Source organism: Mucilaginibacter pedocola (assembly GCF_002013915.1).
Lineage (GTDB): Bacteria > Bacteroidota > Bacteroidia > Sphingobacteriales > Sphingobacteriaceae > Mucilaginibacter > Mucilaginibacter pedocola.
In genome coordinates, this window is the sequence record NZ_MBTF01000038.1 from 288,357 (window position 1) to 337,833 (window position 49,477).

The following is a 49,477-nucleotide window of genomic DNA, read 5'->3' on the forward strand; positions in this document are numbered from 1 at the left end:
GCACTGAAGCCGCCAGCGAAAAAGTTGACCAGGCCTGCAAAAGCCTGTTAGCTAACCTTATTATGGAAAGCTACACCTTTAAACTGGAAGAAGTAGCTTAATAAGTCCGAAAGTCGGAAGACCGAGAAGTCGGAAAGACATTTATAAAACAGGAAAGGCAGCCATTTTGGCTGCCTTTTTATGTTTTTGGCTATTGCCTGTTATAAAGCAGAGTCAAACTCTATTATCCATTCTATACCGTATTTATCCCTGAACATGCCGGCATAAGTACCCCATGGGCTATCGCCAATAGGGCCTTCTACCTCACCACCTGCCGATAATCCGTTAAAAATCTCTTCCGCTTCTTCCCGGCTTTCGGCACCTACATATATTTTAGAGCGGTTTTCGTTCTCGCTTACCTGCCCCATAAAACTCGGCACATCATTGGCTATCAGCATATTGTTTTTGCCAAGCGGCAGGCTTATGTACATTATTTTTTCTGCCTCATCTTCGGGTATCTGAAACTCCGGGCCAGCTAAGTCTTTAAAACGGGTTATCTTGGTAAACTCGCCACCAAAAACCGACTTGTAAAAAGTGAATGCTTCTTCGGCATTGCCATTGAAATTTATCCACGGGTTAATTGCTCTCATAATGTTCTATTTTTAGTTTGTTTTATTGGGTAATAAAAAGCCTTAAATAAAAAACCGCCCCATAATTTAACTAATGAGACGGTTTCTAAAATCTTTAAGCTTTCCGCTTAATTACAAATTAGCTTCCTTCTCTATTTTTATGCGGTTAAGCTCAATCAGGTTCCTGTTTACTACTTGTGTAATTGCATTAAACTTTTCAATGATCTCGGCAGGGTTTTCGCCGCCGTGTTTGCAGGCTATCTCCACTTCTTGTATAGTGGCCTGGCTCCAGGGCATACCAAAAAAGCCAAGGTTGGGTTTTAATTTATGTGCCGTTTGGCCCGCAAGCGCCCAATCCTGCGCGTTAATTGCCGTGGCTATGCCGCCAAGCAGTTGAGGCGTTTGGTCTAAAAACATGGCAATCGAGTCAACAATAAAGTCTTCGCTGCCATCAGCTATTTCGTATAAAAAACTAAGATCGAGGTCTTCTGCAGGAATATCCATTATAAAGGTTTATATAGTTCAAATGTATAATTTTTTTACTATCAAGCTATCTTTCAGCTCGTTTTTAAGCGTTAAAATATTTTCATTTAACAGTGGGTGCACAAAAGCGGGCGCAATTTCGGCCAGCGGCTCCAGCGTAAAACGCCTGTTTTGTAGCTGTGGGTGCGGCACTACAAGCCCCTCCTCTTCTATCACTTCGCTACCGTAAAACAAAATATCAATATCAATGGTGCGCGCGCCCCACTTTACCTCGCGCTTACGGCCCATTTGCGCCTCGATATCCAATATGGTAGTTAGCACCTGCCGCGCGGGCATATTGGTTTGCAGCATTACCACCTGGTTAAGGTAATCGGGCTCATCTGTTTTACCCCACGATTGGGTTTCGTAAATAGATGATACTTGCTGTACCGGGGCTATCTGCTTTTCAATACTTTCGATGGCTTGCTGCAAAAACATTTGCCTGTTGCCAAGGTTTGTACCCAGTAGTAAAAAAACGGTTATCATGTTGTAACAAATATCGTATAAGCCGCTCTTAATAAAAATAAACCGAGCCCTATTTAGTAAATTTGTGTATAAAAACGATCTGTAATACTTAATGAAACAATTTTTCAAATTTGTACTGGCCTCGTTTGTTGGCTTTATCCTTTCGGGTATATTCCTGTTGGTAGTATTCGCTTTGTTGGTTGGGGTTATTATCAGCTCTGCCGGATCGGACAACGGACCAGCGGTGGATTCTAACTCTATCCTTTATATGAAGATAGACTACCCCATTACCGAGCGTACTGCCGTAAAGCCATTCCGCGGACTAAGCTTTTTAGGGTTAGATGAAGATAAATCGGTTGGACTGAACGACCTTTTGGCCGGCATCAGGAAAGCAAAAACCGATAGCCACATTAAAGGCATCTTTTTAGATGAAAGCTACATGATGCAGGGCCAGGCCACTACCGAAGAGCTGCGTAATGCATTGATAGACTTTAAAAAGTCGGGCAAATTTATTGTGGCCTACTCCGAAATTTATACTCAGGGCTTTTACTACCTGGCTTCGGTAGCCGATAAAATATACATCAACCCAAAGGGCATCATCGAGTTTAAGGGTTTTAGTTCGGATGTTACCTTCCTGAAAGGTGCATTGGATAAATTGGGTATAGAAGCGCAGATCATTAAAGTGGGTACTTACAAAAGCGCTGTGGAACCTTACTTTTTAACCAAAATGAGCGATGCCAACCGCGAGCAGGTTACATCGTACTTAGGGTCGATGTATGATCATTTCTTAACGGGCATTAGCGCAAGCCGCCATATCAATAAAGATTCGTTATTCAATTATGCCAATAACGGGTTGATACAAGAACCCGAAGATGCTTTAAAATATAAACTGATTGACGGGCTGAAATATAAAGACGAAATATTGAGCGACCTGAAAGGCCGTACCGATGTAAAAGAAAAAGACAACCTGAAAAGCGTTGAAGTGGCCGATTATATAAAAAGCGCTTCCGACGATGAGGACAGCACCGATAAGGATGCCGAGAAAAATTCAAGTTCGAAAAACCGCATAGCCGTAATTTATGCCACCGGCGAAATTAGCGGAGGCGACGGCGACGATAACAGCATTGGCTCCGAAAGAATATCAAGAGCTATCCGCAAGGCCCGTACAGACGATAAGGTAAAGGCCGTTGTGTTACGCGTAAACTCACCGGGCGGTAGCTCGATGGCATCTGATGTGATATGGCGCGAGGTATCGCTCACCAAAAAGGTGAAGCCTATTATTGTATCTATGGGCGATGTTGCAGCATCGGGCGGGTACTATATTGCCTGCGCGGCAGATAGCATTTATGCCGAACCCAATACCATTACCGGCTCGATAGGTATTTTTGCCGTATTGCCGAACATGCAGAAGTTTTTTAACGACAAACTGGGCATTACTTTCGATGGCGTAAAAACAGGCAAGTATGCCGATTTGGGCGATGTGAGCCGCCCGCTTACCCCAGAAGAACGCGCATTGCTGCAAAAAAGCATAAACCGCGGATACGATACCTTCACCAAAGCTGTTGCCGATGGCCGCAAAAAAACGCAGGCATACATCAACTCGATAGGCCAGGGCCGCGTGTGGACAGGCGAACAAGCCTTAAAGAATGGCCTGGTAGATAAGCTGGGCAACATGAGCGATGCTATTGAATCGGCCGCTAAAAAAGCGGGGATAAAAGAATACCGATTGGTAAACTACCCCGAGCAAAAAAGCCCGTTCAGCAAGTTGAGCCAGGGACTATCTGCCGAGGTTAAAGCACACTTTATAAAAGCCGAATTGGGCGAAAACTACAAATACTACGAGCAGATAAAAGGCGTAACACAGCTAATGCGTACCCCCCAAGCCCGCCTGCCCTACACCGTAGAGATAAAATAATTTTGTGTTTACATATTTTGATTAGAACGGAAGCCACTTGAAAGGGTGGCTTTTCTTATTTAATACGAATTACTCTTACGCTGATTTGAGTGAACACGAATTTTCTCGAAAAGGACGAATTACACAAATCGTTTATCAAAAATCTACAGCATATTAATGCAGCTAAAAATTCGCTTAATTAGAGAAAATTCGTGTTCACTCAATTTTAGGTTTGCAAGCACTGCGTAAAACTCCGCGCACGCTGCGGTTAAAAAAACACTCTTTAAATAATGTTGTTCAATAATAAAAGGCATTTTTGCCCCCGCCTTTTGTATTTTTACCGCAAACCAATTTATGGAAAACAAGCCCATTTCCCGTACGCTTCGCCTGCTTTCGCAATTGATGGAATTGCACGATGTTAACCCCTTCAAAACGAAATCGGTAGCTAACGCGGCCTTCAAAGTTGATAAACTCCCCTTCCCTCTTGCCGGTAAAACCGTTGCCGAACTGGAAAAAATAGATGGCATTGGCAAAAGCCTCGCCGCCAAAATTGCCGAACTGCTGGAAACCGGCACCATGGCCGAACTACAGGAAATGCTGGATAAAACACCCGAAGGCATTGTAGAGATGATGCACATTAAAGGCATCGGCGCTAAGAAAGTGGGCATTATTTGGAAAGAGCTCGGCATAGAGAACATTGGTGAACTTTACTATGCCTGCAACGAGAACCGTCTGATAGAAGCCAAAGGTTTCGGCTTGAAAACACAGGAAGATATCCGCAAGGTTATCGAGTTCAGGATGGCGGGGAATGGCAAATTCCTATACGCACAGATAGAGGAAGAAGCCAAACTGCTGATGGACGAGATAAAGGGTATTTTCCCCGATGCGCTTAAGCATTTTGCCGGCGAGTTCCGCCGTATGAATGATATTATTACCGAATTGGTTATCGTTATAGGCAGCATAAACCAGCAGATAGCTTTTGATTCGTTGGCCAACTCGCAAATACTGCAAAACGTTGCCCTGAATGGCGACCATATTAGCGGCGAACTAAAAAACGGGCTGCTGGTAGATATTATATGTGTGCAAAAAGCCGATTACTATAATCAATTGTTTATCCACACCGGCGACGAAGCGCATGTGGATGCTGTGATGAAACGTATCAGCAATAGTGTGGACCTGCCATCGAGCGAGGAATTAATATACGAAAAAGCCAACCTGAGCTGGATCCCCCCTGAACTACGCGAAGGCGAAATGTTTATACAACGCGCTAATAATAACCAGTTGCCAACCCTTATTACCTACCACGACTTAAAGGGCACCCTGCACAACCACAGCACCTGGAGCGACGGCGTAAACACCATTGAAGAAATGGCCCTATACTGCCGCGACGATCTAAAACTGCAATACCTGGGTATGTGCGACCACAGCAAAAGCGCCGTGTATGCCAAAGGCTTAAGCATCGAGCGCGTGCTGCAGCAACACGAGGAGATAGATGCGCTGAACAAAAAACTGGAGAATTTCCACATATTTAAAGGCATAGAATCGGACATATTGGGCGATGGTTCACTGGATTACCCCGACGAGATACTGCAGCGCTTTGACTTCATTGTAGCCTCGGTACACTCCAACCTTAAAATGGCGGAAGATAAAGCTACCGCCCGGTTGATAAAAGCTATCGAAAACCCTTACACCACTATACTTGGCCACCCAACCGGCAGGTTGTTGCTCAGCCGCCGTGGGTACGACATCGACCATAAAAAGGTGATAGATGCCTGTGCCGCCAATAACGTGGTGATAGAAATAAACGCCAACCCGCTCCGCCTCGACCTGGATTGGCGCTGGCACCAATACGCACTGGAAAAAGGCGTAATGCTATCCATTAACCCCGATGCCCACCGCAACAGCGGCTTTTTAGATATGGAATACGGCGTAAATGTTGCCCGCAAGGGTGGCTTAAGTAAAGATATGTGCCTGAATGCGCTATCTTTGGAAGAGATAACCACGGTTTTTGAAAAGAAGAAACCGAAGTGATACACCATAGCGATGGGTTTCAAACCCATCGCTACAGAACGAAGCCAAACTCCCTCCCTTGGGAGGGGTGTGAGGGCTTTGTGAAGTGGCGGGGAGGGGTTTCGCCGCTATGCATAACGTATAAACCCCTCCCTGCATTTACGCGCGGGCAGCCGCACCCCTCCCCAAGGAGGTAATTAGAAGAAATACAACGTTCCCCATGCGCAACAACCTCGAGCAAACGCTTTTAGAAAAAATAACCGATACGCCTACCCTCACGGCCCGCATACAGGCATGGAAGGCGGAGGGCAAAAAAATTGTGTTCACCAATGGCGTGTTCGATCTGTTGCATTTGGGGCACATCACCTATATGGCAAAAGCTGCCGAACTGGGCGATAAACTGGTGATCGGACTAAATGCTGATGCATCGGTAAAGCGCCTGAAGGGTGAAAGCCGCCCCGTGAACGACCAAAACAACCGTGCTGCGCTGCTGGCCGCTCTGTTTTTTGTGGATGGGATTGTACTTTTTGAAGAAGATACCCCGCGCGATTTGATTGTTACCCTAATGCCCGATATACTGGTAAAAGGTGCAGATTACACCGTAGAAAATATTGCCGGCGCCAAAGAAGTATTAGCCAACGGCGGCGAAGTAAAAACCATTACGCTGGTAGAGGGCTACTCATCAACCTCTATCATCAACAAAATACGCGCGCAAACCACTTAACAGAGTATCTTTACCGCATGAAGATATTGGTTATCCGCTTCAGCTCGATGGGTGATATTATATATACTACCCCTGTGGTGCGCTGCCTGAAACAGCAGGTACCCAATGCCGAAGTGCATTTTTTAACCAAGCCGGCCTTCCAATATATTTACAATAATAACCCCTATCTTGATAAGCTGCTGCTGCTGAAGCCCACACTGGCCGAAACCATTGCCGATATAAAGGCCGAACAATACGACTATATTGTTGACCTGCACAACAACTTGCGCACCGCCATCATCAAACTGCGCACGGGCATTAAGTCTTCCACCTATAAAAAGCACATAGTGCGCAAATGGCTCAGCCTTAAACTGCGTAAACAACTGGTGCCAACAACGCATTTGGTAGAACGATACCTGGAAGCGGCCGCGCCATTAGGCGTGAAAAACGATGGTAAACCTATTGATTACCATGTGGGCGAACATCGGTTAGAAAAGCTATTACCCGCCAGCCATCAGCAGGGCTTTGTGGCTTTTGTTATCGGTGCTACGCATTTTACCAAACGCCTGCCCAACTATAAGATCGTCAACATCTGCCGCGATTTGAATCTGCCGGTGGTGCTTTTAGGCGGTAAAGATGTACAGGCCAACGGCAACGAAGTTGCCACAGCACTCGGCAAAAAAGTGTATAATGCCTGCGGGATAACCTCGCTGGACGAATCGGTCTTCCTGGTATCCAAAGCCCAAAGCATAATTGGCTTCGATACCGGGCTTACCCATATTGCCGAGGCTTTCGATAGGCCCATTGTATCTGTTTGGGGAGGCACGGTGCCCGAATTGTTGGGTGTACAGCCCTACATGGTGAAGGATGTTTTGGTCGCCGGCACCGATATCAGCTGCCGCCCCTGCTCTAAATTCGGTTTAGAAAAATGCCCGCTCGGGCATTTTAAATGCATGAACGATATGCCCGAAGCACCTATCACATCGTTTGTGAACGCCCGCTAAAAATAATCTGTGAAGTAATTAATCTTTTATTACTTAGTTTTGTCCAACAATAAATCTTACTCACATATTATGAAAAAAGTACTACTTTCCTTAGCGTTAGTGGCCGTAGCAGCAACATCGGCCTTCGCACAAATTCCTCAGATCGGCATTAAAGGCGGTGTAAACATTGCCAAACTTAACGCTTCAGCCGGCAACATCTCAGCATCGACTGAATCGGTAACTTCGTTTTCAGCCGGCGCTTTTGTTGATTTTAAACTTGGCGCAGTTTCACTACAACCGGGTTTATACTATACAGGCAAAGGTGGCAGCGACGGCAATGGCAACACCATCCGTTTAAATTACCTGCAGGTGCCGGTAAATTTTGTTTACCATGCTCCGATAGTTGTAGGCGACATTTTCTTTGGTGCCGGACCTTACGCGGCTTATGGCTTATCTGCTAAAGGAAAAGATGCCTCGGGTGTAACCATAGACGGCACTTTTGGAGATGGCCCAGACGATGTAAAAAGAACCGACTTAGGTTTAAATGGCATTGCGGGCATCCATCTGAAAACAGGCCTTTTACTGGGTATTAATTACGACCTTGGATTATCAAACATTACCAACGATAGTTCAATTTCAACAAGGAACCGTGTTTTAGGATTTTCGATAGGTTACACATTCTAAGAAAACACTTAAACAACAAAAGGGGGAGCTTCATCGTTCCTCTTTTTGTTTTATCTAAATTTTACCTTAACCAATATCACACATGAAAAAACTATTACTTTCTTTGGCATTTGCCACTTTATCATTTTGCGCATTTGCTCAGGTACCTACTGCGGGCTTAAAAGGCGGTTTAAACTTTGCACAAATTTCCGGTAGCGATGGCTCCGGCGGCACTTCTACATCGGGCACCTTAACATCCTTTTCGGTTGGCGCGTTCCTGGAGTTTGCCGGCGATGGCGTAGCTATACAGCCCGGATTGTTTTACACCGGCAAAGGCTCTAAAAGCAAGACAAACTCCGGTATTTCCAGTTCGCTTAATTTGCGTTATCTGCAATTGCCTGTAAATTTTGTAATTAATGTACCGGCCGGTTTTGGCAAACTATATATTGGCGCAGGCCCCTACGCAGCTTACGGGTTATCGGGCAAGGTAGAAAGCTCTAATAACGGCGGTACTCCATCAACTACCAATTTAAGCTTTGGCCAATACAGCGGCCAGCTAAAAAGAATGGACTATGGCGCACAGGGCATTGCCGGCTTGCGCTTTAACACGGGTTTTTTAATCGGCGTAAATTACGATTTGGGCTTAGCAAACATTGTAAATAATGCAAGTGTAAAAAGTAAAAACCGGGTGTTGGGTGTGAGTGTTGGCGTTACATTCTGAGTTTAAGGAGTATCTCTTCTTAAAAAATCAATAAGAAATTACCCAATTTAACCACAGAGAGAAAACGCGGAGGTTCACAGAGAGATTTGCAAATTGGTGAAAGAGGGAGAAAATTCAATTTAACTTCACGCAAAGACGCCAAGGCGCAAAGTTTTTTGATCTTTTTCTTTGCGGGCTTAGTGCCTTTACGTGATAAAATATACACATTACAAGCTCTGCGAACCTCTGCGCATATCTCTGCGAACTCTGTGGTTAAATAAAGCCAAACATAAAACAGGTTCAGTTTTTGTTTGTCTTATCCCTATACTTGTAAACCTATATGAAAAAGCTCCTGCTAATACGCCATGCCAAAGCCACACAAGAAAGCGGCTATACCGATTTTGAACGCCCCTTAACCGATAAAGGCGTAAAAGGAGCCGAAGCCATGGCGCAGCACTTGCTGGAAAAAGGCATTATACCACAAGCGTTTGTTACCAGCCCGGCTTTACGCACGCATACTACCGCCAATATTTTTACTGATACGCTGAAGCTGAACGAATCCACTATCATTAAAGATATATATGAGGCAGGCGAAAGTACCCTGCTCCGCGTGATAAGCGAACTGCCGGCCGATCAGGATTTCATAGCCCTTGTAGGCCATAACCCGGCCGTTGCGCAAGTGTTGTATACCCTAAGCAGTGCCCTAAAAGAAGTGCCGCCGGGAACAGTAGCACTTATAGAATTTGACCTGGATAGCTGGCAGGAGATCTACGAAGATTCGGGCAAACTCACCTACTACGATAACCCCAAGCTTTAATTAACGGCATAAGTTTTACCCGGCAACGAGCGGATAAAGCCCTGTAACTCCATATCCAGCAGTGCCATAGCTAACTGACTAACGGGCATATTTGCTTTAACGCTAAGGTCATCAATAGCTAAGGGCGATTTATTTTCGCGAATGATATCGTAAATGGCACGCTCGCCGGTTGATAGGTCGATAGGGAGCATCAGTTGCTCGGGCGCGGGTTTCATATCGCTATTCTTTTCCCAGCCGAGGCTGTAGGCCAGGTCGGCAACGCAGGTGAGCAGTTGAGCTTTGTTATTGCGTATCAAAAAGTTACACCCTTCCGAGTACTCATCCCCCAGCCTGCCGGGGAACGCAAACACATCGCGGTTATAGCTGTTGGCAATTTCGGCAGTGATGAGTGCGCCGCCTTTTAGTGCTGCCTCTACCACAATGGTTGCATCGGCCATGCCGGCCACAATACGGTTGCGCTGCGGGAAGTTCTCGCGGTCGGGCAACGTTCCCGATGGGTATTCGGTTAACAAGCCGCCATTCTCCAGCATCTTTTCGGCAGTGCCACGGTTTTGGGAAGGGTAAAGCCTATCGTGCCCGTGACCCAAAACACCAACCGTAGGTACACCTGCACGCAAACATTCTTTATGCGCGGCCACATCAATACCCAAAGCAAGGCCGCTTACTATTAATATATTGTATTCCTGCAGTTCGTCAACCAGTTGCCGGCACAGTTGTTTGCCATAATCGGTGGCGTTGCGGGTGCCTACTATATTAATAACACGCAGCATATTGAGGTTAGCGTTACCGCGCGAATACAATAATAGTGGCGAATCGTGACAGCTTTTTAACCGTTTTGGGTAGCGTGCATCGGTATAGAAAAGCACATCAATATTATTCTTCTCTATAAAATCTAACTCTTTTTCGGCGCGACGAAGAGCCTCGTCAAAGTCGGCACCTTCTACCCGCTTCTCCCCTATGCCCCGTGCGCGGGTGAGCGATGATTTAGATAAACGGAATATCTGCTCGGCATCGCCAAACTGGCTGAGCATCGATTTGGCCAGCACAGGCCCTATCTGTTTTACAAAGGTTAAAGCTATCTGATGATGTAACGACATAGTTTTGGTTGCCCTAATGTAGGAAAAATCCTAATATTTTTAGCAAAATTGATTTTTATTTCACGCAAAGGCGCAAAGACGTAGAGTTTTTGAAAGCATACACTCCCCGATTCGCCTTATTGATCGTACCACGTCCCACTAAACTTAGCTATTTATCATACTATTCTTTCATTGCGTCTTCGCGCCTTTGCGTGCAAAACTTACTACCAACACATTTCATCAATAATTATTTTGGAAACAGCATACAATCTTACACTTTATGAAAAATGAATTATTTTACGACCCTATTAAGATTGTAAGTAGAAGTAAAAACTCCGTTGAGTTTAATCTTTATATTAAACTTATAAGATTTTATTTGATGAGATACAAGATTTTGATATTTTATTATGCCGGATGTCCAAAAATACCCATCCCCCAATATTTTGTTTATATTTTCTTGGGTAACGATTTTTGAGGTCTGATCTATGAAAACTATTGCGTTGCCTTTAACAATATAGTCCCCCGCCAAAGATTTTTCATTATTGGATTTTATGGTTTTTATACCCGCATCCGTTACCCTAATCGCAGAATAAAAATCTGTGTTCAAAATTTTAACTGGGTAATTGCCAAGGTTTGCGAGCGTGTATTTTATGTAATACGGCTTACCTATAATTGCACTGTCTATTCTAACTTCTGTAAGCTGAAGATAAGGCTCATTTGCAATTTTAAATTGGTTTTGCGTTTCTTGAAGTGCCCGTATTTGAGCATCTATCCCTTTTTTTTGTTTATTAACAAAATCTGTATCTCTTTTCAATTTTGCGGCATCCGCAATATCAGATTGTATTTTATTAAGGCTATCCCTGATATAAACTCTTTCATTATTGGAACTGTCGGCAAGGAAGGTTTTATTAGCTACTTCAATAGACCGCCTGGTCAACACGCCCTGCCATATCGAAATACCTGCCAATATTATTGTAAGTAAGAAAAGCCCAGCGTTTAAGTAATTAGCATTGTTAGAAATTTTATTTGCGGTAGTTGCTATTTTATTTGCCTCAATCTGTAAACTATTGTCATCGGGAGCATTAACCACATTTACTTTTATATCGTTCCCTTGATGTTCAGTGGGAGTGCGATTAGTATACTCATCTTCTACTTGGTTAGCACCGGTATTCACCGTTAAATTAATAATAGGAGCACTTTTTCTCTTCTTAGGTGCTGTACGACCCGGAACTTGACCGTCATCATTCGGATTGTGATTTCTTGGCATTTAGGTAATGTTTCTATAAAGATAATTCTTACAAATTTAGGTACAAACAACTTTTCTCTACGCGTCTTTGCGGGCAAAAACCCACCACAAACCCATTCATCAATAAATATTTTTCAAAAACTACAAAAATAGTTTGCAAACTATAAAAATAGTTCTACCTTAGCCTAACTATAAAAATAGTTTGCTATGCAGATAAAAGAATTAACCAAAGCCGAAGAACAGATAATGCAGATACTGTGGCAGTTGAACGAAGCCATTGTGAAGGATATCATCGAAAAAATTCCCGAGCCGAAACCCGCTTATAATACGGTTTCAACCGTGGTGCGTGTGCTGGAAGGCAAAGGATTTATAGACCATAAAGCCTACGGCAACTCACATGTATACTTCCCCCTCGTGAGCGAAGACGAGTACAAAAAATTCACATTCGATAAGCTGATGAAAAACTACTTCAGCGATTCGTATAAAAGCCTGGTATCGTTCATTGCCGATGAGAAGAACCTGGGACTAAAAGAACTGGATGAACTAACCGAATTACTAAACAACCTCAAAAACAAAAAACAATGAACTGGCTGCACTACCTTGTTGAAGCAAATATTTACCTGGGAGTATTTTATTTGTGCTATTGCCTGTTTTTAAATAACGAAACCCACTACCTGCTGGGCCGCGGTTACCTGTTGTTTAGCTGCATAATATCATTCGTTTTGCCCGTAACGCAGCTTAGCGTATTAAGGCCCGTTGAAGAAATTGAGATAGAACCGGTGCTTTACCCCGCACAAATACCTGCCCCGCTGGTGCCTAAAATAACTATTGCCGAGCCGGTTAAGCAAATTACCGCCGCCGACATACTATTCTACGCCTATATAATAGGTGCAGTTATTACCCTGGTGGTATTCGCTTTCCGCCTTTACCGCCTCTCGTTACTGATGCGTAAAAGCCATGCTTTATATGGCGATAAGTATAAACTGGTACAGCTTAACGGAGATAGTACGGCATTCTCGTTCTTTAATTACCTGTTCATTGGCACTAATGTGCCTCAGCCCGATACCATTATAGCGCACGAACTGGTGCACATTCGCCAAAAGCACTCGGCAGACATTGTTTTTGTAGAGCTAATAAAGGTAGCCTGCTGGTTCAACCCCTTAATATACTTGTTGCAACGCAGCCTGCGCACCATACACGAGTACATTGCCGACGAGCAGACCGCTGCGCGAGAGCAAGACGCGCTTGCCTATTCTTCCTTCCTGCTGCATAATGCCTACGGGTTGCAGGGCTCCCCTATTGCACATTCTTTTTTCAATTATAACCTTTTAAAAAAACGGATCATTATGTTAAACCAACAACGGTCGGGTAAGTTAGCAAGGCTAAAGTACCTGGCAGCAGTGCCCCTGTGCGCAGGGATGCTGTGCGCATCAACCCTGGTGTTCAGTAAAGATTATGCGTTCATTGATCTTTCGCCGGCCAAAAAAGCCTCGGAAGCAATGGCGGCCAACACTATTAAGTATTTCAAAATAGTGGATAAAGCGAACAACATCACTACCTATGCCGACAATTTATCCTTTACCCATAAAGGAACCAATAAAACCTATTTGGCTAAAAGCACCACCGCTGCAGATATTGCCTATATCGAAAAAACGGTGAAGCTTACCGTTGAGGTGATAGATGTTGACAGCAAAACGTTACTACCGATATCTGCCGCAAAAGCCGATACCGCGTTCGCTATGCGCCCGCCTGTAAAATTTGGCAAAGGCTATACCTTGCAGGAGAATGATTACCTTATAGATAAAAAAACACCATACATCACCGTAACTATAAAGGAAAGTGGTGCCGAAAAGATCTACAACAGCACTGATGCTACCTCTGCAGAGCGCAAAATGCTAAAGGATAAATACGGATTTGAGTTTAAAAAAGACGAAATGATGGCATTTTGGAAAATGACTCGCCAATCTGACAAAGCCTTTAGCACTAACCCTAAATTACCGCCGCCGCCGCCACCTGTTGCTCAAAAAAACGGCTATAGCGAGCTTGCAGAATGGGTATCGCAAAAGGTAAAGTATCCAAAAGACGCCGTTGAACAAAAGCTCAGCGCCTCGCTTGTGGCAGCATTTACTTTGAGTGCTAATGGCCGTATCAGCGATGTTACGGTAACCGGCAGCGATGACAAACGTTTTACCGATGCCGTTAAGGAAGGCATTGCTAAGTTCCCAAATGTTATAAAAGCCGAACCGGGCAAAAAGAAAATGGCCGTAACTTTGTTTGTGCTTGGCGATAAAGTACCTGCTATAGCAAGCTCTCTAAAAAACAGCCCTGAATTTATTGGCGAAACCGGCGTAGTTGGTATAACTGCCGAACAAAGGAAAGAAATGAACCGCAAACTTCCTCCTCCGCCGCCGCCTGCTATAGCACCTAAACCGGCAAAAGTTGGTGTTACATCGCCAAAAAGTAAAATAGCTCCGCCTGTTGTTATGGCAGATGCGGGCCCAAAAATTGCCGAGATAAGAATAGACCCGCCAACGGTAGTGGCAGATGCAAAACCAAAATTGGCTGAAGTTAGGATAGACGCAGCACCCGCAGCAGCACCAAAACTTAAATTGGCCCCGGTAAAAGAAGAAATTGTTATTGAGGAACCTGCTGCTGCACCCTCCCCAAAACAGCTAATTAACGTAAAACCGAAACCGGTAAAAACCAAAGAAGTTAAGCTTTCGAAACCGGCTTTGGCCCCTAAAGTGCAGGAAATTGAGATAGTGCCTGTAAAGGAAAAACCGGTAGAAATTAAAATTGAACCGATAAAAGCAGACCCTAAAAAAAATATGTAGAGCTTATCCTTTTACGTAGATCACCTGCTTGGTCTCAAAAAAATCCTCCTCAAAATACTCCTTGAGGAAGAATTGCTGAACGGCTAAACCCGATTCGGCAATTTCTTGTGTTAGGTCCCCCCCTTTTAAATAGAGTATGCCGCTGGCCAATTTATTGCTTGCCGATTTACTGAATTTCCCTTTCACCCATGGGTAAAAATCTTTCAGCTGCGTAACCGCACGCGACACTACAAAATCAAATTTCTCCTTTATTTCTTCTGCGCGGGCATGGGTTCCTTTCACATTCGTCAAGCCTAAAGCTTCGGCAACACCATTCACCACCTTTATTTTTTTACCGATAGAATCAACCAAATGGAACCTGGTTTCGGGGAAAAGTATGGCCAAAGGTATACCCGGAAAGCCTCCTCCGGTACCTACATCAAGCACGTTTTCGCCAGGTAAAAAGGGCATTATTTTGGCAATACCGAGTGAATGCAGTACATGGCGTTCGTATAAAAGGTCGATGTCCTTGCGCGATATTACGTTTATTTGGTTATTCCAAAAGGTATAAAGTTCCTGCAGGCGGGCAAATTGCTCCTGTTGTGCAGGGGTAATATCCGGGAAATATTTCAGTATAAGGTCAGATGTCATCCTTATTATAGCGGTTGATAATGTTGCCCAAAAGGTACCTTGCCCTAAACAATTGCGCCTTTACGGTACCCAAAGGCAGGTCCAGTTGCTGGGCAATCTCCTCGTACGATAGCTCATCGAAATAGCGTAAAGTAATAAGGTTACGGTAGCGCGGAGGCAAGCTTTCTATCAGGGTTTTCAGTTCTTCGGTCTGCTGTTTTTTGATGGAAGTTTCTTCGGGGTTAAGTGTATCCGCCTTTATTTGCAGCGGCTTTTCCTCCCCGTCTTCATCCAGCATACCGTGGATAGATTGCGTGTTAAGCTTCTTTTTACGGATAAAATCGATACAGTTATTAGTGGCCACACGGAAAAGCCAGGTGCTAAACGCAAACTCGGGCTGGTATTTTTCCAGTTTTTCGAAGGCTTTGGCAAAGGTTTCTACAGTAAGGTCCATAGCATCCTCTTTGTTATTTACCATCTTCAGCACCATAAAATATATCGAATCTTTATAGCGGTGCATCAGGTCGGCGTAAGCCTTTTGGTTACCTTCGCGGGCTTTTACAACCAGGTGAAAATCGTTCTTGGCGTTCTCGGTAAAATTGGCGTTTACTTCCATCGGGTGGGTTTTATAAAAGTACCTATCAATCCAAACACGTTTAAGTAAAGGTAATATAACAGATCAAAAAACGGCAGGCTCCAAAGCAAGTCGCCGGCATCTAATTTTTTAAACACCCTGCTATATATAATGGTTTGCAGTATCAACCTAAAAACTACAACACCAATGGCAAGCAGCGGTTCAAACTTAAATACAAGGCACAATATAAATAAAACATAAAATAAAAAACCGCTAACGGCATCAAAACTTAACAGGCGGCGGTGCTTGTTTTTGTATACTGCGCCTACCCCCATATGCCTTTTTTTCTGCCTGAACCAACTGCCCACAGATGTTTTTGCCGGCGTGTGGGTAAAGGCATCGGGGTGTAATTCAATTACAGTATTCTCGGCAGTAGCGTTCTCGTTTACAAACAAATCGTCGTCGCCACTCATTAAATGCATGTGCGATGCAAAGCCTTTTGAGGCAAAAAACAGAGTTTTAGTGTAAGCCAGGTTACGCCCTATACCCATATAAGCATCGCCGCGCAGAGCTGCCGAAAGGTAGTTAATAGCGGTTTTAACAGTCTCAAACCTCACAAAAGCATTCAGGAAGCTCTTGCCGCGGAAGTATGGCGAATAGCCCAAAACTATCTGTGTATTGCCTTTAAAATTGGCTGCCATACGGGTTATCCAATGTAGAGTGGCAGGCTTGCAATCGGCATCGGTAAACAAAAGATGCTCGTGTTGGGCGGCCTTTATACCCAGTGTAAGGGCGAATTTTTTGCCGGTTTTGTAGCGGTCGTGCTCTGTAATTGTTACCACTTTAAGGTGCGAAAACTCCTGTTGGATATCTTTTAAAACCTCCTCGGAGTTATCGTACGAGCAATCGTTCACTACTATAACCTCATAATCGGGGTATTTTTGCTGTAATATATAAGGTAAGTTTTCGGTAAGGTTACGGCTTTCGTTACGGGCGCTGATGATAACTGATATGGGGATAGCTACCTCAGGCAGGCCGGGTTCGGGCTTGTAGTTATACAACTTGGTATGGTTGGCCACCAGGTAGTACAACTGAACAATTAAACAAAGTTGAAACAGAACAAATAACGCCTCTTGAATATAAGCTTCCAAAACCTTAATAAAAATGAACGCAAAGTTGCTAAAAAAGGTTGAAAATGTGCGGGAAATGTTGCTATAAGTTGTGTAAAGATTGCCCTATAAAACCGCCTCCTGTACCTACTGCACGGGCTCGCTAACCTACTATATGAATATTACGCTAAAAGAATGTAACTTTAAACATTGGCCTATACTACTTATCAATGCCGCGTTTTCATTTTCTATTACTCATAATACCTTTTCTACTGGCTGCTACTATAGCATATAGCCAACAAGATGTTGAATTTCATGAAAACGCCTACCTCTTAGCTGGCAAAAATATACTAAAAGTTAAGCGTAATTTTCATGACCCATACCTGTGGGTGCTTGCCGAAAACAATGAAGTATACCGAATTAACAGCCTGGATAACTCTATAGCAGACTATACGGCATTGTTCAATAACTATAATTTACCGTTTATAGATATTGCCGGGCAAAATAAAGATGTGGTTTTTATAGCCACAAACTCTAATTATATAATACAATATAAAAATGGTAGTGTTAAACTTATTGGTACCGCGCAGGGTATTGAAGGCATAGTTAACTCCATCGGCATAATCGAGGAAATGGGCCAATACGCCACTCCTTATTTCCCTGCAGCGCCGGGTATACTTATTATTGGTACCAGTAATACCATATATAACTATAACATTGCCAACGAAACAGCCGCAGCGCAGTTTACCGATAACGTTGACAAACCAGGCCGCGTTTACGATGCAACCTATCGATCTGCTTTGCAAACTTTTAACAGCAGCCTTAACGACGACCTGCCCGGGCTACGTCATTATTCGATACTGACTAACAATTACCTGATGTCGTTTTTATGGACCGGCGGCCTTTATGGCGAGGACATTTACACTGCAACACAAACCACAGGAATCGTTTATAATTACATAGACCTTTCCGCTTATCAAACTCTTTTTTATGGCACAGAGAAAGGGTTGGTTGAGATGATTAAGGGCAACAGCCATATATTCTCGCAAAGCAAACAGTATTTGCAGGGCACCAAAGTAAATAAAGTAGCTACCATTTATGGCCTTACCACATTTGGCAATGCAGGCTTATTTTTCGGCGTCGGGCAAATAAAAGAAAACTTATTGGTAGGCACTGATAAAGGATTGTATTTCAGCAACTCCTTTTACAACACTTTCGGCAAATTACCTGTCGGAGAAAGCTTGGATTTTTTATCATATGCCCCTTTAGAAAACATTGTGATAAACGATATATCTGTTAATAATGTAGTTGGCTCCAACCCGCTTTGTGAAGATGGCGCCTGGGTTGCTACGCAAAAAGGCCTATACTACCTCCGCCCCGATTATGGAAATTTCCTGGGTACACAGCGTTTGCAAGCCCTGATTTTTGAGAACGATTATGCCGGTGCGATCACCGAAAAAGAAACCTGCGGCACGAATGTGAAAATGACTATCAGTGAATTCGATTATAAAGGCAACACTATACAATGGTACAAAAACGGGGTAGAATTACCAGGCATTACCAGCCGCAGTTTTGAAACAAATGAATCCGGCGAATATTATGCAGTAGTATATGACCCCTGTGGCATGGAACACATCCAAACCAACCAGTTGAAAGTGAAAGCCATAGACCGCCCCTCCTTTAAATTTGACTACAACGATAAGCTTCAGTACTGCGAAAACGCGATGGCGAACTTACAGGTCGAAGGCAGCGATGCCTACCAGTATAGGTGGTATAAAGATGGTGTGCTAACCGGGCAAACAGGCAAACTATTAACCCTGAATGCTGCGGGTAAATACAAGGTTGAAGTAAGCGCCTGTACCGATAACTGGGAAACATCTAAAGAGGTAATTGTTGAATTCATAAAGCTGCCAAAACCTGTTATAACTACCAATAAAACTAATTACTGCATAGGCGACGCCGCTATTTTAAACGCCAATATACAAACCGATGCTGCCTATACACTTAATTGGATTCGCGATAATGTGTTGTTACCCGATGTCAAAAACAAAACAAACATTACCGTTACCGAGCCGGGCAACTACGCATTTACCGTTAGCAGCACACAAATAAACTGCTCGCAAACGGCGCAACCGGTAGCTGTAGTTTTTGCTGCACCACCTACTTTAAGCATACAAAAAGTAATTAATACCACCCTGTGCGATGGCGAATCCGTAAGCCTTAAAGCTACCTATTCTGCCGGAAATATCAGCTGGTCTACCGGTGCAAATACCGATAATATAGAGGTAAAAACATCAGGAAATTACACTGCACGTGCCACCTCGGGCGACTGTTTTGCAGAGCAAACCATGGCCGTACAGTTTCTGCCCAACCCCATATTGGCCGTTCCGGATGCTGCCTTGTGCCAGTTTACCAAGGAGGCAATTACGCTTAGCGCACCTACCGGTTTCAGTAAATACGAGTGGAATGGCGTAGCAGGCGGCAGTACTTATACAGCCACAAGTACCGGTGATATTACCCTTGTAGTAACCGATGCAAATGGTTGCCGGGCATCGCAAACCATAAAAATAAGCAGCTACTGTACCGATATAAAACTGGCTAACACCTTCACGCCCAATGGCGATGGCGTAAACGATACCTGGATAGTTGAAGGCCTTGATGGCGACCCTACCGCAATGGTGAAAATATACAACCGTTACGGCACACCCGTTTTTGAAAAACGAGGGGGAACCATCGCCTGGAATGGCACCACAAAAGGCAAACCGGTACCGGCCGGGGCGTATTATTATGTAATAAGTGCCAGGGGTGGCAAGCAAATTCTAAGCGGTTCTGTCACGGTTATATATTAAAACGATGTGTTTTTCTAAACAATAGCCACCGCCTGTTTATCAACCTAAATCGTTAATTTTGCGGGATTAATGAAATTCACTTTAAAAGCTCAAGATCCCCTATCCAAGGCCCGCGCGGGCGAATTGGTAACCGATCATGGCGTAATTCAAACGCCCATTTTTATGCCGGTTGGCACCGCCGGCACCGTCAAAGCCGTGCATCAGCGCGAACTTAAAGACGATATTAAGGCCCAAATTATCCTCGGCAATACCTATCATTTATACCTCCGCCCCGGATTAGATATCATAGAAAGCGCCGGTGGATTGCACAAATTCAACGGCTGGAACGGCCCTATTTTAACTGATAGCGGCGGTTACCAGGTGTATTCTTTAACCGATGTACGCAAAATAAAAGAGGAAGGCGTTACATTTCGCTCGCATGTTGACGGCTCAAAACACCTGTTCACGCCCGAAAATGTGATGGATATTCAGCGAACAATTGGGGCCGATATCATCATGGCTTTCGACGAATGCACCCCCTACCCATGCGAATATAACTACGCAAAACGCTCCATAGAAATGACCCATCGCTGGCTAAAACGCTGCTGCGACAGGTTTGATTCTACCGAGCCAAAATATGGTTATAACCAAACTTTATTCCCCATTGTGCAGGGTTCGGTGTACAAAGATTTAAGGATTCGGTCAGCCGAAGTGATCGCTTCTTTCGAGCGCGAAGGCAATGCAATTGGCGGTTTATCGGTAGGCGAACCTGCCGAAGAAATGTACGCCATGACCGAAATTGTGTGCGATATTTTGCCTCAGAATAAGCCCCGATACCTGATGGGCGTGGGCACTCCGGTGAATATTTTGGAGAATATTGCCCTCGGAATTGATATGTTTGATTGCGTTATGCCTACCCGAAATGCGCGAAACGGGATGCTTTTTACCAAGAATGGCATCATTAATATGCGCAATAAAAAGTGGGAAAACGACTTCTCGCCCATTGAGGCCGACAGTGATTTGTATGCCGATACGCAATATTCTAAAGCCTATTTACGCCACCTGATACACTCCGGCGAGATGCTTGGCGCGCAGATAGCAACCCTGCATAACCTGCATTTTTACTTGTGGCTGGTTACCGAAGCGCGCAATAAAATCATCAGCGGAGAGTTCTACGAGTGGAAGAAAACAATGGTAAACCGCTTAGGCCAACGCTTATAATGAAACGACTTTTTGACAGGTATTTGAAGACCATAGATTGGTATATCATCAAGAAATACCTGGGCACTTTTATATTTACGCTGGGCATATTTATGGCCATTTCGGTGGTGTTTGATGTGTCTGAACACCTCGATAATTTCCTCAGCAAAAACGCCCCTTTGAGCGATATCATCTTCAAATATTACGCGGGTTTCGTACCGTTTTATATGATGATGCTATCGCCGCTGATCAACTTTTTGGCGGTAATTTTCTTCACCGCCAAGATGGCGAACCAAACCGAAATCGTTCCAATTCTTACCAGCAAGGCCAGTTTTTACCGCTTTTTAAGGCCTTATATTGTGTCGGCATCGGTGATATTTTCAGTGTCAATACTGGCCAATATCTTCATTATTCCTTTTACAAATAAGCTAAAAGTTGACTTTGAAAGCGCTTATTTTTTCATTGGCGACGACCCCACAAAGAGCGAAGTACACATTCAGTTGGACAAAAACACCTTCGTTTTTCTGCAATCTTACGACCCGCAGGTGCACGTTGGTTACCAATTTATGCTCGAAAAATTTGATTCTACAGAGCTAAAAATGCGCCTCACGGCACCCAGTATCCAGTACGATACGCTCAAAAGCAGGTGGAAAATCATCAGCCCATCTATCCGGTATGTGAACGGAATGAAGGAAAAATTCATATCGAACGGACCGGCTATTGACACCGTTTTAGACATGCGCCCCATCGATTTTGAGGTGCACGATAACGTGAATAGCAACGTATATGGGGGCATGAGTTTAGACGTTTTAAACACCCTTATTGAGAAAGAAAAGACACGCGGAACGGGTGCTTTAATTGACATGCAATTTGAAAAATACCGGCGGTTTATTGAGCCCTTATCCTCTTTTGTACTCTGCCTTATTGGGGTGGCTATATCCTCCCGCAAGGTGCGCGGAGGCGTTGGCTTACCCCTGGGGATAGGCATTTTTATATGTTTTGTATATATTGTGGTGAACCGTTTTGCGCTGGTTTTTGCCGTGAAAGGAGGCTTCCCGCCCTACTTTGCGGTGCTTATTCCTAACGCAATTTTCGGTATATTGGGCTGGGTATTGATCCTTAAAGCCCCTAAATAAATGTCTGAGAACACCCAAAATTCCGCCTTAAATAAGAACTTAATTATCCTCCATCTCACGGTTTTTGTATGGGGATTTACCGGAATTTTGGGCCAGCTCATCACCGTTTCGGCCATAAATTTGGTTTGGTACAGGGTGGGGATAGCAGCAATTTCGCTGTTTTTGTATTTCAATTTCAGCAAAAAAATCTTCAAAGTTGAGCCAAAAACCATCCTAAAAATGGCGCTTACGGGAGCGTTGGTGGGCGGGCACTGGGTGCTTTTCTTTGGCTCTATCAAGCTTTCAACGGTTCCTGTAACGCTGGTTTGCCTCTCATCCATCACACTTTTCACTGCCATTTTTGAGCCACTGATCAACAAAAAACGCATCTCAAAAATGGAAATTATCGCCGGCGTTTTAATCATTATCGGCATCGTTTTAATTTTCAAATTCGAAACACAATACACTAAGGGCATCATAGCAGGTTTACTCAGCGCGGTATTGGCTGCACTTTTTGCTATCATCAACTCGCGTTTTGTAAAGGCTCATGAAGCTCCTGTCATCGCCTTCTACGAGCTTTCCGGCGCCTTCTTTTGGATCACCCTATACCTTACAGTAACCGGCGGCTTCGCCAATTTTGCACTCCCAAAACTTACTGATATTGGCTACCTGGTGTTGCTCGGCACGGCCTGCACGTCGCTCGCTTACGTTGCCGGCGTATCCGTTATGCGCGAACTTTCGGCCTTCCGCGTTGCCCTCATCACCAACCTCGAGCCGGTATACGGCATCATTATGGCCTTTGTTTTTCTGGGCGATAGGAACCGCGTAACGCCTGGTTTTTGGGCCGGTGCTATCATCATTCTCTCCACTATTTTTTTGTTTCCGTTTGCGCAGAAACAGATAGCTAAGCGCAAAAATCAACGCTAATTTTCTTACTTCATTTCAAGGTACAAATCATCCCCAGGCAACCCATTTTGCTTAGATAGGGGTAAACATACGCCCGCCATAAAAAGCCATTTTAAGCCCCTCTAAGCCATCCAAATTTTCGGGCGTGATTTTATACGTCCCGGGCTATTCTGCTTCTACAGCTCAAAAATTCAATTTCTTCAAAGTGTACTGAACTAAAACTTCATATAAATCATACCTACCGGCTATTTCTCTCTACTAATTTCTTTTTTTTAAACGGATAAATTTGAAAAATAGAAAACATGTTAAATTATACTAAACTTAAAATCAGATAATAATTCAATACAATTAATGTAAAAGTTAAACAAAACAAACCTAACTAAAACATCAAAAAACTAAAAATATTAGTACACATTGACGAAGTCAATCAAAATACATCATATAATTATATAAATGAGGTACTTATTAAATGTTATATGACTTAAAAATTCACGCTGGGTATAACGAGAGTGCACTAACAGTAAGTGTACCGAACAAAAAATTTAGAGTTGCTAAAAAATCGCCACAGTACTGCCGGTGTATACGAACGAGGATTTGTGCGCAGAAAAAAAGAAGAACGAGCGTGCTTCTCAACAGCGAAATTACAGCCTGAAAAATCCGAGAAAATTTTAACGAGAGGATTCGAAAAGGCGACAGCTCCGGTTGTAATAGTTAAAGTCTTTTTTGGGGAGCTGTCAGAATTTAAGGAAGCAAAAGGGGCGTAGATACAGAGGCCCAAAAATGATGGCGGGAGCAGAAGCATCTCCGACAATTTACAATTTCATGTAGTCCGGATAACACCTCTCGCACTAATCCAAAATTTTAAAATGAGGCATTAAAATTGCATATTGTGATAAACTACAAACACCGAAATTTTATGCGCATCAAAACCATCATCATTTTAATAGCGGCAATTTTGCTCACCATTATTTTTATGCAAAACCTCGACCCTGTACGCTTCGTGGTTTTGTTTTCGGTGATGTACGTTTCAAAGGTTACCATGATGGCCATAGTAGGCGTAGTGGGTTTTGTAATAGGCTTCCTGGTTGGGCGTCCCGGTCGGGGCAAATACAACCACTCCGGGTACGATGGCAATGACAGTGGCAGCAGCAGCCCCCGTACACTAAGTGATGAGGACAAGGATTACATTAGTTAGGCCTGGAGTCGGCAAGTCCGAAGTCCGTAAGTCAGAAGACCGGAAAAAAACTTAGCAATCAAAAGAGAAGAAACGCAAGACAAAAAATCAGCGCCACATCAATCCGGCGTCCTTAACGCAGGGCATAAAAAGGGAGCCCCCCTCACTTCATCTTTCGGACTTGCGGACTTACCCGACTTTCGGACTCTCCCAAAAGTCAGACGTTGTAAAAAACCTGACAGTATTCTTCAAGCGCGCTCAAGTCGGGCATGGTTTCAAAAATGCCAAACACAGATGCTCCGCTCCCGCTCATGCTGGCATACAAAGCACCCTGTTCGTAAAAGGTTGCCTTCACTCCCCTAATCACCGGATGAGCGGCGAAGATGTGCGTTTCAAAATCGTTGCGGATGTAGCGCTTCCAATCGGCCACGGGCGCCTGCACCAGGTCGTATAATGATTCTTTCACCGGGGTCGGCTTAACGCCTCTGTAGGCCTCCGCGGTAGACACGTGGGCATCGGGCATTACCAACACAACCGAGTACCCCTCAAGGCTCAATTTAAGGCTCTCAAACTCGTCGCCTTTTTCGAAGGCGAACACCGGTTGGTTGCGAATAAAAAAGGCACAGTCGGCACCCAACACGCGGGCGTAATCTTCCATCGCGTCATCGCTCAAACCCAGCCCGAATTTCTCGTTCATCATTTTGATAAAAAATGCGGCATCGCTGGAGCCGCCGCCGAGCCCGGCCCCTATCGGAATATTTTTGTGCAGGTGGATTTTTACCGCCGGCAATTTTGGAAAATCTTTTTTGAGCAGATGATAACCTTTGATGCAAAGGTTGTCGGCATCGTCTCCCGGGATGTCTAAGCCCGACGATTGAAAACTGAGCACGTCGGATTCTATCACCTCCAGCACGTCGTTAATTTTGATGGGGTAAAAAACCGTCTCGAGGTTGTGGTAGCCATCGGGCCGGCGTTCGGTTATATTGAGGCCAATATTTATTTTTGCGTTCGGGAATACGATCATCAGGATTTGATTAACAACCCATGTATTTTTGCACATCGGTAGGATACCAAAAGTAGATTATTTTTCTTTGTGTTTTTTAACACGTTCATTGGTTCACCGGTTCATTAGTTCATTGGTACTATCTGCCAAAATTACATGCCCGGCAAACCCGTCCAACTTAATAACATTTCAATGAAACAATATCTTGACCTGATGCAGCACGTGATGGATACCGGCGCACAAAAGCATGACCGCACCGGCACCGGCACCCTTAGCGTGTTTGGCTACCAAATGCGTTTTAACCTGCAGGACGGCTTCCCAATGGTGACTACAAAAAAGCTGCACCTCAAATCCATCATCCACGAGTTGATATGGTTTTTAACAGGCGACACCAACATCAAATATTTAAAAGATAACGGCGTGCGCATTTGGGACGAGTGGGCCGATGCCGATGGTAACCTCGGCCCGGTTTATGGCTACCAGTGGCGCAGCTGGCCGAAACCCGACGGCGGCCACATTGACCAGATAACCCAGGTGGTAAACACGCTGAAAAATAATCCGGACTCGCGCCGCATTATGGTATCGGCCTGGAACGTTGCCGACGTTAACCAAATGGCCCTTCCCCCTTGCCACAGCTTGTTCCAATTTTACGTGGCGCCTGCCGACGCAAGCAAAGGCGAAACGAGAGGAAAACTTTCGTGCCAATTGTACCAGCGCAGTGCCGACATATTTTTGGGCGTGCCTTTCAACATTGCCTCCTACGCCCTCCTCACCATGATGATGGCGCAAGTGTGCGACCTGGACTACGGCGACTTCATCCACACCTTTGGCGATGCCCACATTTACAACAACCACCTGGAGCAGGCCCGCCTGCAGCTAAGCCGCGAGCCGCGCCCGCTGCCAACCATGAAGATCAATCCGGAGGTGAAAGATATCTTCGGTTTCAAGTACGAAGATTTTACGCTGGAAAACTACAACCCGCACCCACACATTAAAGGGGTTGTTGCGGTTTAGGTTTGGATTGCGTAAATTTGATATTATGAGTACTACAGAATTAAAAGAAGAAATACAGAAAGCTGTTGAGCAGCTACCTGAAAGTGCTCCCGAAAATTTACTGCAGGAAGTTTTGGGTTACATACAGAATGTAAACACCAAAATAGCAGAGAGAGCCCAAAGAGCCGAATACGTTAAAGAAATAATTGCTGAAGACGAAGAGGTTTTCAGAAAGCTTGCGCAATGATAAATTTACAGGAAGTCGAAGTATACCACAACGACTTAATAGACCAGTTCGGCGGAAGCAAAGGCATAAGAGATATTGCAGGGCTTGAAGCTGCCCTCGCTCGCCCTTACATGACGTTTGACCAGATAGACCTTTACCCAACCGCAGTGGACAAAGCTGCGGCCGTTTTCGAAAGCCTTATCATCAATCACCCTTTTATCGATGGCAATAAAAGGATCGCTTATCTGTTGCTTCGATTAATGTTGCGGATAGATCGCATAACCATGGTTGCATCTCAACAAGAAAAATACGACATGGCCATCTCTGCCAGCATGGGCCACATTAACTTCGACCAAATTAAAGATTGGGTCGTTAAGCATTCCATCAAAATCCCGCAATGATCATTTCCATAATAGTAGCCATTGGCCAAAACCATGCCATCGGCAAAAACAACCAATTGCTTTGGCACATGCCAAACGACCTGAAACATTTTAAAGAGATAACCCAGGGGCGCAGCATCATCATGGGCCGCAAAACCTTCGATTCGGTGGGTAAGCCCTTGCCACGCCGCCGCAACATTGTGGTAACCCGGCAGGATGTAGAGATACCCGGCTGCGAGGTGGTGAAGTCGATAGAGGAAGGTTTGGCGCTTTGTGCCGGCGAGGATGAAGTGTTTATTGGCGGCGGTGCCGAGATTTACCGCCAGGCCATGGATAAGACCGACCGCATCTATCTGACCATTGTTCACGAGAACTTTGATGCTGATACTTTTTTCCCGGAGATTGACTACGCGCAGTGGGATGAAGTGAGCCGCGAATACCACAATGCGGATGAGAAAAACCCTCACCCTTATTCATTCATCCAGTTAAACCGCCGGTAACAAAAACAGCGATTATTTTGTTTCAATTAAAAATTTCATGCTTGTGAAATTTTATTAGATTTGCCGTCTATTTTTAAAAAGCTTAAAAACTAATTATTTACATACAAATTCGAGATGCAAGGTAAAGGGGTTATTAAATTTTTCGCCATTCTGCTGGCAATAGTGTGCATATACCAGCTTTCTTTTACATGGGTGGCCAATAAAGTTGAGGACGACGCCAAGGCACATGCCAAAGGCGATGCCGCAAAAGAAGCGGCCTACTTAGACTCCATGTCTACTCAACCGGTATATCCTTTATTCGGGCATACCTACCAATATTGCCTTGACAGGGAACTTGCCCTTGGTTTGGACCTGAAAGGCGGCATGAGCGTTACCATGCAAATTTCGTTGCGCGAGCTGGTACAGGCTTTGGCCAACAACAACCCTGACCCTGCTTTCAAGCAAGCGTTAGCTGAGGCTGAAAAAGGCGTTGTAGAAACTCAGAAAGATTACATCACCCTTTTTGTTGATGCTTACGAGAAACTTGCTCCTAACGCAAAATTAGCCGCTCTGTTTGCCAACAGCAGCAATCAGGACAAGATCAAATTCAACTCGAGCAACAGCGAGGTTGAAAAATACCTGCAAGACCAATCGTCATCTGCCGTGCAGCAATCGTTCACCGTATTGCGCCGCCGTGTTGACCAGTTTGGTGTAACGCAGCCAAACATCCAGTTGCAAAAAAGCACCAACCGTATCCTTATCGAACTTCCGGGTGTTAAAGAACCGGATCGTGTTCGTAAACTGTTATCGGGTTCGGCTAAATTGGAGTTTTACCAAACTTACGACAATACCGAAGTTTACGCGCTGCTGAACAACGTAAACAGCCTGCTTGGTGCAAAAGCAAAAACTGCTGCCAAAGCCGACACTTCGAAAAAAGATACTGCTAAAGCGGCTACAACTGCTAAAGCACCAACCAGCCTGAAAGATTCGGCAAACTCATTGCTGAACAAACTGAAGAACGCGAACAGCAAAGACACTTCGGCTTTGGCCAACAAATCTCAGCTGGCTGCTCAAAACCCATTGTTCTCGGTAATGAGCCTGGTTACTTACCCTGATGCTAACAACCAACAGCAATTAGCCCCGGGCCCAATTGTTGGTTACTCGCAAGTGAAAGACACTGCAAAAGTGAACGAGCTTCTGCACAGCCCCGAAGCTACCGGTGTATTGCCACGAAACATCAAATTCTTATGGGGTGTAAAACCTATCGAAAAAACAAAAGTATACCAGCTATACGCCATTAAACTGGCCGGTGCAGAAAACGGCCCTGTACTGAGCGGCGACGTGATCACTGATGCCCACAAAGATGTTAACCAACAGAACGGTGGCTACGAGGTTATCATGAACATGAACTCGCAAGGTGCCCAGAAATGGAAAAACATTACTGCCGAAGCATCAGCAGGTGCCAACAAACGCGCTATCGCCATTGTGTTGGATGATAACGTTTACTCTGCCCCTAACGTTCAGAACGAAATTTCGGGTGGTGTATCATCTATCTCGGGTAACTTCAAAATGGAAGATACCGAGGATTTGGCCAACGTATTAAAAGCAGGCCGCCTGCTTGCCCCTGCCCGCATTGTAGGCAGCGAGGTTGTAGGTGCGTCGTTAGGTGCTGAAGCTATCAGCGCAGGTTTATTATCTTGCGTGTTGGGCTTAGTGGTTATCCTTATCTTCATGATAGCTTATTACAACCGCGCAGGTACTGTTGCTGTGGTTGCGGTGTTAGTGAACGTATTCTTCCTGATGGGTGTATTAGTGAGCATCCGCGCCGTATTAACCTTGCCTGGTATCGCAGGTATCATCCTTATCCTGGGTGTTGCGGTTGATGCTAACGTGTTGGTTTATGAGCGTACCCGCGAAGAGCTTGGTTTAGGCAAATCGTTACGTTTGGCTATTGCCGATGGTTTTAAACATGCATTGCCTTCTATCCTTGATGCCAACATCAGTACCTTCTTAACAGGTGTTATCCTTTTCGTATTCGGTTCGGGCCCTATTCAGGGTTTCGCTACTACGCTGATGATCGGTATCGTAACTACCTTGTTCTGCTCTTTATTGATCTCGAGGTTATTGTTCGAGTTTATGCTGGAAAAAGGCTGGGATATCCAATTCTCACGCCCTTGGAGCTCGCACACTTTCAAAAACGCAAATTTCGGTTTTGTTAAAAACCGTTTCAAATTCTATGCCTTCTCTGGTATATTCATCGCTGCCGGTTTGGTATCAATGGTTACCCGCGGCTTTAACTATGGTGTAGACTTTGGTGGTGGCCGTACTTACTTAGTTAAATTCCCTAATAAGGCAGCTACAACCGATCAGATACACGAAGAACTGGATAAATCGCTGGGTTTTGGTTCAGAAGTGAAAACTTACGGTGCCGATAAGATCAGCATCACTACAAACTACCTCATCAACGACCAATCTGTTGATGCTGATGATAAAGTAGAGGCTGCTTTGGTTCAGGCTTTAAAAGCAAACCCTGTTACTACAATAACAGCAAAAGATATATTGAGCCACTCTAAAGTAGAGGCTACCGTAGCAAACGAATTGAAGGCTTCGGCAAAATGGACCATCATCATCGCCATTTTGGTTATCTCGGCTTATATATTGATCAGGTTCCGCAAATGGCAGTTCAGCCTTGGTGCGATGGTTGCAACCGCACACGATGCGCTGATGGTACTATCTTTCTTCTCGTTGTTTAAAGATTTGCTTCCGTTCTCGTTGGATATCGACCAGGCCTTTATAGCTGCATTGCTTACCGTTATAGGTTACTCAATTAACGATACCGTAGTGGTGTTCGACCGTATCCGCGAGTTCTTACACTTGCCGAGCGAGAGAAACAGTTCAACAAAAGATATCATCAACCATGCTATCAATAACACGCTTAGCCGTACCATCATCACTGCGTTAACCGTAGTATTGATATTGCTGGTATTATTCTTGTTCGGTGGCGATGTATTGCGCGGCTTCTCGTTCGCATTGCTTATCGGCGTATTGTTCGGTACTTACTCGTCCATCTGTGTGGCCACACCGGTTATCATCGACTTTGGAAAGAAAGACCTGAAATAGTGACATACAACTCATAAATAAAAGGCTCCAAAGAACATTTGGAGCCTTTTTTGTTTACTAATTAACATACTACCCTCTCTTTAAAGTTTTGGATGGGCCGGAAATTTAAAGCGAGTGAAAATGATACACAATAACACAACACGATGAATACTAACGGCCTTTCAAAATTCCCAACTGTAGTTATTATAGGCGGCGGCTTCGGCGGTATACAGGTTGCCAAGCAACTTGCCGATAAGCCCGTAGAAGTAATATTGCTCGATAAACATAATTACCACACCTTTCAGCCCCTGCTGTACCAGGTAGCTACCGGCGGGCTGGAGTGCGAATCAATCGCTTTCTCGCTCCGTAAAAACTTCGAAGGCCAAAAAAACCTGCGTTTCCGCATTGCCGAAGTGAGCCATATTGATAGAGAGGCCAATACGGTGCATACCGATATAGGCCCTATCCCCTACGATTATTTGGTGATAGCAACAGGCTCTACCACCAACTTCTTTGGAAACAAGGATATTGAGAAATACGCCATGCCCATGAAATCGATACCCGAGGCGCTTAACCTGCGCTACATGGTATTGCAAAACCTGGAAGCGGCCATTTTAAAACCAACTAAGGAAGAACGTGCGCCCTACCTGTCGTTCGTGCTGGTGGGTGCCGGCCCTACCGGTGTAGAGCTTGCTGGTGCCTTGGCCGAATTACGCAACCACGTGTTGAATAAAGATTATCCCGAACTTTCTAAAGACGAAATGAAGGTTTACCTGGTAGACTTCCTCCCGAAAGTGCTGGGTCCCTTCTCCGACGAAGGCTCTAAAGCTGCGCAAGGCTTCCTCACCAAAATGGGTGTTGAACTGATGCTGGGCGTAAAGGTGGAGAATTATAATGGTGAAGAGATAACATTTGAGGGTGGCAAAAGCATCCGTACCAAAAACGTGATATGGAGCGCGGGTGTTGCAGGCGTAGTGCCGGATGGCGTTGGCAAAGAGGCCATAGAACGTGGTAATCGTATTAAGGTAGATAACGTTTGCCGTATGGTAGGCAGCGATAACATATTTGCCATTGGCGACGTGGCTGCCATGATAACCGATGAAACGCCGAAGGGGCACCCGGGCGTTGCACAGGTAGCCATACAAATGGGCCAGCTAACCGGTAAAAACATAAACCGCATCATCCGCGGCGAGCAGCCCGAACCGTTTAAATACTTTGATAAAGGCTCACTGGCTACCATAGGCCGCAACAAGGCCATTGCCGATTTGGGCAAGATAAAGTTCCAGGGATTTTTTGCCTGGCTTACCTGGATGTTTGTGCACCTGATATCATTAATGGGTGGGCGTAACCGGGTAGTTGTTTTTATAAACTGGGTATCGGCCTATGTAAACAACAACGGCGGCAACAGGCTAATTATACGTAGATTTAAGCCCGAAGAACTGGCAGATAAGAAAGAACAAACCGCCAAAGCCGATTAAACCGCTATGCTTAATAGCCCCATAAGAATTACCGAATGCCCCCGCGATGCCATGCAGGGCTTGCACGAATTTGTACCTACCGATGTAAAAGCAGCTTACATAAACCTGCTTTTACAGGTAGGGTTTGATACTATCGACTTCGGCAGCTTTGTATCGCCAAAGGCTATCCCTCAAATGCGTGATACGGCGGAGGTGCTCAGCAAGCTCGACTTAAGCAACACGCGCTCGAAACTGTTAGCAATTATAGCCAACTACCGCGGTGCCGAAGAAGCTGCAGCGCACGAAGAGATAACGTATTTGGGCTACCCGTTTTCGATATCGGAGACTTTTCAGCTACGCAATACCAACACTACTATTGCGCAGGCGTTTGACAGTGTGAAGCGCATTAACGAGTTATGCGCTGCCAAAAACAAACAACTGCTTATTTACCTATCCATGGGTTTTGGCAACCCCTACGGCGACGATTGGAGCAATGATGTGGTGCAGCATTGGGCGCAGAAAATGATAAATGAGGGCATCGGCTATATAGCCCTCTCAGATACAGTTGGCGTTGCCACACCGGAACAGATAAGTGCACTATACCCCGCCCTAACCAAGCTATCAGATATCACCGCTTTTGGGTTACACCTCCACTCCACGCCCGATACATGGCAGGAAAAGGTAACAGCGGCCTATGAAGCAGGCTGCACACGCTTCGATGTAGCCCTTAAAGGTTACGGAGGCTGCCCAATGGCCAAAGATGAGCTTACAGGCAACATAGCCACCGAAAATCTGATAGCCTACCTACTGCACCAAAACGTCGACCTTGGGCTTGATTTGGATAAGCTGAGCGAAGCGATGGAATACTCGGGGAAAGTGTTTGGTGCGTAAAACTTCGAATTTTCAATATTCCCTCCCCCGGGAGGGTGCGGCCGACATGAGCGCAAACGCAGGGAGGGCTTAACCACAATACCTTCGTGCCTTTGCTTTGTGGCTAATAGCTGCTTCGTTCCTAAGCATGATAGTTCATATCCCCTACTATCATAAGTTCTACTTTCCCCTTGCTTAATCATCACAATACCAAAACATTGCCTTAATACTTATTGCAGAAATTACGGCATGAAAAAAATATACATGCTGTTATTACTGCTGCTATTGCGACTCCCCCTGCATGCCCAGCAAGCCGACCTGATACTAACCGGCGGCAACATCATCACCCTACAACAAAAAGGCGACCGTGCTCAGGCCATAGCCATGGCCAATGGTAAAATATTAGCCATAGGCAGCAATGCAGATATTGCCAAATATGCCGGCAGCAATACAAAAACTATTCAGCTGAACGGCAAAACCGTAGTGCCCGGCTTCAACGATGCGCACCAGCACCCGGCACCATTGTACCCTTTTGAGGCAGTATACGCTACCTTACGGGTAGATACCGTAACATCGATGAAGAACCTCATCGCACTCATTAAAAAGAAAGCTGCCATAACGCCAAAGGGTATGCTGATACGAGGCGTTGGCTATAACGAAACTGCCTTGGGCGGCCAACCCATCCGCGATAGTTTGGATAAGGCCACTACTGATCATCCAGTTTTTATAAGCCATGTAAGCGGTCACCTGGCCGCTGCCAACTCGTACCTGATGGATAAGGCAGGTATTACAGAAGCAACTAAAGACCCGGCGGGCGGCCTGTTCGAACGCTATTTGCATACCAATACGCCCGATGGTATTTGCAAAGAATCGGCAATGGGCTATTTACGCAAGGCGAAGGTAACTAACCCGCCACAGCCTACCGAGGAGCAGGAAATGGCCGGTTACCGCCTGTATTTTAACCAGGTATTAGCCAGTGGGGTAACCAGCATAGGTGATGCCAACACCAGTCCGCAAAAGGTAGAGGTATACCGAAAACTGGCTGCAGAGAACTTCCCTATGCGGTTTAACCTGCTGATATGGTGGGAATACCTGGACCAGGTATTGAACGGTAACATCGCCAAAACCGAAACCGATAACCTGCGCATCGCCGGTATCAAAGTAGTGCAGGGCAATTCGCTCAGCGGAAAAACCTGCTGGCTGATGGACCCTTACGAAATGATAAACCCGCTTACCGGTAAACAGGACTACTACGGCATCCCCCCCGCGCGCAGTCAGGCGGGGCTTGATAGTTTGTTTTGGAAGATACACCATGCCGGCTGGCAAATTGCCTGCCATAGCAACGGCGACCGTGAAATAACCATGGTGATATCCGCCATAGAAAAAGCGCAACAGCAAGATACCCGCCCCAACCCACGGCATAGGATAGAGCATTGCAGCATCACCAACCAAAAAATACTGGATGATATTAAAAAGGATGGCATAGTCCCTGTGTTTCACAACTACTTATATGAGTTGGGCGAGAAAATGGCTGTTTATGGCGATAAGCGCCTAAGCATGCTGCACCCCACCCGCACCGCGCAGGAAATGGGAATAATTTATGCTCTGCACTCCGATGCGCCGATATCGGTTTACCCGGCCATGATCCGTTTAGGGAGCACCGTAGCACGCAAAACTAAAGAAGGCGTAGTAATAGGTGCCAACCAGCGCATTGATGCCGAGGACGCTATAAAAGCCTATTGCAGCGGCGGTGCCTACACCACTTATGAAGAGAAAAAGAAAGGCTCGCTCCTCCCCGGCTACTTTGCCGACATGGTGATACTAAATGAAGACCCGACAGCCATCGACCCGGATAAAATAAGAGATATTGTAGTGAACACTACTATTGTTGGTGGTAAAGTGGTTTACCAGGCGAAGTAGGATAAAGCTAATGTATGCTTGATGAAGTTCAGCCTGCATTAGCTTTATTTCAAGTGTCAGCTGAAAGCTGACCTTGTGCACAACCACGGGCTGAAAGCCCGCGGCAGCTATTGTGAGGTGGAAGAAGTTTTCATCTGCACATCTGAAATTTGCACATCTACTCCCTCACCATTGTATAATGCTTTATACCAGCTTCTTCAAACATCTCCCCCACTTTTTCGAAACCAAAGCGGGCGTATAGAGTAACAGCATCTATTTGCGAGTGAAGGTAAACGTATTTTGCATCGGCAGGCAGGCTTTCTAAAACCGTGCGCACCATAGCTTGCCCAAGGCCAAAGCCCCTGAATTCGCTTAACACGGCAAAGCGCTCCAGTTTATAACCTTTTTCTGTTTTGCGCCAGCGGCAGGCTCCGGCAGGTTCGCCATCTACCATGGCTAAAAAGTGCGTGCTTTCTTCTTCCTGGTTACGTTCCAATTGGGGCGGGCAACCTTGCTCAATAACAAATACCTGGTGGCGTATGGCAAATGCTTTCTCCAGGTCAGCAGCATCAGTGATTTGCTTTACTTCTATTCTTCTTATTTCGGACATAATGCTCTTTCAATTTGTAGCCGGATAGTTTGGTGGCATGGTTTTCTTCCGCTGCATCTATCGAGTGCGTACAGGTGATATCGTCCTCCTCTTCGGCAAGCTCGGCTAATTTTACGTAGAATTTGTGGAGCTGATCCAGTTCTTTTTCGCTCAGGTCTTCAATATCAACCATGCGGTTGCTTGCACCCTGGTGCGAGGCCAGGAGTTCGTTGAGTTTAAGGTGTATAGCCTTCGAATCTTTGTTTTGCGATTTTTGGATCAGAAACACCATCAGGAAAGTGATGATGGTGGTGCCGGTATTGATTATGAGTTGCCAGGTTTGGGAATATTTTGCAATAGGGCCGTAAGCTGCCCACAATATAACCACACTAACAGCGCTTACAAATGCGACAGAACTACCGGTTGCGATAGTTGCCCAATTGGCAAATTTTTCAAATAGATTCTTTTGTTTCTTTTTCCTGGCCATGGTTGTTAAAGTATACCCATACAAACCTAAAAAAACCGCCGATGTTCTTACACATGGCGGTTTTTATTCTTATTAGTTCTAGCAGTTTACAGCTTGCTGTTAGCGTCTAAGCAGTTAAGATCGCCGAAAGCTACAGTTAAGCGTTTTACGAAGCTTTCTTCAGCTTTACGTAACCAAACGCGTGGATCGTAGTATTTTTTGTTCGGAGAATCTTCGCCTTCAGGGTTACCAATTTGCGATTGCAAGTAACCTTCTTTAGCCTGGTAGTAATCTTTAATACCATCCCAGAAAGCAAATTGCATATCGGTATCGATGTTCATTTTGATAGCACCGTAAGAGATAGCCTCGCGAATTTCTTCTTGTGACGAACCCGAACCACCGTGGAATACGAAGTTGATCGGTTTCTCGGCAGTAAGGTTGTGTTTCTGTTTCAGGAACTCTTGCGAGTTGTGCAGGATAACCGGCATCAGTTTTACGTTACCCGGTTTGTATACACCGTGTACGTTACCAAATGCAGCAGCAACAGTAAATTTATCGCTTACTTTAGAAAGTTCTTCGTAAGCATAAGCAACCTCTTCAGGCTGAGTGTAAAGGCGTGAGCTGTCAACATCAGAGTTGTCAACACCATCTTCTTCGCCACCGGTTACGCCAAGCTCAATTTCAACGGTCATGCCCATTTTGGCCATGCGCTCTAAGTATTTGGCAGATATTTCGATATTTTCTTCGATAGGCTCTTCAGAAAGATCAAGCATGTGCGATGAGAACAAAGGTTTGCCGGTTTCAGCAAAAAATTTCTCGCCGTGGTCTAACAAACCGTCTATCCATGGCAATAATTTTTTTGCAGCGTGGTCGGTGTGCAAAATTACAGCAACGCCATAGTGCTCTGCCAGTAAGTGAACGTGTTTAGCGGCAGATACAGCGCCCAAAATGCAGGCCTGCAGTTTAGAGTTATCCAACGATTTACCCGCATAAAACTGCGCGCCACCGTTCGATAATTGAATAATAACAGGGGAGTTAACAGCCTTTGCTGTTTCCATAACTGCGTTTACGGTGTTGGTGCCGATAACGTTTACAGCCGGCAGTGCAAACTGATGTGCTTTAGCGGCTTCAAATAGTTCCTGCACCTGGTCTCCGGTGAGTACTCCTTTGTAATCTTTTAAACTCATTAACTTTATGTTTGAGCGCCGAAGTTATAAAATTAGTTGAAAAGTTATAAGTTTTATAGCCTGAAAAGTTAATTTATAATGGTTACAACTGTTGACAACCTGCAACTTAACTCCATTTTCTACTAAAACGATATATTTTATATGTTAAAGCGCTCTATTGCGTAACATTTTGGCTTTAAAACTGTAAGTATTATAGGGGTGCTCATTGGCAATAAAGGCAGTTGTTAGTTGTTTTTTTTGTAGTGCAACCTTTAAACCATAGCAAATCTCATAACTAACACCTCAAATCTAAAATATTTCGTTTCTTTGCAGTTACTTAACAGACATGGATATAAATATGGCGTGGTTTAAGCGAGAAAGTAAAGGGATAATTACAACTACCGAAGAAAAAAAAGAGGCCCCGGATGGTATCTGGAATAAATGCCCCAACTGTAAAAAACCCCTACACTACTCCGAACAAGTTGAAAACCAATACGTTTGCCACTATTGTGGCTTTCATATACGCATTGGCTCAAAAGAGTACTTTTCTATACTATTTGATAATAACCAGTTCACCGAACTGTTTACCGACCTAACCTCGGGCGACCCACTACACTTTACCGATACAAAAAAATATACCGACAGGCTTACCGAAACCAAAAAGAAGACCGGTTTGAAGGATGCTATACGCGCCGGTGTAGGTAAAATGAACGGCCAGGATGTGGTGATAGCCTGTATGGATTTTAACTTTATAGGCGGATCGATGGGTTCGGTAGTGGGCGAAAAGATAGCCCGCTCGATAGACCATAGCATCACTAACAAGATACCTTTCCTGATGATATCAAAATCGGGGGGTGCCAGGATGATGGAAGCAGCCTTCTCGCTGATGCAGATGGCCAAAACATCGGCTAAGTTGGCGTTATTGGCACAAGCTAAAGTACCTTACATATCTTTATTAACCGACCCAACAACAGGTGGTGTAACCGCATCGTACGCTATGCTGGGCGATATTAACATTGCCGAGCCCGGTGCACTGATAGGTTTTGCCGGCCCAAGGGTTATTAAAGAAACCATCAAAAAAGACTTACCAAAAGGTTTCCAAACGGCAGAATTTGTGCAGGAACACGGTTTCCTTGACTTTATTGTTGATCGCCGCGAAATGAAAGAGAAACTGGCGAGCTTCCTGAAAATGCTGGCGCCGGTTACCGAAAAAGAAATAATTTAAAACGGATATTTAAAAAAAAGCCACCCGATTGGGTGGCTTTTTTTTTGCCAAAATAAATCGTTCCTTTTAAAATTACGCAAAAAAACATAGATTGCAGTACCTAAAACTCCACAATGAACACTTACATCTTAGAGCCGACAGTAGACCAAACTCAAGAATTTATTGAGATTGCAAATGACTTTTCTAATCCTCTTGACTTAGTGCGGGAAGGTATAAGCAACGCCTTTGACGCTGGTGCGAAAAATATATCAATGGTATTTGATGTAATCAGGGAAGACGGAAACCCAATCCTTAATATTGTAATAAAAGATGATGGGACAGGGATGGACAAGATTGGCCTACAATCATTTTTTGATTTAGGTAATTCCCTAAGAAGAGGAATCGATGATAAAATCGGCGAGAAAGGGCACGGAACAAAAGTTTACTTTAATAGTTCAGAAATTATAGTTACAACTATTAAAGATGGTCGGAAACTTATTGCTTCGATGAAAGATCCAATCAAAAAACTTCATAATAGAATAATACCAACTGTCGATGTAATCATTCAATCAGCAGACGAAAATGATCAAAATGGCTCCGAGATTCAAATTAAGGGATACAACTTAAATAGAAGAGAAAAATTCACACATGAAGAGTTAAAAGATTACATTCTATGGTTTACTAAGATTGGCTCGGTTGAACAATTTTTCGGCATAAATGAGCATTCAGACGTTATCATATCTTTAAAAGGTCTAAATAGGAAAATTGCCGAAGAAATTAAATTCGGTCATTCATTTCCAGCTGAAAGTGCATCCGTTGATAAGCTTTTGGAAGCTCATTCTGTATCTGCACCGGATTATTACTGCAAGAGATTTGTTAAGACCGGCTATCTTAAAAATTTCCCCGAGATTAGCTATGAAGCTGTTTTCTCAGTTGAAGGAAATAAAGTCAAACAAATTAATAACCCAATGATAAGGCGTAAAGGTCAAGTTGTCTTACCTGGTAGTTACACGGTAGCAGAACGGTATGGAGTGTGGTTATGCAAAGACTTTATTCCTATTCAACGAAAAAATGAATGGGTAAATTACAAAGGTTCAGAGTATATAAAGTTACACAGCTTTTTTAATTGTCAGGGTTTAAAATTAACGGCAAATAGAGGTTCTATTGACAACACACCAAGTGAAATATTGGCTGATATTCATGCAGAAGTAAGTTCGATATACGATCAAATTACTGAAAGTGATGACTCAACTTTATTGTCTTGGCTTGAACAAGAAGCGGACGGTTATCGCACAGTTCTAAAAGAGAAAAAAGACTTCGACTGGCGCGTAACAAAAGTTAACAGAAGTAATATTTGTGAATATAAAGGGCAAATATTAATAGAGCCTCAACGCGAATCTGGAGTATTTGCTTTGACCCTGCAACTACAAATATTAGAAAATGGTTTGTTCCCTTTCCACATATTGGACTACGACACGCATTCGGGTATCGATGTTATTGTAAAAGGTGACGCTACTACACCTATTCAGATTTCTAAATTATATTATGTCGAGTTTAAAAACGTATTGACTACAGACTTTAATCATTCGTTTATAAATTTACATAGTATAGTTTGTTGGAATACAGGAATAAAACACAACGATTTAGTGAGAGACATGTCTGGAGAAGAACGAAAACTGGAAATTATCCAACCTAAAGACGAAAACGACTATACCCGTTACTTTTTGGATAATCCACGGAAAGCTCATAAAATCGAAGTTTTTGTATCAAAGGATTATTTAAAACAAAAATTGGGGATTGAATTTAGGCCGAGAACAGAAAAGGATGTTTTATAGTCGACCTGAAAACGAAACCAAATTTTATTTATAAGTCTCTGACAAACTGATGGCAAATAAAACAAAAGGGGCTGTATTTATGATGCAGCCCCTTTTTGCTATTTCAGTATTTCTATCTGTTTAAAGTTCTTGGTGAACTTAAACTCGTAGGTTTTGTCGGCATTTACCGATACCTCTTTTATCTCTTTTCCATCGGCCATAATTTTTGATGGCTTAAATGGCAGCCCGTTTATTTTAAGGTGGTAACCCTCGTAACGTGGGGTGTATAAACCTTCCATGCTTTGTTTGATACTTAGCGATGTAGCAGTACCGTTTACGATGAATTTCTTTTCCAGATAAATATCCTGCTCGTAAGCAAAGGTTTCGCCGTAATCTTCAAACAGGAACGAGTTTACTTCGTAATCGCTATAGTAGATATTCAGCTTAACCTCCTCAATAGGTTTCTCGTTGGTGTATTGCATTACCGGGTATTCGGGTATTACCGAACCTGCTTTTACAAACAGCGGCATGGTATCCAATGGTGTAGCCACTTCTACTTCCTGGCCCCCCTCTGTCATCTCCAGGCTCCAGAAGTTGTACCATTTGCCTTTTGGCAGGTATACCTTACGGCTGGTTTGGCCCGGCTCCAATACAGGGCATACCAATATTTTATCGCCGTAGGTAAACTCGTCCTGGCGGTAGTGGTTGCTGTAAGTACCTTGTTCGTGCATTACAACCGGCCTCAATATAGGGAAACCGTAACGGTGGTGCTCCCAAAATGCTGAGTACAGGTATGGGATCAATCTGTAACGCAGCTCGATAAACTTACGGTTGATGGCGGTGAACGGCTCACCAAAGCTCCATGGCTCGCGCTCTTTGGTATCACCGGCAGAGTGCGCGCGCATAAACGGCGAGAAGGTACCCATCTGTATCCAGCGGGTAAACAGTTCGCCATCGGGCTCGCCGCTAAAACCGCCAATATCAGTTCCGCAGAAAGAGATACCCGATACCGACAAACGCTGCAATTGCACGTTACCAATCTTCAGGTGCTCCCACGAGGCAACGTTATCGCCCGTCCAAACCGACGAGTAACGCTGCACACCCGCATATCCAGCACGAGTTATGGTGAAAGGGCGTTTATTTTTAAGTTGCTTGCGCAAGCCTTCGTAAGTGGCGCGCACCATTTGCATACCGTACACGTTGTGTGCCTTGCGGTGGCTTCCGCGGAAACCATCGTATTGGTGGCGAACATCATCGGGGAAGGTGCCCGAACCAAATACGGCAGGCTCGTTCATATCGTTCCAAACACCGGCAACGCCCAGGTCAACCAATTCATCGAACAAACCACCCCACCAGGTACGTACCTCGGGGTTAGTAAAATCGGGGAACTGGCAGCGGCCCGGCCATACGTGCCCCTCCATAAAGTAGTCGTCGCTGCGGCGGCAGAAATAGCGTTTCTCTTTACCCTCTTTAAACACCCAGTAATTATCATCCACACGTATACCCGGGTCGATTATAACTACCGTTTTAAAGCCGTTGGCCTTCAGGTCCTCGATCATTTTACGCGGGTTCGGAAAATATTTAGCGTTCCAGGTAAAGCAACGGTAGCCATCCATGTAATCGATATCTAAATAGATACCATCGCACGGGATCTTATTCTGGCGGAAACCGTTAGCAATTACACGCACCTTATTTTCGGGATAGTAACTCCAGCGGCATTGGTGGTACCCCAGCGCCCAAAGCGGCGGCATAGGGTGTGTACCGGTAAGTATATGGTAATTCTTCACCACGTCCATCATGTGCGGGCCGTGGATGTAGTAATATTGCAGTTCGCCACCATCAGCCCAAAAGCTGGTTTTGGTGCGGTCTTCGGCGCCAAAGTCGAAGTGGGCTTTAAAGGTATTATCAAAGAATATACCGTGAGCTATACCTTCGTTCACGCTGATGTAGAACGGGATAGAGCGGTACAGCGGATCTTGGTTCCAGCCGTATGAATAGGCATCGGTGTTCCAGTTCTTTAAACGCTTGCCGCGAAGATTAAACTCGGTAGCCTTATCGCCCAGTCCGAAAAAGCTTTCTTCGGGTGCACAGGTTTTGGTGCAGAATACATAGTACCCGCCAAATTTCACGTTCTCTTCCCAGTGCATTGGAGCTGCATCGCTGCTGGTGGTTACACCGTTACTGTCCGAAAATGAGATAAAGAAATCTTGCTTGCGGATATGGCAATTTACCGCTTCGGTAGATACCCTAAACTCCAGCTCGTTCTCGGCCAGAGTGAACTTAACCGGCTTGGTTGGCAGTTCGGGCACGGCATAGCTAAACTCATCCAAAAAAACACTGTGGGGTGCTAAACGCACGCGGATGATCTCTTTGGTAACAACCGTTACTTCTATACTGGCATCGCCATCGGTAAAAAAGAACTTGCTGCCCTTTTGTTCTGCGTGGTTGGGAACGCCCAGGTATTTTTTTACGATGGGCTTAATGCCATCTGCCGGGTTATTTAAGTGGTGGAACTCTTCTTCGTCAACTTCGATATCCTCCGATAAAAGCAACTTGGCCGTCAACAGTTCGGGGTTCGGATCAGGTACGTTTTCTTTCATACAAGTTTAAAATGCTGCTGCACTTTGTTAATTATTATTTAAACAAAGTGTAAAAATTACATCAGCTAATAGTGTTATCAGCTAAGAAACGATTTATTACTGAATGTTCAAGCCATAATTGAGCCAAAATGACACAATGAGTAATATGATTTTAAAAATTTAACAGCATTCCGCTTATAGAATTAACATTTATTTCAACTCCGGAGTAAATATCATCTGTTTCAACAACGTTTTTTGTTAGCAGATCCGTAAAATTCACTTTCCCATCCAAACCGAACTTTTGCAGCAGATCATCCGGCAATTTTACACGGATGTTTTTTTCGGCACGGTTAAAATTCGCAACCACTAAAACGCGTTGCTGTTGGGTGTAACGTACATAAATATAGAGTTTTGTATCAAAACCGGGCTGGCGCTCGTTGGCTATCATCAGCTCGTAAAAGGCACCAGAGCGAAGCGCTTCGTTATCTTTCACGGCATTAAGCAGGTTACTATAGAAGGCGCGTAGTTCGCGCTGTTCTGTTGACAAACCTCCCCCATCGAACGCGGAATTGTTTACCCACTTTTGAAATTCGGGCATGCCCCAATAATCAAAAATGGTACTACGCCCATCATCTCCGCTAAAGCCTTGTGCACCCGCCGCAGGTTCGCCTACTTCCTGCCCGCTGTATACCATTACCGGCCCATCGGCTAATGTAGCGCTCACTATCATGCCCGGTACGGCATACCAGGGGTTACCGGCGAAGAAACGGCTGGCAATGCGTTGCTCATCGTGGTTTTCCATAAAGCGCAGCATGTGGCTGTCGATATCCTTACAGTGGGTGTTCCAAACAGCGTTGATATCCCAGGTACTACTCCAGCCATCGTTGCTGGTAAGCTTGCGTATGGCATCGTAAAGCCCCACCTTATCGTACAGGTAATCGAACCCGCCTTTTTGGATATAGTTATAGTATTGATTTTTATCGTATGCCTCGCCAATGAATATAAGATCGGGGTGGGTTACTTTTAGTTTAGGGATAAGCCATGCCCAAAATTCTACGGGCACCATTTCTATCATATCGCAGCGGAAGCCATCCACCCCCATTTCGGCCCAGTGGGCGAGTATATGGTGCATTTTGTACCAAAGCGGCGGCACATGTCCGAAATAGGTTTTATGCCCATCGAGATAGTAAACACCATAGTTCAGTTTAATGGTCTCGAACCAGTCATTTATGGAGGGTGCCGGCCAAAACACATCGTTGCCTGTAGCTTTAGCAGGAAACTCGTCAAATTGACCATCCTTTAGCGGCGAGGTAAATTCATCGCCGCCCGGGTTGTAACCCTGGGGTACGCTGAAATGCTGGCCGGGGATATAGTAAAAATCATTCTCCTGGGTAAAGGCCTGCGTGGTATCATCGTCCTCCCCAAAATCGCGTACAGATTTGGGGCGGGCATCTGAGGCATAGGTACGTGCTACGTGGTTGGGCACAAAATCAATAATAACCTTCAGCCCCGCCATGTGGGTGCGGGTAACCAAGTCCTGAAATTCGTTCACACGGTTGTTCACGTCAACCGCCAGATCGGGTGCTATATCGTAATAATCCTTAATGGCGTAGGGCGAACCGGCGCGACCTTTCACAACATCGGGGTCGTCGGTTTTGATACCATAGGCGGAGTGATCCGTCATGGTAGCATGCTCTATTACCCCGGTATACCAAACATGGCTAAAACCCATGGCGCTCAGTTCGGCAAGGGCTTTATCCGTAATATCGTTCAGTTTGCCGCAGCCGTTCTCTTCCACCGAACCGTAGAACTTGTTGGTTGTATTGGTATTGCCGAAAAGGCGCGGCAGCATCTGGTAAATTATGAGTTTATGATCGGGAATGTTCATGCTAAAAGGTTAAGGCGCGAAAATAAACATTAAACATTTATATTTGGACATGCCTGAAACCGACCCACCTAAGCCCGGAAGATATATTGACCCATTGGTTGATTTTTCCTTTAAGAAAATATTCGGCACCGAATCCAATAAGGACATATTGATCGCTTTTTTGAATGAAATATTTAAAAACCGAAAACATATTGTTGACTTGGTCTACAATAAGAACGAACATTATGGAGACACACAAAATGAAGGTTCCGCGATATTCGACTTGCTCTGTACCGGCGATAAAGGCGAACGTTTCGTGATTGAACTTCAACGCGCTAAACAAGGGTACTTTAAGGAGCGGGCACTGTTTTACACGTCCCGACTCATTAGCGAACAAGCACCAAAAGGAAAACGAAGCGAATGGGCATACAACATTGCAGAAGTTTACTTTGTTGCCCTGCTGGAAGATTTTACGCTTGAAGGTACCACACCTGAAACTTATCTGCATAATATTGCCCTTTGCAATACCGAAACAGGTGAAATATTTTACAATAAATTGGGTTATACCTATATAGAATTAAGTAAATTTGATAAAAGCGAAAGTGAACTGGGAAATGAGCTTGAAGCCTGGCTGTACTCACTTTTGCACATGCCGGAACTTGACGAAGTTCCAAGCCATTTGAAAACGCCTATATTTGAAAAACTATTCGGCATTGCCGAGTATACAAACCTTAGCAAGGAGGAAAAAACAATGTACGATAACAGCTTAAAGTATAAATGGGACAATAAGAATGTATTGGACTATGCCGTGCAGGAAGCAGAACATAGAGGTATAGAGAAAGGTATTGAGAAAGGTGAGCATCAAAAAGCCATTGACATCGCAAGGGAATTAAAAAGCGAAGGTTTAGGAATTGAGTTTATTGCAAAAACAACTAAACTTTCTATTGAAGAAATAAAAGCGCTTTAATATTTTCCCACCAATGTACGATAGCAGTATGAAATATAAATGGGATAACAAAAATGTGCTTGATTACGCTGTGCAAGAAGCTGAAGCGAAAGGCAAAGAAGAAGGTGCACATGACAAAGCTCTAACCATTGCTCGTGAATTAAAAAAAGAGGGTTTAGCGCTCGAGTTCATTGCAAAAACCACGGGGTTGTTAATTGATGAATTAAAAACACTGTAATACTTTATTGCCGAACAATGTATGATAGAAGTTTGAAATATAAATGGGATAACAAGAATGTGTTAGACTATGCTATTCAGGAAGCTAAAGCAGAAGGAAAAGAAGAAGGTGCACATGACAAAGCCGTAGAAATAGCCCGCGAGTTTAAGAAGCTTGGAATTAATTTTGAAGATATTGCCAAAGGCACTGGCTTAACTATCGAAGAAATAGAAAAACTTTAAAAGCTTTTCTATTTCTTATCTAACAGGTATCACTAAGAACCGACTAACATCTCTCCTTTACCCTTTATAGAAATCTCTTCCCCATTCACCAAAACCACAACATCCATCTCCGACAAATTTTTCACCGTAGTCCCCTCCTTCGCTATCCTGATATTCAATAGACTTCCACGGAAACCAATTTGGAAGGATAACGCTTTCCATTCATCGGGCAATAATGGGTTGAATGATAACATGCCATCTTTCACCCGCATACCAGCAAAACCTTCTACTACCGACATCCAGGTACCGGCCATCGAGGTAATGTGGCAGCCGTCCTCAGTATCGTTGTTATAATCGTCGATATCCAAACGCGAGGTACGCAGGTAGAATGTATAGGCGCGTTCCACATCGCCCAGTTTGGCGGCTAATATGGCGTGTACGCATGGCGAAAGCGACGATTCGTGAACGGTGCGTGGTTCGTAGAAATCGTAATTGCGGCGAATGGTGTCGATATCGTACCTGTCCTCCAAAAAATAAAGCCCTTGTAACACATCGGCTTGTTTAATGAATACCGAGCGCAGTATCCTGTCCCAGCTCCATTTTTGCACCAGCGGGCGGTCGGCAGCGGGGAGGTCTTTCACCAGTATCTGCTCCTTATCTAAAAAGCCGTCCTGCTGTAAAAATATGCCCAGTTTTTCATCCTGCGCAAAATACATTTTGGCAATAATATCTTCAAAGCGGCCGGTTTCGGTTGCTTCTTCAAAACTTATTTTGGCAGCAAGGGTGGCATATTTACCACTATCGGCTTGTTTTACTTTGCCGATAACTTCCAGCGTATATTGCATACACCAAACGGCTATGGTGCTGGTGTACCAGTTGTTGTTTACGTTGTTCTCGTATTCGTTAGGCCCGGTAACGCCCAGCATTACATATTGTTCCTTAGCAGCCGACCAGGTAATCCTCTGCGACCAAAACCTCGAAATAGCTATCAGCACTTCCAAACCATAGTCTGTAAGATATGCGTCGTCGCCGGTGTAGCGCACGTAATTGTAAATAGCAAAGGCAATGGCGCCGTTACGGTGTATCTCCTCAAAGGTTATCTCCCATTCGTTATGGCATTCGGTGCCGTCCATCGTTACCATGGGGTATAGGGCAGCGCCATCCTTAAAGCCCAATAGTTTGGCATTATCAATAGCTTTGCCTAATTGCTTGTAACGGTACAGTAGCAGGTTACGCGCCACCTTTTGCTCGGCAGTTGCCAGGTAAAAGGGCACGCAATAAGCTTCGGTGTCCCAATAAGTGCTGCCGCCATACTTCTCGCCGGTAAAGCCTTTTGGCCCAATGTTCAGGCGGTCGTCCTCGCCGGTATAAGTTTGGTTAAGCTGAAATATATTGAACCGGATGCCCTGCTGCGCCTTAGCATCGCCCTCTATTATAATATCGTTATGCTTCCATTTCTCTGCCCAGGCAGCCGCTTGTTCAGCCAGCATGGCATCAAAACCTTTGGCTGCGATGGTTTCTACGCGTTGTAAAGCTTTTTCTGCCAGTTCAGCTTTATCATAGTTTTGCGATGATAAGTTGGCAGCGTATTTATAAAGCGTGAGGCTTTTACCTGCTGTAGCCTGTACTTTTATTTCGGCAGCTATATATTTTTCTTTTTCTACTGGCAATGATTCAAACTCAATGGCGGAACCGTCTTGCACCAAAACTAACTTCATGGCAGTAGCTACCTCGAAACCTGTTTTTTTGGTGCGCAACTGCACGTAACCTGCATCATTGCTTACCGACTTGCTTACTTCGTCCCAAAACTTCTCGTCGTAGTTCGAATCTTTGTTTACAATATCCCCATCGATATATGGAGTTAATGTAAGTTCTCCCTCAAAATTAAGCGGGGTAATGGTATAGCTAATGGCGCCGCATTCATCATCAACCATGCTGCAAAAGCGGGTTGCTTCTACGCCAACTTCTTTGCCCAATGCCGTTTTGGCTTTAAAGCTGCGTTTGATGTAGCCCTCCTGCATGTTTAGCTCGCGGTAAAAGCTGAGCACTTCGCATTTGGCGAGGTCGAGCTGTTCGCCATCTATTTGTACATCAATACCTATCCAATTGGCGGCATTCAATACCTTGGCAAAATACTCAGGGTAGCCATTCTTCCACCAGCCTACGCGGGTTTTGTCGGGGTAATACACGCCGGCCACATAGTTGCCTTGCAGGGTTTCGCCGCTGTAGGCTTCCTCGAAGTTGGCGCGCTGGCCCATACGGCCATTGCCCAGGCTAAAAACGCTTTCGGCAACCTTGTTATAATGCGGGTCGAAACCTTCTTCAATAACCTTCCATTCGTCAACTTTAAAATACTCTTTCATAGCGGCTGGTGTTAGCTGCGCTAAAATAGGATAAACATTTATAAATGATGATGCGAACTTTGCATTGAGGCTATTTAACTCACCCCGGGTACGCTACGCTGCCCGACCCTCTCTTCCTGCGGAAAAGAAGGTGAGTTGCATTCTCTTTCTAAAACCCTCTTTGCGAAGCAGAGAGATTCTGTGTTAACTGTCAAGTATTCTTTTTAATTTTGTTTCATTAAGGCGGCTTTATGCCAGCCTGTTTAGGGCAGTCCGTCATTGATGGCTGCCCTAACCCATTTATAGGGTTTTGATATTTTCAACAGACCGGTGTACGTGTTTTTTATCATAAGGCTTGTTGGTAACCCATAGCGTATAAACGAGTTCCAATAGCCGTCTTTGGACCGCTACTGCTGCTTTCATTTTTATCCCATGTTTCGATACCAGCCTTACATAGATAGCTTTAAAGCGTTCATCTACACGAATGGCTGTTAAAGCAGGCATATGCATTGCTTTACGCAAATGACGGTTCCCCTTTTTTGATATCTTAGGCTTCTTCTTTACAGATGTCCCCGACTCCTTTTCTTCCACATCCAACCCACTGTAGCCTATCAATTGCTTTTTGTTCCGTACCAGGTCGAACCCATTCGTTTCGGCTACTGCTATTACCACGGTAAGCCAGCCTATTCCCGGCGCTGTAGCAACGTTCTTTATCCTTGCTGCCAGTTCCTTATCTTGTTTTATCAATCCTGCTATCTCTACCTTTATCTCTTTTTCCTGAATGTTGCATAGCCCGATTCGCTGTTCAAGCCTGGCAATGCTATTCTCATTCGGGAAAGCTTCGGCTTGCTCTGCATGCAGTTGGTTCTTGCTTACTGTACGCTCTGCTACTATTTGGTCCCGTTCGCGCGTCAACTGCTTTAAGTCGCGGTATACCTTTTTTGGCTGTTGCCATAGTTCGTACTTCCTCTCCAGCCCGAACTGGCAGATAGCCTGCGATGCCGTTTTATCAGTAACGGTCTTCAGGTCAAGGCTCTTCATATAGTTGCTCACCTTGTTCGGCAGCAATATGCTTACCTCATGCCCTTGCCCTGATAGATGGTAAGCCAGTTTCTCGTGGTAAACGCCTGTCGCTTCCATAACATAACGTACCGGGACTTCTTTGTTTGCCCTTTGCTTTACCCATGACTCCAGCGCTTTAAAGCCGGAGGGCTTATTTGCGAACTGCCTGAATGCATAAACTTCTTTCTCCGCAGTTTCATCCATCCTGCCAAGGGAAACTACTAGTTCGTTTTGTGCTACGTCTATCCCTACAACCTGTTTTAAAATGTTTGCCATCGTTTCCTTTTAATAAATTATTAAAAGTGAAAACCCAACTTCGCCTTTTCTCCTGCTGGATATCCTGGATATACCGCTATGCAATATTCCTTACATTCTGTTCAAGCGCCAATGGGTAAAAAGGAATGAGGCAGCTTCTCTCTGTCAACATACCAACAGGTTGTTTGGGTCGTCATCTGCTCTCATCCCTCCTCACTTTCGAATACAAATCTATTTGCTTATATTCTAACAGCAAACATAGGAGGGTCGACAAGCGATAGCGGTGTCGGGGTGAGTCAACTCGCCG

General features: G+C 44.6%; 44 protein-coding genes (1 of these 44 running past the window's edge). 28 read left to right on the top strand and 16 right to left on the bottom strand.

The window, feature by feature from the left end:
- Positions 1-101, top strand: partial view of a phosphoribosylformylglycinamidine synthase subunit PurS gene (purS, locus tag BC343_RS28930; RefSeq protein WP_078351294.1) — the 3' portion only. The gene continues 157 nt to the left of window position 1, outside the view; only the last 101 of its 258 coding nucleotides appear in the window; the start codon falls outside the window, past its left edge; it ends in the stop codon at positions 99-101.
- 99 nt (positions 102-200) lie between these two features.
- Here the strand turns inward: purS and BC343_RS28935 are convergent, their stop codons facing one another.
- The 3 genes from BC343_RS28935 to folK all read right to left on the bottom strand — a co-directional run bounded on the left by BC343_RS28935 (position 201) and on the right by folK (position 1,616).
- On the bottom strand, positions 201-629 hold the full coding sequence (locus BC343_RS28935; protein ID WP_078351295.1) for a VOC family protein: 429 nt from the start codon (positions 627-629) through the stop codon (positions 201-203).
- A gap of 111 nt (positions 630-740) precedes the next feature.
- Positions 741-1,112 carry an Hpt domain-containing protein gene (locus BC343_RS28940; protein ID WP_078351296.1) on the bottom strand — a complete coding sequence of 124 codons (372 nt, stop codon included), beginning with the start codon at positions 1,110-1,112 and terminating at the stop codon, positions 741-743.
- An 18-nt stretch (positions 1,113-1,130) separates the two neighbouring features.
- Entirely contained in the window at positions 1,131-1,616 is a 486-nt protein-coding gene (folK, locus tag BC343_RS28945; RefSeq protein WP_078351297.1) for a 2-amino-4-hydroxy-6-hydroxymethyldihydropteridine diphosphokinase, read from the bottom strand.
- Positions 1,617-1,707: 91 nt separating this feature from the next.
- Here folK and sppA point away from each other — a divergent pair, with 91 nt between their 5' ends.
- The 7 genes from sppA (at position 1,708) to BC343_RS28980 (ending at position 9,365) form a co-directional block, all read left to right on the top strand.
- Positions 1,708-3,510, top strand: a complete 1,803-nt coding sequence (gene sppA, locus BC343_RS28950; protein WP_078351298.1) for a signal peptide peptidase SppA — start codon at positions 1,708-1,710, stop codon at positions 3,508-3,510.
- 333 nt (positions 3,511-3,843) lie between these two features.
- Positions 3,844-5,520, top strand: coding sequence for a DNA polymerase/3'-5' exonuclease PolX (locus BC343_RS28955; RefSeq protein WP_078351299.1), 1,677 nt, complete (start codon positions 3,844-3,846; stop codon positions 5,518-5,520).
- Positions 5,521-5,719: 199 nt separating this feature from the next.
- Positions 5,720-6,223 carry a D-glycero-beta-D-manno-heptose 1-phosphate adenylyltransferase gene (rfaE2, locus tag BC343_RS28960; protein WP_078351300.1) on the top strand — a complete coding sequence of 168 codons (504 nt, stop codon included), beginning with the start codon at positions 5,720-5,722 and terminating at the stop codon, positions 6,221-6,223.
- A 17-nt stretch (positions 6,224-6,240) separates the two neighbouring features.
- Positions 6,241-7,206: a glycosyltransferase family 9 protein gene (locus BC343_RS28965; protein ID WP_078351301.1), complete on the top strand. Its 966-nt coding sequence runs from the start codon at positions 6,241-6,243 to the stop codon at positions 7,204-7,206.
- Between the two features lie 69 nt (positions 7,207-7,275).
- Positions 7,276-7,869, top strand: coding sequence for a porin family protein (locus tag BC343_RS28970; RefSeq protein ID WP_078351302.1), 594 nt, complete (start codon positions 7,276-7,278; stop codon positions 7,867-7,869).
- Positions 7,870-7,951: 82 nt separating this feature from the next.
- Positions 7,952-8,569, top strand: coding sequence for an outer membrane beta-barrel protein (locus BC343_RS28975; RefSeq protein WP_078351303.1), 618 nt, complete (start codon positions 7,952-7,954; stop codon positions 8,567-8,569).
- Between the two features lie 319 nt (positions 8,570-8,888).
- Positions 8,889-9,365 carry a SixA phosphatase family protein gene (locus tag BC343_RS28980; protein ID WP_078351304.1) on the top strand — a complete coding sequence of 159 codons (477 nt, stop codon included), beginning with the start codon at positions 8,889-8,891 and terminating at the stop codon, positions 9,363-9,365.
- On the opposite strand, the gene dprA is transcribed toward BC343_RS28980, so the two are convergent.
- Positions 9,362-10,462 (bottom strand): DNA-processing protein DprA, encoded by a 1,101-nt coding sequence (dprA, locus tag BC343_RS28985; RefSeq protein ID WP_078351305.1) that lies wholly within the window; start codon positions 10,460-10,462, stop codon positions 9,362-9,364. The two genes, BC343_RS28980 and dprA, sit on opposite strands and share 4 nt — an antisense overlap.
- Positions 10,463-10,733: 271 nt before the next feature.
- Entirely contained in the window at positions 10,734-11,708 is a 975-nt protein-coding gene (locus BC343_RS28990) for a hypothetical protein (protein WP_078351306.1), read from the bottom strand.
- 186 nt (positions 11,709-11,894) lie between these two features.
- Here BC343_RS28990 and BC343_RS28995 point away from each other — a divergent pair, with 186 nt between their 5' ends.
- Positions 11,895-12,272 (top strand): BlaI/MecI/CopY family transcriptional regulator, encoded by a 378-nt coding sequence (locus BC343_RS28995; RefSeq protein WP_078351307.1) that lies wholly within the window; start codon positions 11,895-11,897, stop codon positions 12,270-12,272.
- Positions 12,269-14,521, top strand: a complete 2,253-nt coding sequence (locus BC343_RS29000; protein WP_078351308.1) for a M56 family metallopeptidase — start codon at positions 12,269-12,271, stop codon at positions 14,519-14,521. The genes BC343_RS28995 and BC343_RS29000 overlap by 4 nt, the downstream gene beginning before the upstream one ends.
- A 3-nt stretch (positions 14,522-14,524) precedes the next feature.
- Here BC343_RS29000 and rsmG read toward each other — a convergent pair whose 3' ends face one another.
- From rsmG to BC343_RS29015, 3 genes are read right to left on the bottom strand one after another with little or no spacing between them, the layout of a single operon-like run.
- Entirely contained in the window at positions 14,525-15,151 is a 627-nt protein-coding gene (gene rsmG / locus BC343_RS29005; protein WP_078351309.1) for a 16S rRNA (guanine(527)-N(7))-methyltransferase RsmG, read from the bottom strand.
- Positions 15,141-15,746: an RNA polymerase sigma factor gene (locus BC343_RS29010; RefSeq protein ID WP_078351310.1), complete on the bottom strand. Its 606-nt coding sequence runs from the start codon at positions 15,744-15,746 to the stop codon at positions 15,141-15,143. The genes rsmG and BC343_RS29010 overlap by 11 nt, the downstream gene beginning before the upstream one ends.
- Positions 15,737-16,855, bottom strand: coding sequence for a glycosyltransferase (locus BC343_RS29015; protein ID WP_078351311.1), 1,119 nt, complete (start codon positions 16,853-16,855; stop codon positions 15,737-15,739). The genes BC343_RS29010 and BC343_RS29015 overlap by 10 nt, the downstream gene beginning before the upstream one ends.
- A gap of 188 nt (positions 16,856-17,043) precedes the next feature.
- Between BC343_RS29015 and BC343_RS29020 the strand changes: the two genes are divergently transcribed.
- From BC343_RS29020 to BC343_RS29045, 5 genes are all read left to right on the top strand, one after another.
- Positions 17,044-19,662 carry a T9SS type B sorting domain-containing protein gene (locus BC343_RS29020; RefSeq protein WP_078351312.1) on the top strand — a complete coding sequence of 873 codons (2,619 nt, stop codon included), beginning with the start codon at positions 17,044-17,046 and terminating at the stop codon, positions 19,660-19,662.
- 69 nt (positions 19,663-19,731) lie between these two features.
- Complete coding sequence (gene tgt, locus BC343_RS29025; RefSeq protein WP_078351313.1) at positions 19,732-20,862, top strand: tRNA guanosine(34) transglycosylase Tgt; 1,131 nt, start codon at positions 19,732-19,734, stop codon at positions 20,860-20,862.
- On the top strand, positions 20,862-21,977 hold the full coding sequence (locus tag BC343_RS29030) for an LptF/LptG family permease (protein ID WP_202909886.1): 1,116 nt from the start codon (positions 20,862-20,864) through the stop codon (positions 21,975-21,977). Before tgt ends, BC343_RS29030 begins: the two co-directional genes overlap by 1 nt.
- On the top strand, positions 21,978-22,883 hold the full coding sequence (locus BC343_RS29035) for a DMT family transporter (RefSeq protein WP_078351315.1): 906 nt from the start codon (positions 21,978-21,980) through the stop codon (positions 22,881-22,883).
- Positions 22,884-23,778: 895 nt separating this feature from the next.
- On the top strand, positions 23,779-24,057 hold the full coding sequence (locus BC343_RS29045) for a hypothetical protein (protein ID WP_078351317.1): 279 nt from the start codon (positions 23,779-23,781) through the stop codon (positions 24,055-24,057).
- A 196-nt stretch (positions 24,058-24,253) separates the two neighbouring features.
- On the opposite strand, the gene ispE is transcribed toward BC343_RS29045, so the two are convergent.
- Complete coding sequence (ispE, locus tag BC343_RS29050; protein ID WP_078351352.1) at positions 24,254-25,060, bottom strand: 4-(cytidine 5'-diphospho)-2-C-methyl-D-erythritol kinase; 807 nt, start codon at positions 25,058-25,060, stop codon at positions 24,254-24,256.
- A 171-nt stretch (positions 25,061-25,231) separates the two neighbouring features.
- Between ispE and BC343_RS29055 the strand changes: the two genes are divergently transcribed.
- The 8 genes from BC343_RS29055 to BC343_RS29090 all read left to right on the top strand — a co-directional run bounded on the left by BC343_RS29055 (position 25,232) and on the right by BC343_RS29090 (position 34,463).
- On the top strand, positions 25,232-26,053 hold the full coding sequence (locus BC343_RS29055; RefSeq protein WP_078351353.1) for a thymidylate synthase: 822 nt from the start codon (positions 25,232-25,234) through the stop codon (positions 26,051-26,053).
- Between the two features lie 25 nt (positions 26,054-26,078).
- Complete coding sequence (locus BC343_RS29060; RefSeq protein WP_078351318.1) at positions 26,079-26,279, top strand: hypothetical protein; 201 nt, start codon at positions 26,079-26,081, stop codon at positions 26,277-26,279.
- A complete protein-coding gene (locus tag BC343_RS29065; protein ID WP_078351319.1) occupies positions 26,276-26,659 on the top strand; it encodes a type II toxin-antitoxin system death-on-curing family toxin in 384 nt (127 codons plus the stop codon). Before BC343_RS29060 ends, BC343_RS29065 begins: the two co-directional genes overlap by 4 nt.
- Positions 26,656-27,138, top strand: coding sequence for a dihydrofolate reductase (locus tag BC343_RS29070; RefSeq protein ID WP_078351320.1), 483 nt, complete (start codon positions 26,656-26,658; stop codon positions 27,136-27,138). Before BC343_RS29065 ends, BC343_RS29070 begins: the two co-directional genes overlap by 4 nt.
- A gap of 114 nt (positions 27,139-27,252) precedes the next feature.
- On the top strand, positions 27,253-30,237 hold the full coding sequence (gene secDF / locus BC343_RS29075; RefSeq protein WP_078351321.1) for a protein translocase subunit SecDF: 2,985 nt from the start codon (positions 27,253-27,255) through the stop codon (positions 30,235-30,237).
- Positions 30,238-30,380: 143 nt separating this feature from the next.
- Positions 30,381-31,694 (top strand): NAD(P)/FAD-dependent oxidoreductase, encoded by a 1,314-nt coding sequence (locus tag BC343_RS29080; protein ID WP_078351322.1) that lies wholly within the window; start codon positions 30,381-30,383, stop codon positions 31,692-31,694.
- 6 nt (positions 31,695-31,700) lie between these two features.
- The gene (locus tag BC343_RS29085; RefSeq protein ID WP_078351323.1) at positions 31,701-32,564 is read left to right on the top strand and encodes a hydroxymethylglutaryl-CoA lyase; all 864 of its coding nucleotides are present in this window, start codon (positions 31,701-31,703) and stop codon (positions 32,562-32,564) included.
- Positions 32,565-32,792: 228 nt separating this feature from the next.
- Positions 32,793-34,463: an amidohydrolase gene (locus BC343_RS29090; RefSeq protein WP_078351324.1), complete on the top strand. Its 1,671-nt coding sequence runs from the start codon at positions 32,793-32,795 to the stop codon at positions 34,461-34,463.
- 157 nt (positions 34,464-34,620) lie between these two features.
- Here the strand turns inward: BC343_RS29090 and BC343_RS29095 are convergent, their stop codons facing one another.
- From BC343_RS29095 to fbaA, 3 genes are all read right to left on the bottom strand, one after another.
- On the bottom strand, positions 34,621-35,052 hold the full coding sequence (locus tag BC343_RS29095) for a GNAT family N-acetyltransferase (RefSeq protein ID WP_078351325.1): 432 nt from the start codon (positions 35,050-35,052) through the stop codon (positions 34,621-34,623).
- A complete protein-coding gene (locus tag BC343_RS29100; protein ID WP_078351326.1) occupies positions 35,012-35,518 on the bottom strand; it encodes a low affinity iron permease family protein in 507 nt (168 codons plus the stop codon). The genes BC343_RS29095 and BC343_RS29100 overlap by 41 nt, the downstream gene beginning before the upstream one ends.
- A gap of 86 nt (positions 35,519-35,604) precedes the next feature.
- A complete protein-coding gene (fbaA, locus tag BC343_RS29105; protein ID WP_078351327.1) occupies positions 35,605-36,684 on the bottom strand; it encodes a class II fructose-bisphosphate aldolase in 1,080 nt (359 codons plus the stop codon).
- Between the two features lie 337 nt (positions 36,685-37,021).
- Here fbaA and accD point away from each other — a divergent pair, with 337 nt between their 5' ends.
- The gene (gene accD, locus BC343_RS29110; RefSeq protein ID WP_078351354.1) at positions 37,022-37,888 is read left to right on the top strand and encodes an acetyl-CoA carboxylase, carboxyltransferase subunit beta; all 867 of its coding nucleotides are present in this window, start codon (positions 37,022-37,024) and stop codon (positions 37,886-37,888) included.
- Between the two features lie 113 nt (positions 37,889-38,001).
- On the top strand, positions 38,002-39,702 hold the full coding sequence (locus BC343_RS29115; protein WP_078351328.1) for an ATP-binding protein: 1,701 nt from the start codon (positions 38,002-38,004) through the stop codon (positions 39,700-39,702).
- A gap of 98 nt (positions 39,703-39,800) precedes the next feature.
- Here BC343_RS29115 and BC343_RS29120 read toward each other — a convergent pair whose 3' ends face one another.
- Both BC343_RS29120 and BC343_RS29125 read right to left on the bottom strand, forming a co-directional pair.
- Entirely contained in the window at positions 39,801-42,281 is a 2,481-nt protein-coding gene (locus tag BC343_RS29120; RefSeq protein ID WP_078351329.1) for a glycoside hydrolase family 31 protein, read from the bottom strand.
- Between the two features lie 151 nt (positions 42,282-42,432).
- Entirely contained in the window at positions 42,433-44,148 is a 1,716-nt protein-coding gene (locus tag BC343_RS29125) for an alpha-amylase family protein (RefSeq protein WP_078351330.1), read from the bottom strand.
- 49 nt (positions 44,149-44,197) lie between these two features.
- Here BC343_RS29125 and BC343_RS29130 point away from each other — a divergent pair, with 49 nt between their 5' ends.
- The 3 genes from BC343_RS29130 to BC343_RS29140 are packed head-to-tail and all read left to right on the top strand — an operon-like array spanning position 44,198 to position 45,532.
- Entirely contained in the window at positions 44,198-45,094 is an 897-nt protein-coding gene (locus tag BC343_RS29130; protein WP_078351331.1) for an Rpn family recombination-promoting nuclease/putative transposase, read from the top strand.
- A gap of 28 nt (positions 45,095-45,122) precedes the next feature.
- A complete protein-coding gene (locus BC343_RS29135; RefSeq protein WP_238381895.1) occupies positions 45,123-45,311 on the top strand; it encodes a hypothetical protein in 189 nt (62 codons plus the stop codon).
- 17 nt (positions 45,312-45,328) lie between these two features.
- A complete protein-coding gene (locus BC343_RS29140) occupies positions 45,329-45,532 on the top strand; it encodes a hypothetical protein (RefSeq protein WP_078351333.1) in 204 nt (67 codons plus the stop codon).
- Positions 45,533-45,564: 32 nt separating this feature from the next.
- Here the strand turns inward: BC343_RS29140 and BC343_RS29145 are convergent, their stop codons facing one another.
- Together BC343_RS29145 and BC343_RS29150 are read right to left on the bottom strand one after the other, a co-directional pair.
- On the bottom strand, positions 45,565-47,874 hold the full coding sequence (locus tag BC343_RS29145) for a glycoside hydrolase family 65 protein (protein ID WP_078351334.1): 2,310 nt from the start codon (positions 47,872-47,874) through the stop codon (positions 45,565-45,567).
- 279 nt (positions 47,875-48,153) lie between these two features.
- The gene (locus tag BC343_RS29150; RefSeq protein WP_078347728.1) at positions 48,154-49,191 is read right to left on the bottom strand and encodes an IS110 family RNA-guided transposase; all 1,038 of its coding nucleotides are present in this window, start codon (positions 49,189-49,191) and stop codon (positions 48,154-48,156) included.
- Between the last annotated feature and the right edge of the window lie 286 nt (positions 49,192-49,477).

Coding starts and splice junctions, on each gene's coding strand:
- BC343_RS28935 (WP_078351295.1), bottom strand. CDS start 629: ATGAGAGCAATTAACCCGTGGATAAATTTCAATGGCAATGCCGAAGAA.
- BC343_RS28940 (WP_078351296.1), bottom strand. CDS start 1,112: ATGGATATTCCTGCAGAAGACCTCGATCTTAGTTTTTTATACGAAATA.
- folK (WP_078351297.1), bottom strand. CDS start 1,616: ATGATAACCGTTTTTTTACTACTGGGTACAAACCTTGGCAACAGGCAA.
- sppA (WP_078351298.1), top strand. CDS start 1,708: ATGAAACAATTTTTCAAATTTGTACTGGCCTCGTTTGTTGGCTTTATC.
- BC343_RS28955 (WP_078351299.1), top strand. CDS start 3,844: ATGGAAAACAAGCCCATTTCCCGTACGCTTCGCCTGCTTTCGCAATTG.
- rfaE2 (WP_078351300.1), top strand. CDS start 5,720: ATGCGCAACAACCTCGAGCAAACGCTTTTAGAAAAAATAACCGATACG.
- BC343_RS28965 (WP_078351301.1), top strand. CDS start 6,241: ATGAAGATATTGGTTATCCGCTTCAGCTCGATGGGTGATATTATATAT.
- BC343_RS28970 (WP_078351302.1), top strand. CDS start 7,276: ATGAAAAAAGTACTACTTTCCTTAGCGTTAGTGGCCGTAGCAGCAACA.
- BC343_RS28975 (WP_078351303.1), top strand. CDS start 7,952: ATGAAAAAACTATTACTTTCTTTGGCATTTGCCACTTTATCATTTTGC.
- BC343_RS28980 (WP_078351304.1), top strand. CDS start 8,889: ATGAAAAAGCTCCTGCTAATACGCCATGCCAAAGCCACACAAGAAAGC.
- dprA (WP_078351305.1), bottom strand. CDS start 10,462: ATGTCGTTACATCATCAGATAGCTTTAACCTTTGTAAAACAGATAGGG.
- BC343_RS28990 (WP_078351306.1), bottom strand. CDS start 11,708: ATGCCAAGAAATCACAATCCGAATGATGACGGTCAAGTTCCGGGTCGT.
- BC343_RS28995 (WP_078351307.1), top strand. CDS start 11,895: ATGCAGATAAAAGAATTAACCAAAGCCGAAGAACAGATAATGCAGATA.
- BC343_RS29000 (WP_078351308.1), top strand. CDS start 12,269: ATGAACTGGCTGCACTACCTTGTTGAAGCAAATATTTACCTGGGAGTA.
- rsmG (WP_078351309.1), bottom strand. CDS start 15,151: ATGACATCTGACCTTATACTGAAATATTTCCCGGATATTACCCCTGCA.
- BC343_RS29010 (WP_078351310.1), bottom strand. CDS start 15,746: ATGGAAGTAAACGCCAATTTTACCGAGAACGCCAAGAACGATTTTCAC.
- BC343_RS29020 (WP_078351312.1), top strand. CDS start 17,044: ATGCCGCGTTTTCATTTTCTATTACTCATAATACCTTTTCTACTGGCT.
- tgt (WP_078351313.1), top strand. CDS start 19,732: ATGAAATTCACTTTAAAAGCTCAAGATCCCCTATCCAAGGCCCGCGCG.
- BC343_RS29030 (WP_202909886.1), top strand. CDS start 20,862: ATGAAACGACTTTTTGACAGGTATTTGAAGACCATAGATTGGTATATC.
- BC343_RS29035 (WP_078351315.1), top strand. CDS start 21,978: ATGTCTGAGAACACCCAAAATTCCGCCTTAAATAAGAACTTAATTATC.
- BC343_RS29045 (WP_078351317.1), top strand. CDS start 23,779: ATGCGCATCAAAACCATCATCATTTTAATAGCGGCAATTTTGCTCACC.
- ispE (WP_078351352.1), bottom strand. CDS start 25,060: ATGATCGTATTCCCGAACGCAAAAATAAATATTGGCCTCAATATAACC.
- BC343_RS29055 (WP_078351353.1), top strand. CDS start 25,232: ATGAAACAATATCTTGACCTGATGCAGCACGTGATGGATACCGGCGCA.
- BC343_RS29060 (WP_078351318.1), top strand. CDS start 26,079: ATGAGTACTACAGAATTAAAAGAAGAAATACAGAAAGCTGTTGAGCAG.
- BC343_RS29065 (WP_078351319.1), top strand. CDS start 26,276: ATGATAAATTTACAGGAAGTCGAAGTATACCACAACGACTTAATAGAC.
- BC343_RS29070 (WP_078351320.1), top strand. CDS start 26,656: ATGATCATTTCCATAATAGTAGCCATTGGCCAAAACCATGCCATCGGC.
- secDF (WP_078351321.1), top strand. CDS start 27,253: ATGCAAGGTAAAGGGGTTATTAAATTTTTCGCCATTCTGCTGGCAATA.
- BC343_RS29080 (WP_078351322.1), top strand. CDS start 30,381: ATGAATACTAACGGCCTTTCAAAATTCCCAACTGTAGTTATTATAGGC.
- BC343_RS29085 (WP_078351323.1), top strand. CDS start 31,701: ATGCTTAATAGCCCCATAAGAATTACCGAATGCCCCCGCGATGCCATG.
- BC343_RS29090 (WP_078351324.1), top strand. CDS start 32,793: ATGAAAAAAATATACATGCTGTTATTACTGCTGCTATTGCGACTCCCC.
- BC343_RS29095 (WP_078351325.1), bottom strand. CDS start 35,052: ATGTCCGAAATAAGAAGAATAGAAGTAAAGCAAATCACTGATGCTGCT.
- BC343_RS29100 (WP_078351326.1), bottom strand. CDS start 35,518: ATGGCCAGGAAAAAGAAACAAAAGAATCTATTTGAAAAATTTGCCAAT.
- fbaA (WP_078351327.1), bottom strand. CDS start 36,684: ATGAGTTTAAAAGATTACAAAGGAGTACTCACCGGAGACCAGGTGCAG.
- accD (WP_078351354.1), top strand. CDS start 37,022: ATGGCGTGGTTTAAGCGAGAAAGTAAAGGGATAATTACAACTACCGAA.
- BC343_RS29115 (WP_078351328.1), top strand. CDS start 38,002: ATGAACACTTACATCTTAGAGCCGACAGTAGACCAAACTCAAGAATTT.
- BC343_RS29120 (WP_078351329.1), bottom strand. CDS start 42,281: ATGAAAGAAAACGTACCTGATCCGAACCCCGAACTGTTGACGGCCAAG.
- BC343_RS29125 (WP_078351330.1), bottom strand. CDS start 44,148: ATGAACATTCCCGATCATAAACTCATAATTTACCAGATGCTGCCGCGC.
- BC343_RS29130 (WP_078351331.1), top strand. CDS start 44,198: ATGCCTGAAACCGACCCACCTAAGCCCGGAAGATATATTGACCCATTG.
- BC343_RS29135 (WP_238381895.1), top strand. CDS start 45,123: ATGAAATATAAATGGGATAACAAAAATGTGCTTGATTACGCTGTGCAA.
- BC343_RS29140 (WP_078351333.1), top strand. CDS start 45,329: ATGTATGATAGAAGTTTGAAATATAAATGGGATAACAAGAATGTGTTA.
- BC343_RS29145 (WP_078351334.1), bottom strand. CDS start 47,874: ATGAAAGAGTATTTTAAAGTTGACGAATGGAAGGTTATTGAAGAAGGT.
- BC343_RS29150 (WP_078347728.1), bottom strand. CDS start 49,191: ATGGCAAACATTTTAAAACAGGTTGTAGGGATAGACGTAGCACAAAAC.